Annotated in this window: 56 protein-coding genes (1 of these 56 cut by a window edge); 25 read left to right on the plus strand and 31 right to left on the minus strand. The window is 68.1% G+C overall.

Annotated elements, in window-relative coordinates; translation table 11 throughout:
• Nucleotides 1-207: 207 nt before the first annotated feature.
• The 9 genes from AAFN46_RS15250 (at nucleotide 208) to rsd (ending at nucleotide 7989) form a co-directional block, all read left to right on the plus strand.
• On the plus strand, nucleotides 208-567 hold the full coding sequence (locus AAFN46_RS15250) for a response regulator (RefSeq protein WP_347809545.1): 360 nt from the start codon (nucleotides 208-210) through the stop codon (nucleotides 565-567).
• Nucleotides 567-1172, plus strand: a complete 606-nt coding sequence (locus AAFN46_RS15255) for a chemotaxis protein CheC (RefSeq protein WP_347809546.1) — start codon at nucleotides 567-569, stop codon at nucleotides 1170-1172. The genes AAFN46_RS15250 and AAFN46_RS15255 overlap by 1 nt, the downstream gene beginning before the upstream one ends.
• Before the next feature lie 41 nt (nucleotides 1173-1213).
• Nucleotides 1214-2494, plus strand: a complete 1281-nt coding sequence (locus AAFN46_RS15260; RefSeq protein WP_347809547.1) for an ATP-binding protein — start codon at nucleotides 1214-1216, stop codon at nucleotides 2492-2494.
• 193 nt (nucleotides 2495-2687) lie between these two features.
• Nucleotides 2688-3620 (plus strand): hydroxymethylbilane synthase, encoded by a 933-nt coding sequence (hemC, locus tag AAFN46_RS15265; protein ID WP_347809548.1) that lies wholly within the window; start codon nucleotides 2688-2690, stop codon nucleotides 3618-3620.
• Nucleotides 3617-4408 (plus strand): uroporphyrinogen-III synthase, encoded by a 792-nt coding sequence (locus AAFN46_RS15270; protein WP_347809549.1) that lies wholly within the window; start codon nucleotides 3617-3619, stop codon nucleotides 4406-4408. The genes hemC and AAFN46_RS15270 overlap by 4 nt, the downstream gene beginning before the upstream one ends.
• Nucleotides 4409-4418: 10 nt before the next feature.
• Complete coding sequence (locus AAFN46_RS15275) at nucleotides 4419-5528, plus strand: uroporphyrinogen-III C-methyltransferase (protein WP_347809550.1); 1110 nt, start codon at nucleotides 4419-4421, stop codon at nucleotides 5526-5528.
• On the plus strand, nucleotides 5525-6757 hold the full coding sequence (locus AAFN46_RS15280) for a heme biosynthesis HemY N-terminal domain-containing protein (RefSeq protein ID WP_347809551.1): 1233 nt from the start codon (nucleotides 5525-5527) through the stop codon (nucleotides 6755-6757). The genes AAFN46_RS15275 and AAFN46_RS15280 overlap by 4 nt, the downstream gene beginning before the upstream one ends.
• Nucleotides 6758-6859: 102 nt before the next feature.
• Nucleotides 6860-7351 carry a disulfide bond formation protein B gene (locus tag AAFN46_RS15285; protein ID WP_347809552.1) on the plus strand — a complete coding sequence of 164 codons (492 nt, stop codon included), beginning with the start codon at nucleotides 6860-6862 and terminating at the stop codon, nucleotides 7349-7351.
• A 164-nt stretch (nucleotides 7352-7515) separates the two neighbouring features.
• Nucleotides 7516-7989 (plus strand): sigma D regulator, encoded by a 474-nt coding sequence (gene rsd, locus AAFN46_RS15290; RefSeq protein ID WP_347809553.1) that lies wholly within the window; start codon nucleotides 7516-7518, stop codon nucleotides 7987-7989.
• A gap of 64 nt (nucleotides 7990-8053) precedes the next feature.
• Here the strand turns inward: rsd and AAFN46_RS15295 are convergent, their stop codons facing one another.
• Nucleotides 8054-8686: an FKBP-type peptidyl-prolyl cis-trans isomerase gene (locus tag AAFN46_RS15295; RefSeq protein WP_347809554.1), complete on the minus strand. Its 633-nt coding sequence runs from the start codon at nucleotides 8684-8686 to the stop codon at nucleotides 8054-8056.
• A gap of 114 nt (nucleotides 8687-8800) precedes the next feature.
• Here AAFN46_RS15295 and AAFN46_RS15300 point away from each other — a divergent pair, with 114 nt between their 5' ends.
• A complete protein-coding gene (locus AAFN46_RS15300; RefSeq protein ID WP_347809675.1) occupies nucleotides 8801-9775 on the plus strand; it encodes an AlgP family protein in 975 nt (324 codons plus the stop codon).
• On the opposite strand, the gene AAFN46_RS15305 is transcribed toward AAFN46_RS15300, so the two are convergent.
• Entirely contained in the window at nucleotides 9772-10215 is a 444-nt protein-coding gene (locus AAFN46_RS15305; protein WP_347809555.1) for a TIGR02444 family protein, read from the minus strand. The genes AAFN46_RS15300 and AAFN46_RS15305 overlap by 4 nt on opposite strands.
• 40 nt (nucleotides 10216-10255) lie before the next feature.
• Here AAFN46_RS15305 and AAFN46_RS15310 point away from each other — a divergent pair, with 40 nt between their 5' ends.
• The 3 genes from AAFN46_RS15310 to AAFN46_RS15320 all read left to right on the plus strand — a co-directional run bounded on the left by AAFN46_RS15310 (nucleotide 10256) and on the right by AAFN46_RS15320 (nucleotide 13446).
• Entirely contained in the window at nucleotides 10256-12166 is a 1911-nt protein-coding gene (locus AAFN46_RS15310; protein WP_347809556.1) for an ATP-binding cassette domain-containing protein, read from the plus strand.
• A gap of 189 nt (nucleotides 12167-12355) precedes the next feature.
• Nucleotides 12356-12985: a LysE family transporter gene (locus AAFN46_RS15315; protein ID WP_347809557.1), complete on the plus strand. Its 630-nt coding sequence runs from the start codon at nucleotides 12356-12358 to the stop codon at nucleotides 12983-12985.
• An 11-nt stretch (nucleotides 12986-12996) separates the two neighbouring features.
• Entirely contained in the window at nucleotides 12997-13446 is a 450-nt protein-coding gene (locus tag AAFN46_RS15320) for a YaiI/YqxD family protein (protein ID WP_347809558.1), read from the plus strand.
• Between the two features lie 152 nt (nucleotides 13447-13598).
• Here the strand turns inward: AAFN46_RS15320 and AAFN46_RS15325 are convergent, their stop codons facing one another.
• Together AAFN46_RS15325 and elbB are read right to left on the minus strand one after the other, a co-directional pair.
• A complete protein-coding gene (locus AAFN46_RS15325; RefSeq protein ID WP_347809559.1) occupies nucleotides 13599-14069 on the minus strand; it encodes a thioesterase family protein in 471 nt (156 codons plus the stop codon).
• 103 nt (nucleotides 14070-14172) lie between these two features.
• Nucleotides 14173-14838, minus strand: a complete 666-nt coding sequence (elbB, locus tag AAFN46_RS15330) for an isoprenoid biosynthesis glyoxalase ElbB (RefSeq protein WP_347809560.1) — start codon at nucleotides 14836-14838, stop codon at nucleotides 14173-14175.
• A 147-nt stretch (nucleotides 14839-14985) separates the two neighbouring features.
• On the opposite strand from elbB, the gene AAFN46_RS15335 reads away from it, so the two are divergent.
• The 3 genes from AAFN46_RS15335 (at nucleotide 14986) to ppk1 (ending at nucleotide 19559) form a co-directional block, all read left to right on the plus strand.
• Nucleotides 14986-16215, plus strand: coding sequence for a sterol desaturase family protein (locus AAFN46_RS15335; protein WP_347809561.1), 1230 nt, complete (start codon nucleotides 14986-14988; stop codon nucleotides 16213-16215).
• A 109-nt stretch (nucleotides 16216-16324) separates the two neighbouring features.
• Nucleotides 16325-17338, plus strand: a complete 1014-nt coding sequence (gene hemB / locus AAFN46_RS15340) for a porphobilinogen synthase (protein WP_347809562.1) — start codon at nucleotides 16325-16327, stop codon at nucleotides 17336-17338.
• A gap of 22 nt (nucleotides 17339-17360) precedes the next feature.
• Nucleotides 17361-19559, plus strand: coding sequence for a polyphosphate kinase 1 (gene ppk1, locus AAFN46_RS15345; RefSeq protein WP_347809563.1), 2199 nt, complete (start codon nucleotides 17361-17363; stop codon nucleotides 19557-19559).
• A 51-nt stretch (nucleotides 19560-19610) separates the two neighbouring features.
• Here the strand turns inward: ppk1 and sutA are convergent, their stop codons facing one another.
• The 5 genes from sutA to glnK form a co-directional block, all read right to left on the minus strand.
• Nucleotides 19611-19940: a transcriptional regulator SutA gene (sutA, locus tag AAFN46_RS15350; protein ID WP_347809564.1), complete on the minus strand. Its 330-nt coding sequence runs from the start codon at nucleotides 19938-19940 to the stop codon at nucleotides 19611-19613.
• An 87-nt stretch (nucleotides 19941-20027) separates the two neighbouring features.
• Entirely contained in the window at nucleotides 20028-20453 is a 426-nt protein-coding gene (locus AAFN46_RS15355; RefSeq protein ID WP_347809565.1) for a secondary thiamine-phosphate synthase enzyme YjbQ, read from the minus strand.
• Between the two features lie 95 nt (nucleotides 20454-20548).
• Nucleotides 20549-21802, minus strand: a complete 1254-nt coding sequence (locus tag AAFN46_RS15360; protein ID WP_347809566.1) for an ammonium transporter — start codon at nucleotides 21800-21802, stop codon at nucleotides 20549-20551.
• Nucleotides 21803-21860: 58 nt separating this feature from the next.
• Nucleotides 21861-23177, minus strand: a complete 1317-nt coding sequence (locus AAFN46_RS15365; RefSeq protein WP_347809567.1) for an ammonium transporter — start codon at nucleotides 23175-23177, stop codon at nucleotides 21861-21863.
• A 33-nt stretch (nucleotides 23178-23210) separates the two neighbouring features.
• Nucleotides 23211-23549 (minus strand): P-II family nitrogen regulator, encoded by a 339-nt coding sequence (gene glnK / locus AAFN46_RS15370; RefSeq protein ID WP_021700071.1) that lies wholly within the window; start codon nucleotides 23547-23549, stop codon nucleotides 23211-23213.
• A gap of 398 nt (nucleotides 23550-23947) precedes the next feature.
• Here glnK and AAFN46_RS15375 point away from each other — a divergent pair, with 398 nt between their 5' ends.
• From AAFN46_RS15375 to betT, 3 genes are all read left to right on the plus strand, one after another.
• Nucleotides 23948-24208 (plus strand): accessory factor UbiK family protein, encoded by a 261-nt coding sequence (locus AAFN46_RS15375; protein ID WP_347809568.1) that lies wholly within the window; start codon nucleotides 23948-23950, stop codon nucleotides 24206-24208.
• Nucleotides 24209-24241: 33 nt separating this feature from the next.
• The gene (locus AAFN46_RS15380) at nucleotides 24242-25738 is read left to right on the plus strand and encodes a YifB family Mg chelatase-like AAA ATPase (RefSeq protein ID WP_347809569.1); all 1497 of its coding nucleotides are present in this window, start codon (nucleotides 24242-24244) and stop codon (nucleotides 25736-25738) included.
• A 122-nt stretch (nucleotides 25739-25860) separates the two neighbouring features.
• Nucleotides 25861-27825 carry a choline BCCT transporter BetT gene (betT, locus tag AAFN46_RS15385; RefSeq protein WP_347809570.1) on the plus strand — a complete coding sequence of 655 codons (1965 nt, stop codon included), beginning with the start codon at nucleotides 25861-25863 and terminating at the stop codon, nucleotides 27823-27825.
• A 30-nt stretch (nucleotides 27826-27855) separates the two neighbouring features.
• Here the strand turns inward: betT and ggt are convergent, their stop codons facing one another.
• The 7 genes from ggt to AAFN46_RS15420 form a co-directional block, all read right to left on the minus strand.
• A complete protein-coding gene (gene ggt / locus AAFN46_RS15390) occupies nucleotides 27856-29529 on the minus strand; it encodes a gamma-glutamyltransferase (protein ID WP_347809571.1) in 1674 nt (557 codons plus the stop codon).
• Nucleotides 29530-29594: 65 nt separating this feature from the next.
• Nucleotides 29595-29846 (minus strand): YfhL family 4Fe-4S dicluster ferredoxin, encoded by a 252-nt coding sequence (locus tag AAFN46_RS15395; protein WP_090446608.1) that lies wholly within the window; start codon nucleotides 29844-29846, stop codon nucleotides 29595-29597.
• Nucleotides 29847-29943: 97 nt separating this feature from the next.
• Complete coding sequence (coaD, locus tag AAFN46_RS15400) at nucleotides 29944-30423, minus strand: pantetheine-phosphate adenylyltransferase (protein ID WP_347809572.1); 480 nt, start codon at nucleotides 30421-30423, stop codon at nucleotides 29944-29946.
• 69 nt (nucleotides 30424-30492) lie between these two features.
• Nucleotides 30493-30798, minus strand: coding sequence for a phosphopantetheine adenylyltransferase (locus AAFN46_RS15405; protein ID WP_347809573.1), 306 nt, complete (start codon nucleotides 30796-30798; stop codon nucleotides 30493-30495).
• 62 nt (nucleotides 30799-30860) lie between these two features.
• Nucleotides 30861-32453, minus strand: coding sequence for a GMC family oxidoreductase (locus tag AAFN46_RS15410; protein WP_347809574.1), 1593 nt, complete (start codon nucleotides 32451-32453; stop codon nucleotides 30861-30863).
• A gap of 44 nt (nucleotides 32454-32497) precedes the next feature.
• Entirely contained in the window at nucleotides 32498-33043 is a 546-nt protein-coding gene (locus AAFN46_RS15415) for a twin-arginine translocation pathway signal protein (RefSeq protein WP_347809575.1), read from the minus strand.
• Nucleotides 33044-33052: 9 nt separating this feature from the next.
• Nucleotides 33053-34483, minus strand: coding sequence for a coniferyl aldehyde dehydrogenase (locus AAFN46_RS15420; RefSeq protein ID WP_347809576.1), 1431 nt, complete (start codon nucleotides 34481-34483; stop codon nucleotides 33053-33055).
• Between the two features lie 132 nt (nucleotides 34484-34615).
• On the opposite strand from AAFN46_RS15420, the gene AAFN46_RS15425 reads away from it, so the two are divergent.
• The 3 genes from AAFN46_RS15425 to AAFN46_RS15435 are packed head-to-tail and all read left to right on the plus strand — an operon-like array spanning nucleotide 34616 to nucleotide 35705.
• Nucleotides 34616-35278, plus strand: a complete 663-nt coding sequence (locus AAFN46_RS15425) for a TetR/AcrR family transcriptional regulator (RefSeq protein WP_347809577.1) — start codon at nucleotides 34616-34618, stop codon at nucleotides 35276-35278.
• A gap of 31 nt (nucleotides 35279-35309) precedes the next feature.
• The gene (locus AAFN46_RS15430) at nucleotides 35310-35507 is read left to right on the plus strand and encodes a hypothetical protein (RefSeq protein WP_347809578.1); all 198 of its coding nucleotides are present in this window, start codon (nucleotides 35310-35312) and stop codon (nucleotides 35505-35507) included.
• A gap of 6 nt (nucleotides 35508-35513) precedes the next feature.
• Nucleotides 35514-35705 (plus strand): hypothetical protein, encoded by a 192-nt coding sequence (locus AAFN46_RS15435; protein ID WP_347809579.1) that lies wholly within the window; start codon nucleotides 35514-35516, stop codon nucleotides 35703-35705.
• Nucleotides 35706-36177: 472 nt separating this feature from the next.
• On the opposite strand, the gene AAFN46_RS15440 is transcribed toward AAFN46_RS15435, so the two are convergent.
• The 4 genes from AAFN46_RS15440 to trxA all read right to left on the minus strand — a co-directional run bounded on the left by AAFN46_RS15440 (nucleotide 36178) and on the right by trxA (nucleotide 38675).
• Nucleotides 36178-36966: a DNA-binding domain-containing protein gene (locus tag AAFN46_RS15440; protein WP_347809580.1), complete on the minus strand. Its 789-nt coding sequence runs from the start codon at nucleotides 36964-36966 to the stop codon at nucleotides 36178-36180.
• Entirely contained in the window at nucleotides 36957-37790 is an 834-nt protein-coding gene (locus AAFN46_RS15445; RefSeq protein ID WP_347809581.1) for a DUF692 domain-containing protein, read from the minus strand. Before AAFN46_RS15445 ends, AAFN46_RS15440 begins: the two co-directional genes overlap by 10 nt.
• A gap of 49 nt (nucleotides 37791-37839) precedes the next feature.
• On the minus strand, nucleotides 37840-38097 hold the full coding sequence (locus AAFN46_RS15450) for a hypothetical protein (protein ID WP_347809582.1): 258 nt from the start codon (nucleotides 38095-38097) through the stop codon (nucleotides 37840-37842).
• A gap of 251 nt (nucleotides 38098-38348) precedes the next feature.
• Nucleotides 38349-38675, minus strand: a complete 327-nt coding sequence (gene trxA / locus AAFN46_RS15455) for a thioredoxin TrxA (RefSeq protein ID WP_347809583.1) — start codon at nucleotides 38673-38675, stop codon at nucleotides 38349-38351.
• Nucleotides 38676-38882: 207 nt separating this feature from the next.
• Here trxA and ppx point away from each other — a divergent pair, with 207 nt between their 5' ends.
• Entirely contained in the window at nucleotides 38883-40382 is a 1500-nt protein-coding gene (ppx, locus tag AAFN46_RS15460) for an exopolyphosphatase (RefSeq protein WP_347809584.1), read from the plus strand.
• A 53-nt stretch (nucleotides 40383-40435) separates the two neighbouring features.
• Here ppx and dctM read toward each other — a convergent pair whose 3' ends face one another.
• The 5 genes from dctM to AAFN46_RS15485 form a co-directional block, all read right to left on the minus strand.
• The gene (gene dctM, locus AAFN46_RS15465; protein ID WP_347809585.1) at nucleotides 40436-41719 is read right to left on the minus strand and encodes a C4-dicarboxylate TRAP transporter large permease protein DctM; all 1284 of its coding nucleotides are present in this window, start codon (nucleotides 41717-41719) and stop codon (nucleotides 40436-40438) included.
• Entirely contained in the window at nucleotides 41716-42348 is a 633-nt protein-coding gene (locus AAFN46_RS15470; protein WP_347809586.1) for a TRAP transporter small permease, read from the minus strand. The genes dctM and AAFN46_RS15470 overlap by 4 nt, the downstream gene beginning before the upstream one ends.
• Before the next feature lie 100 nt (nucleotides 42349-42448).
• The gene (gene dctP / locus AAFN46_RS15475; protein ID WP_347809587.1) at nucleotides 42449-43438 is read right to left on the minus strand and encodes a C4-dicarboxylate TRAP substrate-binding protein DctP; all 990 of its coding nucleotides are present in this window, start codon (nucleotides 43436-43438) and stop codon (nucleotides 42449-42451) included.
• Between the two features lie 222 nt (nucleotides 43439-43660).
• Entirely contained in the window at nucleotides 43661-44059 is a 399-nt protein-coding gene (locus AAFN46_RS15480) for a YkgJ family cysteine cluster protein (protein ID WP_347809588.1), read from the minus strand.
• A gap of 400 nt (nucleotides 44060-44459) precedes the next feature.
• On the minus strand, nucleotides 44460-45227 hold the full coding sequence (locus AAFN46_RS15485; protein WP_347809589.1) for a YdhR family protein: 768 nt from the start codon (nucleotides 45225-45227) through the stop codon (nucleotides 44460-44462).
• Between the two features lie 23 nt (nucleotides 45228-45250).
• Between AAFN46_RS15485 and AAFN46_RS15490 the strand changes: the two genes are divergently transcribed.
• Nucleotides 45251-45946 carry a TetR/AcrR family transcriptional regulator gene (locus tag AAFN46_RS15490; RefSeq protein ID WP_347809590.1) on the plus strand — a complete coding sequence of 232 codons (696 nt, stop codon included), beginning with the start codon at nucleotides 45251-45253 and terminating at the stop codon, nucleotides 45944-45946.
• 141 nt (nucleotides 45947-46087) lie between these two features.
• Here the strand turns inward: AAFN46_RS15490 and AAFN46_RS15495 are convergent, their stop codons facing one another.
• The 3 genes from AAFN46_RS15495 to AAFN46_RS15505 all read right to left on the minus strand — a co-directional run bounded on the left by AAFN46_RS15495 (nucleotide 46088) and on the right by AAFN46_RS15505 (nucleotide 49639).
• Nucleotides 46088-46780 carry a 3'-5' exonuclease gene (locus AAFN46_RS15495; RefSeq protein ID WP_347809591.1) on the minus strand — a complete coding sequence of 231 codons (693 nt, stop codon included), beginning with the start codon at nucleotides 46778-46780 and terminating at the stop codon, nucleotides 46088-46090.
• The gene (locus AAFN46_RS15500) at nucleotides 46777-48696 is read right to left on the minus strand and encodes a putative nucleotidyltransferase substrate binding domain-containing protein (RefSeq protein ID WP_347809592.1); all 1920 of its coding nucleotides are present in this window, start codon (nucleotides 48694-48696) and stop codon (nucleotides 46777-46779) included. The genes AAFN46_RS15495 and AAFN46_RS15500 overlap by 4 nt, the downstream gene beginning before the upstream one ends.
• 64 nt (nucleotides 48697-48760) lie before the next feature.
• On the minus strand, nucleotides 48761-49639 hold the full coding sequence (locus AAFN46_RS15505; RefSeq protein WP_347809593.1) for a LysR substrate-binding domain-containing protein: 879 nt from the start codon (nucleotides 49637-49639) through the stop codon (nucleotides 48761-48763).
• Nucleotides 49640-49724: 85 nt separating this feature from the next.
• Between AAFN46_RS15505 and AAFN46_RS15510 the strand changes: the two genes are divergently transcribed.
• The gene (locus tag AAFN46_RS15510) at nucleotides 49725-50768 is read left to right on the plus strand and encodes a nitronate monooxygenase (RefSeq protein ID WP_347809594.1); all 1044 of its coding nucleotides are present in this window, start codon (nucleotides 49725-49727) and stop codon (nucleotides 50766-50768) included.
• A gap of 42 nt (nucleotides 50769-50810) precedes the next feature.
• Here the strand turns inward: AAFN46_RS15510 and AAFN46_RS15515 are convergent, their stop codons facing one another.
• From AAFN46_RS15515 to gpmI, 3 genes are all read right to left on the minus strand, one after another.
• Entirely contained in the window at nucleotides 50811-52121 is a 1311-nt protein-coding gene (locus AAFN46_RS15515) for a S41 family peptidase (RefSeq protein ID WP_347809595.1), read from the minus strand.
• A gap of 41 nt (nucleotides 52122-52162) precedes the next feature.
• On the minus strand, nucleotides 52163-53410 hold the full coding sequence (locus tag AAFN46_RS15520; protein WP_347809596.1) for a murein hydrolase activator EnvC: 1248 nt from the start codon (nucleotides 53408-53410) through the stop codon (nucleotides 52163-52165).
• A gap of 188 nt (nucleotides 53411-53598) precedes the next feature.
• A protein-coding gene (gene gpmI, locus AAFN46_RS15525) for a 2,3-bisphosphoglycerate-independent phosphoglycerate mutase (protein ID WP_347809597.1) crosses the window boundary here: on the minus strand, nucleotides 53599-53722 show its end. Its footprint extends 1412 nt past the window's final position; only the last 124 of its 1536 coding nucleotides appear in the window; its start codon lies beyond the right edge, outside the window — the gene reads right to left on this strand; it ends in the stop codon at nucleotides 53599-53601.

Here is a 53722-nt window from a genome sequence, read left to right on the forward strand (position 1 = left end):
TGCGGGTCTGCTTGCGCTTACCGGCGTACTCGGCATCGGCGAAGGTCATCTGCTTCATCGGGAAACTCGGGCAACGGGATCGGCGTATTTCACCAGATTCGGGAAGTCTTCTTCAGAATTTCCTTAGCGGGGCGGGCAGGCCGGGCGCCGCCCGGTGAGCTATCTATACTCAGACCCGTCGCATGTCCGATCGAGAGGAAATCCCGCTTGAAAGTACTGATCGTCGATGATTCCGCCATGTCCAGAAAGATGGTGATGAAGGCACTGCCGCCCGGGCTCGAGGCGGAGGTCAGCCAGGCCGCCAATGGCGAGGAGGCGCTGTCCGCCTATCATGCGGGCAATGCCGAGGTGATCTTCCTGGATTTGACCATGCCGGTGATGGATGGCTTCCGTACCCTGGAGCTTCTCAAGCGCGAGGACGCCAACGCGGTGGTCATCGTCATCAGCGCGGACATCCAGCCGCAGGCACAGCAGCGGGTGCGCGAGCTGGGGGCCGCGGGGTTCGTCAAGAAGCCGGTCACGCCGGAGGCCCTCCAGGTGGCGCTCTACGACGTCGGGTTGATCTGATGAGTCGCCTGGCGAACCTCAGCGAGGACAGGCGCGATGCCCTGCAGGAAGTGATGAACGTCGCCATGGGACAGAGCGCCGATCGCCTGGCGCGCCTGACCGAGACCTTCGTCACCCTCTCGGTACCGCGTATCCACCCGGTGGAGGATGCCCACAACCTGCTCGATCAGCTGGGCATCGCGGGCCGGCCGGCCATCGTCACCCGCCAGTCGTTCCTCGGCAAGCTGCGCGGCGAGGTGGTGGTCTGTTTCGGCGAGAACGGCGCCGGCCAACTGGCCGGGCTGATGGGCTATGAAGGCGAGGCCAACAGCCAGGACGAATTGCTGCTGGACGTCACCAACATCCTCACCGGTGCCTGCATCAATGGCCTGGCCCAGCAGATCGATCTCAAGGTCAGCTATGGCGCCCCGTCGATCCTGTTCCGAGGCCGTACCCTGCAGGAGGTACTGGATAGCCAGGTATTGCAGGGGCACCAGGCACTGGTATTGGAAATCCATTTCGAAGTGGCTACCCACAGCTTCATCTGCGATCTGCTGGTGTGCATTGCCGAGGACACGGTGGCCACGGTGATCGAGGCGATCGACCAACTGCTGAACGATATCTGAGGCGGCCTATGGATCCCCGGACACTCCCCTTGGACGCGGAGTTGGAATCCGTCCTGCAGCAGATCAATCTCGGCGTGGTGCTGCTCGACCACGAATGCCGGGTGGTGTACTGGAACGATTTCATGGCCATCAACAGTGGTCGCAGCGTGACCGAGGTGGTTGGCCAATCGCTGTTCGATCTGTTTCCGGAGCTGCCGCGTCTCTGGGTGAAGAAGAAGATCGACAGCGTCCTCACCTTGCAGAACCTGGCATTCACCTCCTGGCAGCAGCGGCCGCAGCTGTTCAATTTCTCCGATAGCCGCCCCATTACCGGACAGGGGGAGGCGATGTATCAGAACTGTACGTTCTTCCCCGTGATGGAAGCGTCTGCGACGATCAAGTACGTCTGCCTGACCGTGGCCGATGCCACGGAAACGGCCGCCCAGCACCTGGAACTGACGCGCTTGAACGAGTTGCTGCAGGCCGAAAAGGAGCAGCAGGCCCGCCTGATCCGCAAGCTGGAGGAAGCCCAGGCGCAGCTCCTGCAGTCGGAGAAGATGGCTGCCATCGGTCAGCTCGCGGCGGGGGTGGCCCACGAGATCAACAACCCCGTCGGTTACGTGAACTCCAACATCGGCAGCCTGGAGTCCTACGTGAAGGAGCTGTTCGACCTGATCGAGGCCTACAACCGCGACCTCCCCCTGCTACAGGACGCCGCGTTCCGCGCGCGGATCGAGCAGGCCAACCGCGAACAGGACTACGAATTCCTGCGCGGCGACGTGTTCAATCTGATCCGCGAGTCCCGCGAGGGGCTGGCGCGGGTCAAGCGCATCGTCCAGGACCTGCGCGACTTCTCCCACGTGGATTCGACGGACTGGCAGATGGTCGATCTGCACAGAGGGCTGGACAGCACGCTGAACGTGGTCTGGAACGAGGTGAAGTTCAAGGCCGAGGTGATCAAGCAGTACGGCCAACTGCCCGACGTGGAATGCATCGGCTCGCAACTCAATCAGGTGTTCATGAACCTGATCGTCAATGCCGCGCATGCCATCGAGAGCAGCGGGACTATCTGGCTGGAAACCGGTACTCGCGACGAATGGGTGTTCGTCCGGGTGCGCGACAATGGCTGCGGCATCGCGTCGGAAAACCTCAAGCGCCTGTTCGAGCCCTTCTTCACCACCAAGCCGGTGGGCTCGGGCACCGGCTTGGGGCTGTCGGTGTCCTACAACATCGTCAGCAAGCACCACGGGCGGATCGAGGTGGAGAGCGAACCGGGCCAGGGCACGGCCTTCACCGTCTGGCTGCCGGTTCGCCAACCGAGCGAGGGCCAGGAGGCGCCGTAGAGGGCTTGCACGGCGGCCCCCGCATCTGTCCCGTGCGCCGGCCGATGCCGCCCATCGCCTGGGGAATGGGCTTCCCGCGAACGCGAGCCGATGTGCGGCCCTCGACGCGGCTCAGCCTGCGGCACTCATGTCTGCGGGCTTGCACCGGCCATCCTGTTATCATCCCTGGCAGTTCGTTTTCTGGAATTGCCCCATGCCCCGCGAAATCCGCATCGCCACCCGCAAGAGTGCCCTGGCCCTGTGGCAGGCCGAGTACGTCAAGGCCCGCCTGGAACAGGCCCATCCGGGGCTGAACGTCAGCCTGGTGCCCATGGTCAGCAAGGGCGACAAGCTGCTCGACGCGCCGCTGGCGAAGATCGGCGGCAAGGGCCTGTTCGTCAAGGAGCTGGAGACCGCCCTGCTGGAGGGCGAGGCCGACATCGCCGTGCACTCGATGAAGGACGTGCCGATGGACTTCCCCGAGGGGCTCGGCCTGTTCTGCATCTGCGAGCGCGAGGACCCGCGCGACGCCTTCGTCTCCAACGCCTACGCCAGCCTCGACGCGCTGCCGGCCGGCAGCGTGGTCGGCACCTCCAGCCTGCGCCGCCAGGCCCAGCTGCTGGCGCGCCGGCCGGACCTGAAGATCCAGTTCCTGCGCGGCAACGTGAACACCCGCCTGGCCAAGCTGGATGCCGGCGAGTACGACGCCATCATCCTCGCCGCCGCCGGGCTGATCCGCCTCGGCTTCGCGCCGCGCATCCGCAGCTCGATCAGCGTCGACGACAGCCTGCCGGCCGGCGGCCAGGGCGCCGTGGGTATCGAGTGCCGCACGGCCGACAGCGAGATCCATGCCCTGCTGGCGCCGCTGCATCATGCCGAAACGGCCGTGCGCGTCAGCGCCGAGCGCGCGCTGAACAAGCGCCTCAACGGCGGCTGTCAGGTGCCGATCGCCTGCTACGCCCTGCTCGAAGGCGAGCAGATCTGGCTGCGCGGCCTGGTCGGCCAGCCCGACGGCGGCCTGCTGCTGCGCGCCGAAGGCCGCGGCCGCGACGCCGAGGCGCTCGGCGTGCAGGTGGCCGAGCAGCTGCTGGCTCAGGGCGCCGATGCCATCCTCAAGGCGGTGTACGGCGAGGCCGATCCGGCGTGAGCGGCTGGCGCCTGCTGCTGACCCGCCCGGCCGCCGAGTGCGAGGCCCTGGCCGCGACCCTGGCCGAGGCCGGGGTGTTCAGCCGCAGCCTGCCGCTGCTGGAGATCGAGGCGCTGGCCGAGACGCCCGAGCAGCGCAGCACCGTCCTCGATCTGGAGCGCTACTGCGCGCTGATCGTGGTCAGCAAGCCGGCCGCGCGCCTGGGCTGTGCGCTGCTCGGGCGCTACTGGCCGCAGCCGCCGGCGGGCCAGCGCTGGTTCGGCGTCGGCGCCGCCACCGCAGAGATTCTCGACCGTTATCTGGAGCCCCATGGGCTGAGCGCCGTCTGCCCGGCACAGGGCGAGGACAGCGAGGCGCTGCTGGCGCTGCCGCAGCTGGCGCAGGCGCTGCAGGTGCCGAACCCGCGGGTGCTGCTGCTGCGGGGCGAGGGCGGCCGCGAGCTGATCGCCGAGAGCCTGCGTGAGCGCGGCGTGGCGGTCGACTATCTGCAGCTCTATCGTCGCGTGCTGCCGCACTACCCGGCCGGCACGCTGGCGCGCCTGATCGAGGGCGAGCGGCTCAATGCCCTGCTGGTCAGCAGCGCCCAGGGCCTGGACAACCTGCGCCAACTGGCCGGCGCCGCCTGGGGCGAGCTGGCTCGACTACCCTTGCTGGTGCCCAGCCCACGCGTGGCGGAACTGGCCCGCGCGGCCGGTGCCCGGCATATCATCGATTGTCGCGGCGCCAGCGCCGCGGCCGTAGTGGCGGCCCTGCGCGCTCACCCGGCGCCGGCGGCCTCTGACGCATAAGGAAGGACTCGTGAGCGAAACCACCGAGCAGAACAGCACCCCGCAACTCGCCGCCGACTCGCCGGCAAAGGTCGCCGTAGCCAAGTCCAAGGGCCGCGGCCCGGCCTGGCTGGCCCTGCTGGTCGGCCTGGCCGGCCTCGGCGCCGGCGGCTGGAGCGCCTGGCAGCTGCATCAGCAGCAGGGGCAGGCGGCGAACCAGCTGGCGCAGCTGCAACAGGCCGGCGAGGCGGCCCAGGCTCGCCTCGAGGCCGGCGAGGCGCATGTCGCCAAGCGCCTGGCCGGCCTGCCCACGGCGGCTGAGCTGGCCACCCAGCGCGACCTGCTGGTGAGCCTGCAGGGCGAGCAGCAGCGCCTGGCCCAGAGCCTCTCCGGCGTGCTCGGCAAGAGCCGCGAGGACTGGCGCCTGGCCGAGGCCGAGCACCTGCTGCGCCTGGCCATGCTGCGCCTCTCCGCGCTGCAGGACGTGGACAGCGCCATCGCCCTGGTGCAGGGCGCCGACGACATACTGCGGGCGCAGAACGATCCGCAGGCCTTCGCCGCCCGCGGCGAGCTGATCAGGGTGCTGGAGGCCCTGCGCAGCCTGCCGCAGGTCGACCGCAGCGGCCTGTTCCTGCAGCTGGCGGCGCTGCGCGAACAGGTCGCCGGCCTGCAGATGCTGGCCCCCGAATACCTGCTGCCGGACGAAGTGCCCGCGGCGGTCAGCGTCAGCGACAGCAGCCGCTGGGCGGAGCTCTGGCAGCAGCTGTCGCGCTACGTGCGCATCGACCTGCACGCCGATCAGGACGTGCGCCCGCAGCTGGCCGGACAGAGCCTGGCGCAGGTGCGCCTGACCCTGGCCCTGGCCCTGGAGCAGGCCCAATGGGGCGCGCTCAACGGCGAGCAGGAGGTCTATCGCCGGGCCCTGGCCGCGGCCGGCGAAGTGCTGGGCGACTACTTCGACCGTGACAACCGCGCCGTGCAGGCCATGCGCAAGCGCATCGGCGAGCTGGCCGAGCAGCGGGTGGTGGCCGGCATGCCCAAGCTGGACGATGCGCTGGGCACGCTGCAGGCCTATCTCAAGCGCCGTGAGGTGGCCGAGCTGCTGCCCGAGGGCGAGGCAGTCGAGGAGGGCGGGCAATGATGCGCGCCGCCTTGCTGCTGGTATTGGTGGTGGCCCTGGCCAGCGGGCTGGGGCTGGCCATCGCCGAGCACAGTGGCTATGTGCTGATCGCCTGGAAGGGGCTGCGCTACGAGTCCAGTCTGTGGGTTTTCCTGCTGCTGTTGGCGCTGCTCTGGGCATCCATCATCGGCCTGCGCTGGTTGCTGCGCGTGCTGCTGGCGTCCGCCGGTGTGGTCAATCCCTGGTCGCGGCGCAACCTCGGCAGGCGTCGCCAGCTGGCCGCCGACAAGGGCCTGCTGGACCTGATCGAGGGGCGCTGGGAGCGCGCCGTGCGACATCTTGCCCTGGCCGCCGAAGGCGAGAGCCAGCCGCTGCTCTACTATCTCGGCGCGGCCCGCGCGGCGCAGCGCCTGGGGCGCCTGGAGGACGGCGAGGCGTTGCTGGAGAAGGCCCTGCAGCGCCAGCCGCAGGCCGAACTGGCGATCGCCCTGACCCATGCCGAGCTGCAGCAGGCCAGCGGCGATCTGGATGGCGCGCTGAGCACCCTGCAGGCCATGCGCGAGCGCCACCCGCGCCACCATCAGGTGCTGCACGATCTGCAGCGGCTGCTGCAGTCGCGCGGCGACTGGGCGGCCCTGCTCGACCTGCTGCCCGAACTGCGCAAGGCCAAGGTGCTGCAGGGCGAAGCCCTGGCCGAGCTGGAGCGCAAGGTCTGGCTGGAGCGCCTGCGCGCCGCCGGCGAGCAGGGCCTGGGGCAGGGCGAGGCGGCCCTGCAACCGCTGAGCAATGCCTGGCAGCAGCTCGCCGCGGCCCAGCGGCAGGACCCCGAGCTGCTCGCCGTGTATGCCGCCCAGTTGCGCGCGCTGGGCGCCCAGGAGGAGGCCGAGGCGGTGCTGCGCAAGGCCCTCAAGCAGGGTTACGACAGCCGTCTGGTACGGCTCTACGGCCTGGTCCGTGGTAGCGATCCGGCGCGTCAGCTGCAGGCCGCCGAGGCGCTGCTGCAGCAGCACCCGCAGGATCCGCTGCTGCTGCTCACCCTGGGGCGCCTGTGCCTGCAGGGCGGGCTGTGGGGCAAGGCGCGGGAGTACTTCGAGATCAGCCTGGAGTTTTCCCGCAGCGCCGAGACCTGCGCCGAGCTGGCGCGTTTGCTGGCCAGCCAGGGCGAGGCCGAGCGCAGCAATCGCCTGCTTCAGGAACTGCTGGTGCTGCAGGGCCAGCACCTGCCCGAGCTGCCGCAACCGTCGGCCTGACGCGCGGCGCTCCGTCGACGACGGGGCGCCCGCCTGCGCCTTGAAAGGCGCGCCGGCTTTCCTCTACCGTAGGCGCCTTTCCCGCCCCGCATCGGAGTCCCCATGGCGCTGGCCAACCCGCGTACCCTGTTCCTCCTGGCCTTCCTCGGCTGCCTGGCCCTGATGGGCGGCGCCCTCTACCTGGAACATGTGGTCGGCCTCGATCCCTGCCCGCTGTGCATCGTCCAGCGCGTGTTCGTCATCCTCTTCGGCCTGGTCTGCCTGGTCGCCGCCCTGCACGGCCCGCAGCGCGGCGGGCGGCGTGGCTATGCCGCGCTGGCGCTACTGATGGCCGCCGGCGGCGCCGGCACCGCGGCGCGCCAGGTCTGGTTGCAGGGCGTGCCGGCGGACCAGCTGGAAGCCTGCCTGCCGAGCCTGGAGTTCATGATGCAGGCGCTGCCGCTGCAGGAAATCGTCAGCCTGGTGTTCCACGGCACCGCCGACTGTGCCGAAGTGACCTGGACCCTGTTCGGCCTCAGCCTGCCCGAGTGGAGCCTGCTGGCTTTCGCCGGCATGATTGTGTTCTCCCTCTACCAGTTGTTGCGTCGCGGCTGAGTCTTCCCGACCGGCATGACTTGATGCCGGCGACGAGTGGGCATACTCTGGCCACGTGGTCTCGCCACAAAACCGACGGGACTGACCCCGGGAATGTTCGAGCCGACAATAAAATGTCTCGGGGCTGGCGTATTCAGCATTCACCAGTAGGAAGCGAGGACATCATGCTCGAGAGCTGCCAGAACGCCCAGGAGCGTTGGGGAGGGGTGCACCAGATGATCGATCGCTGGCTGCAGGAGCGTCACGAACTGATCGGCGCCTATGCCGCGCTGAGTGACAGGCCCCAGGCGCCCGCGGCCAATGCCGCCGACGTGCAGCGTTTCTGCGAGATCCTGGTGGACTATGTCTCGGCCGGTCACTTCGAGATCTACGAACAGCTCACTGTCGAGGCCAAGGCCTTCGGCGACCAGCGTGGGCTGGAACTGGCCAAGCAGATCTACCCGCGCATCGAGGCCATCACCGAAGTGGCGCTGGCCTTCAACGATCACTGTGACAACGGCGATTGCCGCGACGCCGCCTCGCTCAGCGCCGAGCTGAAACGCCTCGGGCAGCTGCTGCACGAGCGCTTCGAGCTGGAAGACTGCCTGATCGAAGTGCTGCACAACGCCCACCAGCAGCAGGCCGCAGCACCGCTCTGAGAGGCCGCCGCGGCGGGCTCCCCGCCCGGCGTCGTGCGGGCTTCGAGACGCGCCGCCGGGCGCGTCAGTCGGCCACTTCCAGCAACTCCACTTCGAATACCAGAGGCGCGTTCGGCGGTATCAGGTCGCCGGCGCCTTCCTCGCCGTAGGCCTGTGCGGCCGGAATCACCACCCGCCAGTGCGCCCCCGCCGGCATCTGCAGCAGTGCGGTCTGCCAGCCGGGAATCAGCGCGCCGAGGCGAAACCACTGTGGCCCCTCGCTCCGATCGAACAGGCTGCCGTCGGCCAGTTCACCACGGTAGCTGACCCTGATCCGGCTGCCCGCCGACGGTTTGCGCCCACCGCCCTGGCGCAGTTCGCGCACCAGCACCCCGTCGGCCAGTTCGCGCACGCCGTGAGCGGCCTTTTCCCGCGCCAGGAAACGCCCCTCGGCGAGCGCGTCCCTGCGCCGCGCAGCCTGGCGCTCGTGTTGCTCCAGCAGTGCATCGATGCGCGCCGGCGGCAGGCGCAGCGGCTCGTTCAGATAGGCCTGGCGCAGCCCGTCGAGCAGGGCCGCCAGCGGCAGCTCGGGCATCTCCTGGCGCAGCCTTTCGCCGAGGCGGGTGCCCAGGCTGTAGGCCAGGTCTTCATCGTGCGGGGCGGCGAGTGTCAGGCTCGGCAGCAGACACAGCAACAGCGGCAGGTGACGCGACAGCATGCGGGGTTCTCCACGAAGTGTTGCGCGATTATGCCCGTTGCCGGCGCAGCGGCTAGCGACCGTCGAGTCGGGCGTCTAGTATGGGGATCACCAACGTCCGTTAGGAGGCACGCCATGCCGACCAACAATAAGAAGTCCGTTAACACGCCTCTTCATCTGCTTCAGCATCTTTCCCACAGCCTGCTCGAACACTTGGAGAAGGCTTGCTCGCAAGCGCTGGCCGATGCCGAACAACTGCTGACCAAGCTGGAGAAGCAGCGCACCAAAGCCCAGGAAAAACTCCACGACACCCGCGCCAAACTGCAGGAGGCGGCCAAGGCCGGCAAGGCCAAGGCGCAGGAGAAGGCCAAGGCCGCGGCGGCCGAACTGGAGGATCTGCTCGATGGGCTCAAGTCGCGCCAGACCGAGACCCGCTCCTATATCGCCCAGCTCAAGCGCGATGCCCAGGAGAGCCTGAAGCTGGCCCAGGGCGTCGGCAAGGTGCGTGAGGCCGCGGCCAAGGCCCTCGACAGTCGTGCCGCCAAGCTCGCCGCGAAGCCGGCGGCCAAGCCGGCCGCGAAGAAAGCCGCCACCAAGCCCGCTGCCAAGGCTGCCGCGAAACCTGCTGGCAAGTCTGCGGCCAAGCCTGCCGCAGCCAAGGCGCCGGCCAAGGCCGCTGCCGCCAAGCCCGCGGCCAAACCGGCGAGCAAGGCCGCCGCGAAACCTGCTGCCAAGTCGAGCAAGGCTGCTGCCAAACCGGCGGCGAAGAAAGCCGCCAGCACCGCCAAGCCGGCTGCGAAGCCTGCCGCGAAACCCGCCGCCAAGGCCGCGAGCAAAACGGCGAGCAAGCCTGCTGCCAAGTCTGCGGCCAAACCTGCCGCAGCCAAGGCGCCGGCCAAGCCGGCGAGCAAGGCCGCCGCGAAGCCTGCCGCCAAACCGGCGGCCAAGCCTGCTGGCAAAGCCAAGCCGGCAGCCAAGCCCGCGGCGAAGAAACCGGCCGCCGCGAAGACGGCCGCCGCCAAACCTGCAGCGCCAGCCAGCGTGAGCGCACCGGCGCCGACAGCGGCCACGCCGGCCGCCGGCAACGGCAGCACTCCGCCGGGCGCCTAAGCGCCTGCGGCCGCGGCGCGCAGCAGTTCGCGCGCGTCGCGGTCGACCAGCAGCGGCTCCAGCCAGGCCGCGGCCACGTCCGAGGCCTGCCATTGCTGGGCGTCGCTTTCCAGCCGCTTGAGCAGTTCGCGCTCGGCTTCCAACTCCATCGCCTTGACCTGTTCGCGTAGTCGCGCCTGTTGCGGGTCGAGCCGTGCCGCCTCCTTCAGGCCCCGGCGCAATTCGCGCAGCGGCTGCACCACCTGGCGTTGCCAGGGCTCGGCGACGGCCTTGAGTCGAGCGAGACGCGCCTCGCTGCAGGGCACGCCACGGCGCTCCAGCCACAGGGCACAGAGCAGCAGGCAGACATCGGCGCCGCCGTCCTGCAGGTGCAGGCAGCACTGTTCCACGCCGGGGCGGGCGTAGCAGGCGCAGGCGAAACTCCACAGATCGGTCGGCATGCGGCTCTCCGGGCGGAAGCTGGTAGACTCCGCCGCCATTATGATCCGACTCCAGAACCTCACTCTACAGCGCGGTCCGCAGCGCCTCCTCGAAGGCGCCGAACTGACCCTGCACGCCGGCCAGAAGGTCGGCCTGATCGGTGCCAACGGCGCCGGCAAATCCAGCCTGTTCGCCCTGCTGCGCGGCGAGCTCGGCCCCGATGCCGGCGACTGCCAGCTGCCGGCCGACTGGCGCATCGCCCACATGCGCCAGGAGGTCGACAACCTCGAACGCCTGGCCGTCGACTACGTGCTCGATGGCGACGTGCAGCTGCGCGCCATTCAGGCCGAACTGGCCAGGGCCGAGGCGGCCCACGACGGCGCCGCCATCGCCCGCCTGCATACCGAGCTGGACAACGCCCAGGGCTACACGGCCGACGCCCGCGCGCGCAAGCTGCTGGCCGGTCTCGGCTTCACCGCCGAACAGATGGACAGGCGCGTCGGCGACTTCTCCGGTGGCTGGCGCATGCGCCTCAACCTGGCCCAGGCGCTGATGTGCCCGTCCGAACTGCTGCTGCTCGACGAGCCGACCAACCACCTCGACCTCGACGCCATCCTCTGGCTGGAAGAGTGGCTCAAGGGCTACCCCGGCACCCTGCTGCTGATCTCCCACGACCGCGACTTCCTCGATGCCGTGGTCGATCACGTCGCGCATCTGGAGCAGCGCAAGCTGACCCTCTATCGCGGCGGCTACTCGGCCTTCGAGCGCACCCGTGCCGAGCGCCTGGCGCAGCAGCAGCAGGCCTATGAGAAGCAGCAGGCGCAGCGCGCGCACATGGAAGACTTCATCCGTCGCTTCAAGGCCAAGGCCACCAAGGCACGCCAGGCGCAGAGCCGGATCAAGGCCCTGGAACGCCTGGAGGAGCTGGCCCCGGCGCATGTCGACTCGCCCTTCGACTTCGTCTTCCGCGAGGCCGACAAGGTTTCCAGTCCGCTGCTCAACCTGTCCGAGGCGCGCCTCGGTTACGGCGACAGGGTGGTGCTCGAAAAGCTCAAGCTGAGCCTGGCGCCCGGCGCGCGCATCGGTCTGCTCGGCCCCAACGGCGCCGGTAAGTCGACCCTGATCAAGACCCTGGCCGGCGACCTCGAAGTACTCGGCGGTACTCTGGCGCGCGGCGAGAATCTGGCCATCGGCTACTTCGCCCAGCACCAGCTCGATTCGCTCGACGCCAAGGCCAGCCCGCTGCTGCACCTGCAGCGCATCGCCCCGGGCGAGCGCGAGCAGAGCCTGCGCGACTTCCTCGGCGGCTTCGATTTTCGCGGCGCGCGCTGCGACGAGGCGGTGCTCAACTTCTCCGGTGGCGAGAAGGCGCGTCTGGCCCTGGCCCTGATCGCCTGGCAGAAGCCCAACCTGCTGCTGCTCGACGAACCGACCAACCACCTCGACCTGGAGATGCGCCTGGCCCTGACCCTGGCCCTGCAGGATTTCGCCGGCGCCGTGCTGGTGGTCTCCCACGACCGCCACCTGCTGAAGAGCACCACCGACGAGTTCCTGCTGGTCGCCGACGGCCGCGTGCAGCCTTTCGAGGGCGATCTCGACGACTACGCGCGCTGGCTCATCGACTACCGTGCCCGCCAGCAACCGCAGGCCACGCTCGCGCCGGCGGCGGACAGGAGCGACAAGCGCGCCCAGCGCCAGGCCGCCGCGGCCCTGCGTCAGCAGCTGGCGCCGCACAAGAAACTGGCGGACAAGCTGGAGAAGGAATTGGGCCAGGTGCAGGACAGGCTCGCCGGCGTCGAGCAGCAGCTCGGCGACAGCGGCCTGTACGAGGCCGCGCGCAAGGACGAGCTGCGCGAGCTGCTGGCCGAGCAGGCCCGCCTGAAGAGCCGCGAGGCCGAGCTGGAGGAGAACTGGCTGGCCGCCCTGGAGCAGCTGGAGGCCCTGGAGGCGCAGCTGGCCCAGGCCGACTGAGCCGGTAATGCTGGGTTTCGCTGCGCTCTACCCAGCCTACTCAGAGCCGGCTGTAGGCTGGGTAGAGCGCAGCGAAACCCAGCGCCGGCGCGATCCTACACAGACTCCAGAATCTTGCCGGCCCTGGCGCCGGTTCGATCCGGCGGGTAGCCTGAACCTTTTCGTACAACGCATTCCCGAGGTAAACCCATGGCCCTGGAAACCTGGCTCGCCTTCTTCGTCGCCTGTTGGGTGATCAGTCTGTCGCCCGGTGCCGGCGCCGTGGCTTCGATGAGCGCCGGCCTGCAATACGGCTTCTGGCGCGGCTACTGGAATGCCCTCGGCCTGCAACTGGCGCTGCTGCTGCAGATCGCCGTGGTCGCCGCCGGCCTCGGCGCGGTGCTGGCCACCTCCGAGCTGGCGTTCAACCTGATCAAGTGGTTCGGCGTGGCCTATCTGGTCTACCTGGGCTGGAAGCAGTGGGTCGCCACGCCCGGCGAGATCGCCGCCGGCGACGGCGAGCGCCCCCTGGGGCGGCCGCTGACCCTGGTGCTGCGCGGCTTCCTGGTCAACGCCAGCAACCCCAAGGCGATCATCTTCATCCTCGCCGTGCTGCCGCAGTTCCTCGATCCCAGGGGACCGCTGCTGGTGCAGTACCTGCTGATGGCGGCGACCATGGTGGCGGTCGACCTGATCGTCATGGCCGGCTACACCGGCCTGGCCGCGCGGGTGCTGCGCGCCCTGCGCCAGCCGCATCAGCAGCGTCTGCTCAACCGCACTTTCGGCGGCCTGTTCATCGCCGCCGCGGCCCTGCTGGCCACGGTGCGCCGCACCGCCTGAAGGAGTTTGCGATGCGCGTATGGATAGATGCCGACGCTTGCCCCAGGCTGGCCCGCGACCAGGTGGTGAAGTTCGCCCTCAAGCGCGGCTTCGAGGTGGTGCTGGTGGCCGGGCAGGCCGTGGCCCGGCCCAACTTCGCCTGCGTCAAGCTGGTGGTGGTGCCGAGCGGCCCGGATGCGGCCGACGATCATCTGGTCGAGCAGGCCGTGCCCGGCGAACTGGTGATCTGCAGCGACGTGCCGCTGGCCGACCGGCTGATCAAGAAGGGCGTGGCGGCGCTCGACCCGCGCGGCCGCGAGTTCGACGAGCGCAATATGGGCGAGCGCCTGGCGGTGCGTAACCTGTTCACCGATCTGCGCGAGCAGGGGCAGATGGGTGGCGGCCAGGCGGCCTATTCGGACAAGGACCGCCAGGCCTTCGCCAACTCGCTGGATCGTATCCTGACCCGCCTGATGAGATAGCTAGGCCCCCTCTCCCATTGGGAGAGGGGCCGAGGCGGGCCGCGTTCGGATGAGGGATTATCGGGTCGTATCGAGTCGCCTATGACACCCTCACCCCAGCCCTCTCCCGGCGGGAGAGGGAGTCAGAGAGACCTGGACGGGGTTTGCGCTTATCAGCCGCACAGATAGGTGCCGGTGCCCACCGCCACCAGTACGCCTTCCTCGTTGTGCAGCTCGCTACGCACCACCGCCACCTTGTTGCCGGCGCGCAGTGGCACCGCGGTGGCGCTGAACCGCTGGCCGCGACCGGGGCGCAGGTAGTCGATGCGCAGGTCGATGGTGCCCAGCTTGGACAGCCTCTGCATGCGCTCGCTCGGGCTCAGGTGCTGGTGTTTGTCGAAGGCGCCGATCAGCGCCATGGCGCCGCCGGCCACGTCCAGCAGCGCGGAGATCACCCCGCCGTGAAGGATGCCCTGGACGAAGTTGCCGATCAGCTCGGGCTTCATCGGCAGGCTCATCACCACCCGCTCGCCGCTCAGCTCGTCGATGCGGATGCCCAGTACCTGATTGAAAGGGATGCGCTGGAAGAAGGCCTGTACCCCCTGGCGCTGCTCCTCGGAAAGCTCAAACACGGCTGGGTTCATGCTGCGCTCCTGCGCGTGGAAATAGGCGCCCACGCTGCCGCAGCCGCGCGCGGCTGAACAGAGGCGCGGCGGGGAAGCCGCGCGGATTGGCCGGAACGCCCGCTCAGTGCGGCTGGGCCAGCTCCAGCACGCGGTCGACCAGCTTGTTGATGCCGGCGGCGGCCTGGGCGATGGACTCGGCCAGCATGTAGGCCGGGGTGCTCACCAGTTTGCGCGCGCTGTCCTCGACTATGTCCTCCACCGCGCACTCGACATGCTGGCCGCCCATGGCGCTGAGACCCTCGACGGCCGGATCGTCCGCCGCGCCCAGGGTGCAGGACACGCCTTCGCCGTAGATCTTCGCCGCCAGGGCCGGGGCGATGCAGATCAGCCCGACCGGCTTGCCGGCGCGGGCGAAGGCCTGGGCGGCGGCCAGCACGTCGGGCTGCACGCTGCAGTTGGCGCCGTCCACGGCGAAGCTGGAGAGGTTCTTGGCCACGCCGAAGCCGCCCGGCAGGATCAGCGCGTCGTACTGCTCGACTTTCAGCTCGCGCACGTCCTGCACGTCGCCGCGGGCGATGCGCGCCGCCTCGGTCAGCACGTTGCGGCTCTCCGCCATCTCCGCGCCGGTGAGGTGGTCGATCACATGCATCTGCGCGATGTTGGGGGCGAAGCACTGCACCTGGGCGCCGCGCTGGTCGAGGCGCAGCAGGGTGATCACGCTCTCGTGGATTTCCGCGCCGTCGTAGACGCCACAGCCGGACAGGATGACCGCGACTCGTTTGTGCATGCTGTTCTCCAGGGATGATTGGAACTCGGTGCAGTGTACCTTCCACCCGGGTGTCGCCAAATGCCCCCCGAGGTGGCATTCGCCGTCGCGAGGGCGGGGCGGGGCAGGCTTAGGATCAGCTTAGGTCAACCCGTCCCTAGTCGAGCCATGAACCTGATCCTGCTTGCCGTGCCCTTGTTCTTCCTGCTGATCGCCATCGAGCTTGTCGCCGACCGCGTGCGCGGGCTGTCCAACTACCGCCTGGCCGACGCGCTGAACAGCCTCAGCGCCGGCGTGCTGTCGCAGGTCAGCGGCCTGCTGAGCAAGGCCATCGGCGTGCTCGGCTATGCCTTCGCCTATGAGCACCTGCACCTCTGGGCGCTGCCGGACGAGCCCTGGGTCTGGCTGCTGGCCTTCGTGCTCTACGACTTCTGCTACTACTGGAACCACCGCATCGGCCACGAGCGCAACATCTTCTGGGCCGCCCACGTGGTGCACCACCAGAGCGAGGACTACAACCTGTCCACCGCCCTGCGCCAGACCAGCACGGGTTTTCTGCTGAGCTGGATCTTCTACCTGCCGCTGGCCGTGGCCGGCGTGCCGCCGCTGCTGTTCGTCGCGGTTGGCGCGCTCAACCTGCTCTACCAGTTCTGGGTGCACACCCGCCACGTGCCCAAGCTGGGCTGGTTCGAGTGGTTCTTCGTCAGTCCCTCCAACCACCGCGTGCACCATGCGCAGAATCCGCTGTACATGGATCGCAACTATGGCGGCGTGTTCATCCTCTGGGATCGTCTGTTCGGCACCTTCCAGGAGGAGCTGGACGAGGAGCCGGCGGTGTTCGGCGTGAGCGTGCCGCTGCGCAGCTGGAACCCGCTGTGGGCCAACCTGCAGTTCTATGTGCAGCTGTGGCGCGATGCGCGCCGCGCCGGCTGCTGGTGGGATAGGCTGCGCATCTGGTTCATGCCCACCGGCTGGCGCCCGGCCGATGTGGCGGCGCGCTGGCCCATCGCCAAGCCGGAGCTGGCCGACTTCCGCAAGTTCGAGGTGCCGCTGGCGCGCGGGCAGCAGGTCTATGCCGCGCTGCAGTTCGGCACCTATGTGCTGGCCGGGAGCTGGCTGCTGGCGGTCGCCGCGCGGCACGGCCTGGACGTGCTGGCCGGGGCCTGGCTGTGGGTGGCCTTCGGCCTGTACTGCATCGGCGCCTGGCTGGAGAACCGGCCCTTCGCCAGGGCGCTGGAGGCGCTGCGCCTGGCGCTGAATCTGCCGGCGCTGCTGTGGGCCCAGCAGGCCGGCCTGGTCATCGCGGGCGGCCTGCCCTGGCTGCTGCTGGCGAGCTGGAGCCTGGTCAGCCTGGCTTGGCTGTGCTGGCCGCGGCAGGAGCAGGCCCAGGCGGCCTGAGCGGCAACTGCGGCTGGCCGTCGCAGTCTGGGTGTGACAGTCATTATTTGGTCATAATGGTCGGATATACCTGTCACACTCGCCCGCCGTGCGGGTTCTGGAGTCGCTCGTGAGCTTTACCCCCGCCCATCGCCTGTTCCCCGCCACCCGCCTGCGTCGCAATCGTCGCGATGACTTCTCCCGCCGCCTGGTGCGCGAGCACCGCCTGAGCGTCGACGACCTGATCCTGCCGGTGTTCGTGCTGGACGGCGACAATCGCCGCGAGGCCGTGCCCTCGATGCCGGGCGTCGAGCGCCTGTCCATCGACCTGCTGCTGCAGGAGGCCGAGCGCTGGGTGGCGCTGGGCATCCCGGCGCTGGCGCTGTTCCCGGTGACCCCGCTGGAGAAGAAGTCGCTCGATGGGGCGGAAGCCTGGAACCCGCAGGGCATCGCCCAGCGCGCGATCCGCGCCCTGCGCGCCAAGTTCCCCGAGCTGGGGGTGATCAGCGACGTGGCCCTGGACCCCTTCACCACCCACGGCCAGGACGGCATCCTCGACGAGCAGGGCTACGTGCTCAACGACGTCACCATCGACGCCCTGGTCAAGCAGGCGCTGTCGCACGCCGAGGCGGGCGCCCAGGTGGTGGCGCCCTCGGACATGATGGACGGGCGCATCCAGGCCATCCGCGAGGCGCTGGAGCTGGCCGAGCAGCCCAACGTGCGCATCATGGCCTATTCGGCCAAGTACGCCAGCGCCTACTACGGCCCGTTCCGCGACGCGGTCGGCTCGGCCGCCAACCTCGGCAAGGGCAGCAAGAACACCTACCAGATGGACCCGGCCAACGGCGACGAGGCGTTGCACGAGGTGGCGGCGGATCTCGCGGAAGGCGCCGATATGGTCATGGTCAAGCCGGGCATGCCCTACCTGGACATAGTCCAGCGGGTGAAGAGCGAGTTCCGTGTGCCGACCTTCGCCTACCAGGTCAGCGGCGAATACGCCATGCACATGGCCGCCATCCAGAACGGCTGGCTGAGCGAGGCGGTGATACTGGAATCGCTGACCGCCTTCAAACGTGCCGGCGCCGATGGCATCCTCACCTATTTCGCCGCGCGCGCGGCAGAACTCCTGAACGCGGGGCGCTGAAGCCGCCCCAGGGAAGCAAGGCATGAACACCGAGGGACTCAGCAACAAACAGATCGCCGACGCCAAGCTCGAGGCCGAGCCGCCGCTGCCGGCCGAGCCCGTGGCCGAGGCCGCGCCGGCCGCCGAGCCGCCGGCGCCCGCGCCCATACCCGGGCTGGACGACAGCAGCCTGTACATCCATCGCGAGCTGTCCCAGCTGCAGTTCAATATCCGCGTGCTGGAGCAGGCGCTGGACGAGTCCTATCCGCTGCTGGAGCGCCTCAAGTTCCTGCTGATCTTCTCCAGCAACCTCGACGAGTTCTTCGAGATCCGCGTCGCCGGCCTGAAGAAGCAGATCAACTTCGCCCGTGAACAGGCCGGCGCCGACGGCCTGCTGCCCAGCCAGGTGCTGGCGCGCATCTCCGAGATCGCCCACGAGCAGGTGCACCGCCAGTACGCGCTGCTCAACGACGTGCTGCTGCCGGCGCTGGCCAAGCACCAGATCAACTTCATCCGCCGCCGCCACTGGACCACCAAGCTGAAGACCTGGGTGCGCCGCTACTTCCGCGACGAGATCGCGCCGATCATCACCCCCATCGGCCTCGACCCGACGCATCCCTTCCCCTTGTTAGTGAACAAGAGCCTCAACTTCATCGTCGAGTTGGAGGGCGTCGATGCCTTCGGCCGCGATTCCGGTCTGGCCATCATCCCGGCGCCGCGCCTGTTGCCGCGCATCATCCGCGTGCCCGAGGACGTGGGCGGGGCGGGGGACAACTACGTGTTCCTCTCCTCGATGATCCACGCCCACGCCGACGACCTGTTCCACGGCATGAGCGTCAAGGGCTGCTACCAGTTCCGCCTGACCCGCAACGCCGACCTGTCGGTGGATGCCGAGGACGTCGAAGACCTGGCCCGCGCCCTGCGCGGCGAGCTGTTCAGTCGCCGTTACGGCGACGCCGTGCGCCTGGAGGTGGCCGACACCTGTCCCAAGCACCTGGCGGACTTCCTGCTCAAGCAGTTCAACCTCAGCGAGAGCGAGCTGTACCGGGTCAACGGCCCGGTCAACCTCACGCGGCTGTTCAGCATCACCGGGCTGGAGAGCCACCCGGAGCTGCAGCACGCCTCCTTCACTCCGGTGATCCCCAAGCTGCTGCAGAACGCCGAGAACATCTTCAGCGTGGTCGGCAAGCAGGACGTGCTGTTGATGCACCCCTTCGAGTCCTTCACCCCGGTGATCGATCTGCTGCGCCAGGCCGCCAAGGACCCCAGCGTGCTGGCGATCAAGCAGACCCTGTACCGCTCCGGCGCCAACTCGGAGATAGTCGATGCCCTGGTGGAGGCGGCGCGCAACGGCAAGGAGGTCACCGCGGTGATCGAGCTGCGCGCGCGTTTCGACGAGGAGTCCAACCTGCAGCTGGCCAGCCGCCTGCAGCAGGCCGGCGCGGTGGTGATCTACGGCGTGGTCGGCTTCAAGACCCACGCCAAGATGATGCTGATCCTGCGCCGTGAGAACGGCGAGCTGCGCCGCTACGCCCACCTCGGCACCGGCAACTACCATGCCGGCAATGCCCGCCTGTACACCGACTACAGCCTGCTGACCGCCGACGAGGCGCTCGGCGAGGACGTGTCCAAGCTGTTCAACCAGCTGATCGGCATGGGCAAGACCCTGCGCATGAAGAAGCTGCTGCATGCGCCCTTCACCCTGAAGAAGGCCCTGCTCGACATGATCGCCCGCGAGGCCCAGTTCGCCAGCGAGGGCAAGCCTGCGCACATCATGGCCAAGGTCAACTCGCTGACCGATCCCAAGGTCATCCGCGCGCTGTACAAGGCCAGCCAGATGGGCGTGCGCATCGATCTGGTGGTGCGCGGCATGTGCTGCCTGCGTCCGGGCGTGCCGGGGGTGTCGCACAATATCCAGGTGCGTTCCATCGTCGGCCGTTTCCTCGAGCACAGCCGTATCTACTACTTCGGCAACGGCGGCGAGGAGCAGCTGTTCCTCTCCAGCGCCGACTGGATGGAGCGCAACCTCGACAAGCGGGTGGAGACCTGCTTCCCGATGGAGGGCAAGAAGCTGATCGGGCGGGTCAAGAAGGAGCTGGAGAGCTACCTCGCCGACAACACCCAGGCCTGGGTGCTGCAGGCGGACGGGCGCTATCTGCGCACCAGCCCATCCGGCAATGCCAACCCGCGCAACGCGCAGCTGGCGCTGCTGGACAAGCTGACCACGCCGCAGGTGCGCTGAAACGAAAAGCCCCGCGACGCGGGGCTTGAGGAGCGGTTGGCGACGGCCGTCTCAGATGGGACGGCTGCCGTACTTGCTGTCCGGCTTCTTGGGCGGGTCGGCCACCACGTTGGGCTCGATCTCCTGGACCTTGCCGCCACGCGAGAGGAACTCCTCCATGGCCTTGGCCAGGGCATCGCGCTCCTTCTGCTTGGCCTCGACGCTGGGCAGCTCCTCGACCTCCTCGGCCTTGGGCTTCTTGCTCGGCTTGCCGCCGGATTCGCCGGCGTCGCTGCCGCCGTCATCGTCGCCGTCGTCGCCGCTATCGGCCGCTTCCAGCTCCTCGCCGTCGTCCTCGTCGGTGCCTTCCAGATCGTCCTGTTCCAGTTCTTCGTCGCTCATGTTCTACCTCATGACTTGCGCAAAGCAGGTTACTTATAGACCAGCGGCACGCATTGCAAAAATGCCGCCGGGAAAAATTCTTCGCTCTCAGTGCGGCTCGCCGTACAGCGTCGCCAGCACCCGGCGCGGACCACCTCGATCGCGGTGCTCGCCGAGGTAGATGCCCTGCCAGGTGCCCAGGGCCAGGCGCCCCTCGCCGATCGGCAGGCTCAGCTGGCAGCCCAGCAGGCTGGCCTTGAAATGCGCCGGCAGGTCGTCCGGCCCCTCGTAGTCGTGCTCATAGCCGCTCTCGCCCTGGGGCACCAGACGGTTGAAGAAGCGCTCGAAGTCACGCCGCACCGCGCCGTCGGCATTCTCGTTGACGGTCAGCGAGGCCGAGGTGTGCTGCAGCCAGAGGTGCAGCACGCCAACCCTGTAGCCGACCAGCTCCGGCAGCGCCGCCACCAGCTCGTCGGTCACCAGGTGGAAACCTCGCGCCCGCGCATTCAGGGTAATCAGCCGTTGTTGCCACATCGCAGCAGCCCACCGCATCCGTTGGGCGCGCATTCTAGCGCGGCCGCGGAAAAAACAAAGGGCGCCCGCAGGCGCCCTTCAAAGTAGCTGTAACTTTATTTCTTGTTGGTGAATTCCGGGTAGGCTTCCATGCCGCATTCGGCGATGTCCACGCCCTCGTATTCTTCTTCCTCGCTGACCCGCAGGCCGATCGCCAGCTTGATGATGCTCCACACCACCAGGCTGCTGATGAAGACGAAGGCGAAGATCGAGCCGATGCCGAGCAGCTGGGCGCCCAGCGAGGCGTCGCCGTTGGTCAGGCACACTGCCAGCAGGCCCCAGATGCCGACCACGCCGTGCACCGAGATGGCGCCGACCGGGTCGTCGAGCTTCAGCTTGTCCAGGCCGACGATGGCGAACACCACCAGCACGCCGCCGACGGCACCGATCAGGGTGGCCTGCAGCGCGGTCGGGGTCAGCGGCTCGGCGGTGATCGCCACCAGGCCGGCCAGGGCGCCGTTGAGGGCCATGGTCAGGTCGGCCTTGCCGAACAGGATGCGCGCCACCACCAGGGCGACGATCAGGCCGCCGGCGGCGGCCATGTTGGTGTTGACGAACACGTTGGCCACCGCGTTGGCGTCCTCGATGGTGCTCATCTTCAGCTGCGAGCCGCCGTTGAAACCGAACCAGCCCATCCACAGGATGAAGGTGCCGAGGGTGGCCAGCGGCAGGTTGGCGCCCGGAATGGCGTTGATCTGGCCGTTGGCGCCGTACTTGCCCTTGCGCGCGCCGAGCAGCAGGACACCGGCCAGGGCGGCGGCGGCACCGGCCATGTGCACCACGCCGGAGCCGGCGAAGTCGAGGAAGCCGGCCGTGTTGAGGAAGCCCGAGCCCCACTTCCAGAAGCCCTGGATCGGGTAGATGAAACCGGTCATCACCACCGCGAAGGTGAGGAAGGCCCACAGCTTCATGCGCTCGGCCACGGCGCCGGAGACGATCGACATGCAGGTGGCGGCGAACACCACCTGGAAGAAGAAGTCGGAACGGGCCGAGTAGTAGGGCGCATCGTCACCGCCGGCGGTGACCGCCTCGACGGCGTTCTCGTCGCCCAGCAGGAAGCCCAGGCTCGGCAGGATGCCGCCTTCCGGGCTGGAGTACATGATGTGGTAGCCGATCAGCATGTACATCACGCTGGCCACCGCATAGAGCGCGATGTTCTTGGTGAGGATCTCGGTGGTGTTCTTGGCGCGCACCAGGCCGGATTCGAGCATGGCGAAGCCTGCCGCCATCCACATCACCAGCGCACCGCACATCAGGAAATAGAAGGTGTCGAAGCCGTACTGCAGCGCAGTCAATGCTGTGTTGTCCATGGTTTACCTCTGCTGTGTACCCAGGAGTACGGGGCGCGCAGGGCGCCCCGCAGCGGCCTTACAGGTTGTAGCCGCGCTCGTTGTGCTCGGCGAGGTCGAGGCCGACGGTCTCGGTCTCCTCGCTGACGCGCAGGCCCATGACCAGGTCCAGGACCTTGAGGATCACGAAGGTGACGACGGCGGTGTACAGCACGGTGATGGCAACACCCTCGATCTGTACCAGCACCTGGGCGCTGATGTCCTCGACGCTGCCGAAGCCGCCCAGGGCGGGTGCGGCGAACACGCCGGTGAGGATGGCGCCGACGATGCCGCCGATGCCGTGCACGCCGAAGGCGTCCAGCGAGTCGTCGTAGCCCAGCTTGCGCTTGAGGCTGGTGGCGCAGAAGAAGCAGATCACGCCGGCGGCCAGGCCGATCACCAGGGCGCCCATCGGGCCGGCGGTGCCGGCGGCCGGGGTGATGGCGACCAGACCGGCGACCACGCCGGAGGCGATGCCCAGGGCGCTCGGCTTACCATGGGTGATCCACTCGGCGAACATCCAGCCCAGGGCGGCGGCGGCGGTGGCGATCTGGGTCACCAGCATGGCCATGCCGGCGGTGCCGTTGGCGGCGATGGCGGAACCTGCGTTGAAGCCGAACCAGCCGACCCACAGCATGGCCGCGCCGACCAGGGTGTAGCCGAGGTTGTGCGGCGCCATGGCGGTGGTCGGGAAGCCCTTGCGCTTGCCCAGCACCAGACAGGCCACCAGGCCGGCGATACCGGCGTTGATGTGCACCACGGTGCCACCGGCGAAGTCGAGCACGCCGGCATCCCAGAGGAAGGCGCCGTCGCCGGACCAGACCATGTGGCAGATCGGCGCGTAGACCAGGGTGAACCACACGCCCATGAAGATCAGCATGGCGGAGAACTTCATGCGCTCGGCGAAGGCGCCGACGATCAGCGCCGGAGTGATGATGGCGAAGGTCATCTGGAAGACGATGAACACGCTCTCCGGGAAGGCGCCGACCAGGCTATCGACGGTCAGGCCGCTGAGGAAGGCCTTGTTCAGGCCGCCGACGAAGGAGTTGAAGTTGGTGACCCCCTGCTCCATGCCGGTGGTGTCGAAGGCCAGGCTGTAGCCGTAGATCACCCAGAGGATGCTGATCAGGCCGGTGATGGCGAAGCACTGCATCATCACCGACAGCACGTTCTTGGAACGCACCATGCCGCTGTAGAACAGGGCCAGGCCGGGGATGGTCATGAACAGCACCAGCGCGGTGGCAGTGAGCATCCAGGCGGTGTCGCCGCTGTTCAGCGTCGCTTCCTCGGCGAATGCCAGGCCCGGCATAAGCAGAGACAAAAGGGCTCCTAGCCCTGCGAATTTTCGCAGAGTCATGTTTATTCTCCTGGGGCGTGTGGGTTCTGAGGCTTAAACTGCGTCGGTGCCGGTTTCGCCGGTACGGATGCGGATGGCCTGTTCCAGGTTGACCACGAAGATCTTGCCGTCACCGATCTTGCCGGTGTTGGCAGCCTTGGTGATGGCTTCGATCACGCGATCCAGTTGATCGTCGGCGATGGCCACGTCGATCTTCACCTTGGGCAGGAAGTCGACGACGTACTCGGCGCCGCGGTACAGCTCGGTGTGACCCTTCTGCCGGCCGAAGCCTTTGACTTCGGTGACGGTGATGCCCTGCACGCCGATCTCGGACAGCGATTCGCGCACATCGTCCAGCTTGAACGGCTTGATGATGGCAGTGACTAGCTTCATGAAACTCTCTCCCGTATTGGTGGACTCGCCCCAGGAAAACGAACCCGGCTCAAGTCTAAGCGCAGTGCCTGGCTTTTGAAACGCGCCGGCCACCGGGCCTGGCGTCTACCAACCGCATTCACCGAGACACTCCCCCGCCTCGGCTGCGCACCGGTACTGCATCGGTGCACGCGTCATAGGCTGTTAAGCAGAATCCTTGCCAGCTATGCCAAAAAGCCACTTTTTCAGAGGCTTAGCCGGCCGGGTCGGAGTGCGAGAGCGGTCGACCAGGCGGTCACTGCACAACAATGGTGCGCGACGGCCTGCGGCAGTGAGCGAAATTTGTGCATCGCCGTGGGCGCCACGGGCGGCGCGGCCTGCGTGCTACACTGAGCGCCGTTTGCCACTGGAAAGCCCCCATGCTGCCGCCCAAAGCTCTGCTCGACACCCTCGCCGGCCACGCCGCCCGCCTGTTCAGCGGCGATACCCCGTTGCCGCGCAGTGAGTTCGAGGCCCAGTTCAAGGCCCTGCTGCAGAGCGCCTTCACCAAGCTGGACCTGGTCAGCCGCGAGGAGTTCGACAGCCAGATGGCCGTGCTGGCCCGTACCCGCGCCCGCCTGGAGGCCCTCGAAGCCAAGTTGGCGGCGCTGGAGGCGCAACAGAAACCACCCGCCGAATAAGCCCTCGGCGGGCATGCGATCAAGGAGCGATCCATGTCCCTGGCCATAGTCCACAGCCGTGCCCAGGTCGGCGTCGAGGCACCGGCGGTCACAGTCGAGGCGCACCTGGCCAACGGCCTGCCGGCGCTGACCCTGGTCGGCCTGCCGGAGGCCGCGGTCAAGGAGAGCAAGGACCGCGTGCGCAGCGCCATCCAGAACGCCGGCTTCGATTTCCCGCCCAGGCGCATCACCCTCAACCTGGCACCCGCCGATCTGCCCAAGGACGGCGGGCGCTTCGACCTGGCCATCGCCCTCGGTGTGCTGGCCGCCAGCGGCCAGGTCCCGGCCGAGGGCCTGAAGCGGCTGGAGTGCCTGGGCGAGCTGGCCCTATCCGGCGAGTTGCGCCCGGTGCAAGGCGTGCTGCCGGCGGCCCTGGCCGCGCGCGCCGCCGGGCGCACCCTTCTGGTGCCGCGCGCCAATGCCGAGGAGGCCAGCCTGGCCTCGGGCCTGACGGTGCTGGCCGCCGAACACCTGCTGCAGGTCGCCGCCCACCTCAACGGCCAGGCCGTGCTGGCGCCCTACCAGGCCAGCGGCCTGCTGCTGCAGGCCGCGAGCTACCCCGATCTGGCCGAGGTGCAGGGCCAGCTAGCGGCCAAGCGCGCCCTGCTGATCGCCGCCAGCGGCGGCCACAACCTGCTGTTCTCGGGCCCGCCCGGCACCGGCAAGACCCTGCTGGCCAGCCGCCTGCCCGGCCTGCTGCCGCCACTGTCCGAGGACGAGGCGCTGGAAGTGGCGGCCATCCACTCGGTGGCCAGCCAGGCGCCACTGGCCGCCTGGCCGCAGCGCCCCTTCCGCCAGCCCCATCACAGTGCATCCGGCCCGGCGCTGGTCGGCGGCGGCAGTCGCCCGCAGCCGGGCGAGATCAGCCTGGCGCATATGGGCGTGCTGTTTCTCGACGAGCTGCCGGAGTTCGACCGCAAGGTCTTGGAGGTGCTGCGCGAGCCGCTGGAGTCGGGCCAGATAGTGATTGCCCGCGCGCGCGACAAGGTGCGCTTCCCGGCGCGCTTCCAGCTGGTGGCGGCGATGAATCCCTGCCCCTGCGGTTACCTGGGCGACCCCGGTGGGCGCTGCCGCTGCACCCCGGAACAGGTGCAGCGCTACCGCGCCAAGCTGTCCGGGCCGCTGCTCGACCGCATCGACCTGCACCTGACGGTGGCGCGGGAAAGCACCAGCCTGCTGGCCGCCCCCCAGGGCGGCGAGAGCAGCGCCCAGGCGGCCACCCAGGTGGCCCGCGCCCGTCAGCGTCAGCTCCAGCGCCAGGGCTGCGCCAACGCCCTGCTCGACCTGCCGGGCCTGCGCCGTCACTGCCGGCTGGGCGAGGCCGACCGGCTCTGGCTGGAACAGGCCTGCGAACGCCTCAAGCTGTCGCTGCGCGCCGCCCACCGCTTGCTCAAGGTGGCACGCACCCTGGCCGACCTGGAAGAACGCGACGACATCCAGCGCGCGCATCTGGCCGAGGCCCTGCAGTATCGGCCGAGCGGCGAAAGCTGAAGCGGTCAATCCGGCAAAATTATCGAATGCAGTGATTCAAGAGAGTGAAACTATCACCCTGTGCTAGAATGGCTAGCCTTCCGCCCTTGGCGGCCCATCCGATCATAAGGAGAGCTAGCTCAATGGAGGCACAGACGTCTTCAATCAATCGGCCGGTATTCTTCGGCTCCGCCTTTCTCATCCTCGCCCTGGTGCTCTACAGCGTGCTGCTGCCCGAGCATGCGCAGAGCCAGTTCGCCCAGCTGCAGAGCTGGATAGTCGACAAGGCCAGCTGGTTCTACGTCCTCACCGTCGCGCTGATCCTGATCTGCTGCGTGTTCCTCGCCGTCAGCCGCTACGGCGACCTCAAGCTAGGCCCCGACCACAGCCAGCCCGAATACCGCAACGCCACCTGGTTCGCCATGCTGTTCTCCGCCGGCATGGGCATCGGCCTGATGTTCTTCGGCGTGGCCGAGCCGCTGATGCACTTCACCGCGCCGCCGGTGGGCGAGGCCGGCACCGTGCAGGCCGCACGCGAGGCGATGAAGCTGACCTTCTTCCACTGGGGCCTGCACGCCTGGGCGATCTACGCCATAGTCGCGCTGATCCTGGCGTTCTTCTGCTTCCGCCATAACCTGCCGCTGACCCTGCGCTCGGCGCTCTACCCGCTGATCGGCGAGCGCATCCACGGCCCCATCGGCCACGCGGTGGATACCTTCGCCATCATCGGCACGGTGTTCGGCGTGGCCACCTCGCTGGGCTACGGCGTGCTGCAGATCAACAGCGGCCTGCACCATCTGTTCGGCCTGCCGGTCGGCACCGGCGTGCAGATCGGCCTGATCGCCGCCATCTGCTTTCTCGCCACCCTGTCGGTGGCCAGCGGCCTGAACAAGGGCATCCGCATCCTCTCGGAGATCAACCTGTGCCTGGCCGTGCTGCTCCTGCTGTTCGTCCTGGCGCTGGGCCCGACCGTGTTCCTGCTCAAGACCTTCGTGCAGAACAGCGGCGCCTACCTGTCCGAGATCGTCAGCAAGACCTTCAATCTCTACGCCTATCAGCCGACCGACTGGATCGGCGGCTGGACCCTGTTGTACTGGGGCTGGTGGCTGTCCTGGTCGCCCTTCGTCGGCCTGTTCATCGCGCGCATCTCGCGCGGTCGCACCATCCGCGAGTTCATCTCGGGCGTGCTGTTCGTGCCGGCCGGCTTCACCCTGCTGTGGATGACGGTGTTCGGCGACAGCGCCATTCATCTGGTGCTGACCGAGGGCCTGCAGAGCCTGGCCGACACGGTCAACGCCGACAGCTCGCTGGCGCTGTTCGCCTTCCTCGAGCAGTTCCCGCTGAGCAGCCTGCTGTCACTGATCGCGGTGGCCATGGTGGTGGTGTTCTTCGTCACCTCGGCCGACTCCGGCGCCCTGGTGGTGGACATGCTGGCCTCCGGCGGCAAGGCCAACACGCCGCTGTGGCAGCGCCTGTTCTGGTCGGTGCTGATCGGCGTGGTGGCCATCGCCCTGCTCCTGGCCGACGGCCTCAAGGCGCTGCAGACCGCCACCATCGCCAGCGCCTTGCCCTTCTCCATCGTCCTGCTGGTAGCCATCTGGGGCCTGCTGCGCGCCCTGAAGCTGGACGCCACCAAACGCAGCGTGCGCTACCAGGCCCTGCCGCAGACCTCCAGCCACCTGCGTCCGCACGGCGGCTGGCAGCGGCGCCTGCACACCCTGGTGAGCTTCCCCGACCTGAGCGAGGCCCGCCGCTTCATCGAGGAGACGGCGCGCGGCGCCATCGAGTCGGTGGCCGAGGAGCTGCGCAAGCGTGGCCTGGATGCACGCAGCGAGCGCAGCGGCGAAGACCGGGTGCGCCTGGTGGTGGCCCACGGCGCCGAGACCGACTTCCTCTACGAAGTGCGCCCGCGCGCCTTCAACCGGCCCAACTTCGTGCTCCTGGAAGAGGCCGACGCCGATGAGGAGCAGCACTATTACCGCGCCGAAGTGCACCTGCTGGAGGGCGGCCAGGACTACGACCTGATGGGCTGGAGCCTGGACGACGTGATCGGCGACATCCTCGACCAGTACGAGAAGCACATGCACTACCTGCATCTGGTGCGCTGAAACGGCCAGGACGTACCCGGTGCGCTCGCCTCACGGCCAGTAGCCCGCGCGGCCCACGCCGCGCGGGTCGCTGGCGGCTTCCACCTGGCCGTTGTCCTTGCGCCATAGCAGCACCTGCTGGTTGCCGTAGCGGCGCTCCACCTCCTTGAGCTTGTAACCGCGCATCTCCAGGCTTTGCCGTTGGCTGGCGCTGAAGGCATCCGGTTCGTGCTCGACCAGATCGGGCAGGTATTGCTGGTGATAGCGCGCGGTGGCCGGCCACTGGGCCACCGGCTTGCCGTCCAGGTAGTCGAGCACGGCCAGCAGCACCATGCTGGGGATGCGGCTGCCGCCCGGCGTGCCGAAGCTGGCCAGTTCCCGTTCGCTCTCGATAAAGGTCGGGCTCATCGACGACAGCGGCCGCTTGCCCGGGGCTATGGCGTTGGCGCGGCTGCCGGCCAGGCCGTAGACGTTGCTGCCCTGCGGGTCGGCGGCGAAGTCGTCCATCTCGTTGTTGAGCAGCACGCCGCTGCCGGCCGGAGTGAAGGCGGCGCCGAACGGCAGGTTGATCGACAAAGTGGCGGCCACCGCGTTGCCTTCGTCATCCAGCACGGTGAAGTGGGTGGTGTGGTCGCCCTCGCGCCAGCGCGGCGCCGGCGCCAGGCTGCTGCTGGGCGTGGCGGCGCTGAGCTGAATGGTCTTGGCCTGTTGCCGCAGATAGTCGGCGGCGAGCAACTGGGGCAGCGGGATATCCACCTGGTCCGGGTCGCCCAGCAGGCCGCGATCGCGATAGGCGCGGCGCAGTGCTTCGATCACGTAGTGGCTGCGCTGCACGGCGCCGGCCTCCTGCCAGGGCAGCTGCTGCAGCATGCCCAGGCTCTGCGCCAGGATCACCCCGCCGGCCGAGGGCGGCGGCGCGCTAATGAGTTCGCGGCCGTCCTGCAGCGGGTAGCGCAGCGGCAGGCGCTCGACCACCCGGTAGTCGCGCAGGTCGCGGGCGCTCCAGATGCCACCGGCCGCCTTCACCCCCTCCAGCAGCAGGCGTGCCGTCTCGCCCTCGTAGAAGCCGGCATGGCCGTCGCGGGCCAGGCGCTCCAGGGTGCGCGCCAGCAGGGGTTGGCGCAGCAGGCCATGCAGCGGCGGGATGCGCCCCTGATCGAGGAAGATGCGCGCGGTCTCCGGGTCCGCCTGCATGGCGTTGAGGCGCCAATCGGCGCGCTCGCGGTAGACCCGGTCGATGCCGACGCCGTCGCGGGCCAGGCGGATGGCCGGGGTCAGCGAAGCGCTCAGCGGCAGCTTGCCGTAGCGCTGCGCCAGGTGCGCCAGGGCGGCCGGCAGGCCGGGAATGGCGGCGGCCAGAGCGCCGTTCAGCGACAGCTCGCGCTGCACCGTGCCGTTGCGTCGGTAGAGGTCGGGGCCGGCGGCCAGCGGCGCGCGCTCGCGGGCGTCGATAAAGCGGTAGCCGGGTTTGTCGCCGGCCTGGCGCAGGAGGAAGAAGCCGCCGCCGCCCAGGCCCGAGCCATAGGGCTCGGCCACGGCCAGGGCGGCGGCCATGGCCACCGCGGCGTCGAAGGCGTTGCCGCCCTGGGCCAGGGTCTCCAGACCGGCGACCGTGGCCGCCGGATGGGCGCTGGCGACGGCGGCCTGTTGCGGTCTGGGAGCGGCGGCCTGGGCGGCGAGCGCGCAGCTCAGCAGCAGGCAGTAGAGGAATGGCTTGGCGGACATGGGCGGCGATCCGTGCTGAACAGGCCTGACAGCCTAGCGAAGATCGCCGTTGCGTGGGGAGCGAATCAGGCCTTGCCGGTGATGATCAGGTACTTCTGCATCAGCTCGTCCTTGCTCTCGACATGGTTCTCGTCGAGCGGGATACAGTCCACCGGGCAGACCTGCTGGCACTGCGGCTCGTCGTAGTGGCCGACGCACTCGGTGCACAGGTTGGGGTCGATCACATAGATCTCCTCACCCTGGGAAATGGCGCCGTTCGGGCACTCGGGCTCGCAGACGTCGCAGTTGATGCAGTCGTCGGTGATTATCAGGGACATCGGGGCAACTCCTGCCACACCCTTTGGGCGTGGCACTTTCAGGCATTCGATAGGCGGATTGTGCCGGATTGCCGGGGTTCGCGCGAGCGCGGACGATTCAGCGCTTGAAGCGCTCGGCCAGGGCAGCGGCCACCGCCGGGTGGACGAACTTGCTGATATCGCCGCCGAGAGCGGCGATCTCGCGCACCAGGGTCGAGGAGATGAAGGAATACTTCTCCGACGGGGTGAGGAACATGCTCTCCACGTCCGGCGCCAGCTGGCGGTTCATGTTGGCCAGCTGGAACTCGTACTCGAAGTCGGACACCGCGCGCAGGCCGCGCAGCAGCACGTTGGCGTTCTGTTCCTTGACGAAGTGCGCCAGCAGGCTGGAGAAGCCGACCACCTCGACATTGGGCAGGTGCTTGGTGACTTCACGGGCCAGCTCGACCCGCTGCTCCAGGGGGAACAGCGGATTTTTCTTGGGGCTCGCGGCCACGGCGATGATCACGGTGTCGAACAGGCGCGAGGCGCGTTCGATCAGGTCGCCATGGCCCTTGGTGATGGGGTCGAAGGTGCCTGGGTACAACACTCGATTCATCGCGGAGTCCTGCTCGGGAGCGGTTGGAGTGCGCGGATGGTAGCGCAGCGCTTCCTTCGGGGAAAAGTCTTAGGCGCTGCGCAGGTGCAGCGGCAGGGCCAACAGCAGGCAGGCCAGAGCTACCCAGTCGGCCACCACCACACGGTGCAAGGCCTCGTTGTAGAGGGGCGCGCTCCAGGCCAGCAGGAGGAAGGCGATGACGCTGACCAGGCCGCCGAGCAGCGCCGGACCGCGCAGGCCTGGGACGAAGGCGGCGGCCACCAGCAGGGCGCCGAGCAGGCCGAACAGCACGGCGCGGTGGCGCATGAGGATCTGCAGGTTGGGTTCGTCCAGGGGCAGGCCATATAGAGCATTGAGCCGCTCGCCGCCGAGCACGCCGACCAGCGGCAGCAGATGGATGACGCCGACGACCAGAAGCAGGGCGGCGAGCAGCTTGCTCAGGCCCTGAGCCGCTCGGCCAACAGGGTCGCGAGCTTGGCGGTAAGGGCGTAGATCGACAGCTGCGGGTTGGCGCCGATGCTGGTGGGGAACAGCGAGCCGTCGTGGATCGACAGGTTCTCCAGCTGGTGGTGGCGGCCCAGGCTGTCGGCCACCGCCTGCCTGGCGTCCTCGCCCATGGCGCAGCCGCCCATCACGTGGGCGCTGCCCAGGCGGGTCTGGTACGGGCGCAGGTCGAGGCGGTCGATCAGCGCGCGGGCCTCGCTCAGGCTGCTCACGTAGTCGGCCTGGGCATGCAGCGGCAGCACGCTCCTGGCACCGGCGGCGAACTGGATCTCTGCCATGCTGTGGAAGGCGCGGCGGATGCCGTCCCAGCTGTAATCGGTCATGCGGTAGTCGAGCACCGGCGTGCCGTCGCCGCGCAGCTCCACGCTGCCCTCGGCGCTGTCCGGGTGGAAGCCGTCGCGCATCAGCGCCAGCATCATGTTGGTGTGCGGCAGCTGCTCCATGCGCAGGGCGTTGTCGACGCCGAAGCGGCCGAGCAGGGTGGCGGCCAGCGCCGGATGCAGCGGCGGCACCTCCAGCTTGTAGGACATGCGCCCGGTGGCGCCGTCGTCCCACTGGAAGTGGTCGGAATACACCGACTGCGGCGCGCCATAGAAGGGGTTGATGACCTTGTCGAACTGCGCCGCTGAGAAGTTCACCACATGCAGGAAGGTGCGCTTGCCGACGCGCTGGTGCGGGTCGGGCGCCTTCGAGCGCAGCAGCAGCGCCGGGCTGTTGATGCCGCCGCCGGCCAGCACGTAGTGGCGCGCCTTGACCATGATGCGGCGGCCGTTGGGCGCCACCGCGCGCTCGTCCATGCCCAGGCACTCCAGGCCGCTGACATGCGTGCCGTCGTGCAGCAGGCGTTCGGCGCGGGCCAGGTAGAGCAGGGCGCCGCCCTGGTCGAGGGTGGCGGGAATGGTGGTGACCAGCATCGACTGCTTGGCGTTGGTCGGGCAGCCCATGCCGCAGTAGCCGAGGTTCCAGCAGCCGCGCACGTTGCGCGGGATGATGTGCCAGGCGTAGCCGAGCCGTTCGCAGCCGTCCTTGATCACCTGATTGTTGGGGTTCGGCGGGATGGCCCAGGGCGCCACGCCCAGACGCTGCTCCATGCGCTCGAACCAGGGCGCCATGGCCTCGACGCCATGGCCTTGCACGCCATGCGCGTCGGCCCAGTGCCGCAGGGTCGGCTCCGGCGTGCGGAAGCTGGAGGTCCAGTTGACCAGGGTGGTGCCGCCCACGGCGCGGCCCTGCATGATGGTGATGGCGCCGTCCTTGCTCATGCGGCCGATGCCTTCCTGATACAGCTGCGGGTAGGCGTCGGCCTCCTGCATCTTGAAATCGCTGCTGGTCTTCAGCGGGCCTTCCTCGATCAGCAGCACCCGCAAGCCGGCGGCGCTGAGGATTTCCGCGCTGGTGCCGCCACCGGCGCCGCTGCCGATGATGGCCACGTCGGCCTCCAGCAGCAGGTCCTGCTCCAGGCGCGAGCCGTCATAGGTGGTCCAGCCACGGGCCAGGCCTTCGCGGAAGCTATCGGGTACGGGCATTTCTCGGTTTCTCTTCTTGTAATTCTGTGCGGGGTCGATGCGTTTCAGATCGTCGGCGGGCCGGGGTAGCCGCAATGGGCCCAGGCCTGCGGGCGGGCATACCAGGACATCAGCACCAGTTGCAGTAGCGAGGCGTGGCCCATGCGCAGCAGGTCCAGCGAGCTGTGTTCCCAGCGCGCGAGGAAGCTGCGAATGTCCTCCGCCGAGGCGTTGTCCCAGGCGCCCCAGATGCCGGTCAGCGGGCCGCGGGTGACGGCCATGCTCAGCACGTCGAGCAACTGCTGGGTGAGCTTGAGCCACTCCGGCGCGAGATGGTGCAGGTTGTGGTCGATGCCCTGCAGGGTGGCGTCCACCGTCGCCGGCATGGCCTCTGCGGGCACCGCGCCGTGCAGCACCACCGGGATGATGGCGCGCAGGCTGGGCAGGTCGCTGGCGCGCAGCACCTGGAAGCCGCCGGCCGGGGTGGCGGCGGAGCAGCCGCTGAGGCTGGCGGTGAGCCCGGCGGTGGCGAGGAAGGCGCCGCCCAGCAGGCCGACCTTGAGCAGGCCGCGGCGCGAGAGCTGCGGCGCGGCGTTGGCGATATCGCTCATCTGCACTCCTCAGCGGATAAACAGCTTGTGGATCAGCTTCTGCATCGCAGTGCCGTAGGGCGGGTAGATGAAGCGCGCGGAGTTGAAGCGCTGCTTGATCAGCACGCCCTTGGCCTTGCTGAAGGTGAGAAAGCCTTCATGACCATGATAGTGGCCCATGCCGGAAGGGCCGACGCCGCCGAACGGCATGTCGTCCTGGGCGACGTGCAGCAGGGTATCGTTGATGCAGGCGCCGCCGGAGTGGGTCTCGACCAGCACGCGCTGCTGCTCGCGCTTGTCGTAGCCGAAGTAGTACAGCGCTAGCGGGCGCGGGCGCTCGTTGATATAGGCGAAGGCCTGGTCGAGGCTGCGGTAGGGCAGCACCGGCAGCAGCGGACCGAAGATCTCCTCCTGCATCAGCTTCATCTCGTCGTTCACGTTCAGCACCAGGCTGTGAGCCATGCGCCGGCCCTGGTCGGCGGGAAGCAGCGGGACGATTCGCGCGCCCTTGGCCTCGGCGTCGGCGATATAGCCCTTGAGACGGCTCAGCTGGCGCTCGTTGATGATCGCGGTGTAGTCCGGGTTGCCCTCCAGCTTGGGATAGAAGCGCTGCACCACGCTGCGGTAGCTGTCGACGAATTCCTCGACCCGGTCCTCGGGCACCAGCACGTAGTCCGGCGCCACGCAGGTCTGCCCGGCGTTCATGGTCTTGCCGAAGGCGATGCGCTCGGCGGCGTCTTGCAGCGGCACGTCGGCGGCGATGATAGCCGGCGACTTGCCGCCCAGCTCCAGGGTGACCGGCACCAGATTCTCCGCGGCGGCGCGCATCACGTGGCGGCCGATGCTGGTGGCGCCGGTGAACAGCAAATGGTCGAAGGGCAGCTTGGAGAAGGCCATGCCGACCTCGGCCTCGCCCAGCACCACGGCGACCAGGTCCTCGGGGAAGACGCGCGCCAGCAGTTCCTTGACCAGCTGCGAGGTGGCCGGGGTGGACTCGCTCATCTTGATCATCACCCGGTTGCCGGCGGCCAGCGCGCCGATCAGCGGGCCGAAGGCCAGGTACAGCGGGTAGTTCCACGGCACTATCACGCCGACCACGCCGAGCGGCTGGTAGATCACCCGCGCCCGGCCGGGCTGGAAGGCCAGGCCGACACTGCGCCGCGAGGGTTTCATCCACTTGCCCAGGCGCCGGCTGGCGTAGTCGATGCCGTGCAGGCTGGGCATGATCTCGGCCAGCAGGGTCTCGTCCGCCGAGCGGTTGCTGAAGTCGCGCGACAGGGCTTCGACCAGCGCCTGTTTTTCACCGAGGATCAGCTCGCGCAGGCTCTTCAGCCAGGCGCGGCGCTGCTCGGCGGCGGGCATCGGGTTGGCGCGGAAGGCGGCGCGCTGGGCGGCCAGCAGCGGCTCGAGGGCGTCGATCTGCTGTTGGTTCTGCTGGAGGTAGGCAACGTCGGCGACCATGGCGGGCGTCCTCGTGGGCGGAAGTGTGCCTGTGTTTTTAGAGTAATTGCTCTAAAGTGTCAATCGACCGGCCTGTCGCCAGATCGGCCGCGACCCTGTAACTTGCGTGCAAGTGCCCCAGCGAGGCGAACCATGGCCCCGAAGAACAAGACCCGCGAGCGCATCGTCGAAGCCAGCCTGGAGCTGTTCAACGCCCAGGGCGAGCGCAACGTGACCACCAACCATATCGCCGCCCACCTGGGCATGTCGCCGGGCAACCTGTACTACCACTTCCGCAACAAGCAGGCGATCATCGCCGAGCTGTTCGCCCAGTACGAGGACCGGGTCGACGCCTTCCTGCGCCTGCCCGAGGGGCGCGTGCTGACGGTGGCCGACAAGACCTTCTACCTGCAGGCGCTGCTCGCGGCCATGTGGCACTACCGCTTCCTGCACCGCGACCTGGAGCACCTGCTGGAGAGCGACGAGGCACTGGCCGAGCGCTACCGGGCCTTCGCCCGCCGCTGCCTGCAGGCTGCCGCCGGCATCTACCGCGGCTTCGTCGCCGCCGACATCCTGGTCATGGACGAGCAGCAGATTGAGGCGCTGACCCTCAACAGCTGGATCATCCTCACCTCCTGGGTGCGTTTCCTCTGCACCGTGCAGAGCAACCCCGGCGACCTCAGCGAGGAACAGTTGCGTCGTGGCATCTACCAAATCCTGGCACTGGAAAGCGGATACCTGACCCGCGACGCCGTGCCGGCCGTGCAGGCCCTGCAGCACAAGCTGCACGTACCGCTGGAGCGCATCCTTCAGTAGCCCCCTGCTTCAGGCGGTGCAGCAGCCGGTGATGCTGTTCCTCCAGGCGTTGCCTGACCCGCGGGTCCTGTACCTGCCGGATCAACTCCGCCAGGGCCTCCAGGCCGGCTACCCGGACCGCCCTGCCGTGCTCGAGCGCGTGTTCAACTCGCGCTACTGGGGCCGCTCGGTGGCCTTTCAGGCGGTATCGCGCTGGTTGCGCGGGCAGTCGATCCCCTCTCAGGAATAGTTTCAGGTGTTCGCCGAAAGGCTGGGCGTCGAACCGCAGGCGCTGCGCTTCGGCAACGACGCGGTCAATCAGAGGGGAAGCGGGCGCGCTTGGAAGACCCCCGCGCACTACCAGGATCGTGCGACCATCGAGGCCTTCCTGGCTCTGCCGGTGGCGCAGCGCAAGAAGCATTCTGGCGTTCGCCAGGGCCGGCGATGAAGCGCTGATTGAGGCGTGTGGGCCTCGGGAACGGGGCTGTCCCCTAAGAAATCCTTGTGGAAGTAGCTCTGTTCTCGCCCTTTCATCGCCTCACAATCAGTGGCCGATAAGCCCAGGCGCCGCCCATTGCCTAGTCGGTGTGCCCGCCTGAAATCTAGGGGATCAGCCAGGATCTCGCTGTTTGGGAATGTAGGGGTATGCTGCTACTGATTGCGCGATGATCAGTGGGAGTGGATCAAGGAATTACTCCTGGGTAAATCCAGCGACGAGGCTATCCAGTACCAGGGGATGAGGCGGTCATTCCCTCCCCAAAACATCGTCTGGAACCTCGTCAGCTGGATCGATATCTCTACAGGACAGCAATTTGATCGAGCGTTATTTCCAGAAGCAGAAGCAATTCCGTCGGATCGCGGCCCGATATGAGCGGCTGGCTAAGAGTAACCAGTTGATACCCAGTCTCGTATCAGCCGACCTATGGCTTGTCTGCTTTCTGCAGCAGGCCGTCCTGCAGCCACTGCTTGAGCCAGCCGGCGGCCAGCGCCGGGGCCCGCTCGCCGGCCTGCGCGGCCAGCCGCTCGCACAACTCGGCGAAGGTGGCGCCGGCCAGCATGGCCTGCAGCGCCGCCGCCTCGTCGGCGGCCAGGGCGCGGTAGCGGCAGACCAGTTCCTGACGCCATACCAGGCACAGTTCTTCCTGCGCCAGCGCCCGGCTGTCGGGCAGTTCCGTGCCGGCCTTGGCCGCGCGCCACAGGGCCAGGCTGTTGTGCCGGCAGGCCAGGCGCTGCAGGCTGGGGTGCGCCGCCACGCGCAGCCGCGGCCAGGCGTCGGCGGGTAGCGCGGCCATGTCCGCCAGGCTCAGCGGCGCGGCGTCGGCGGCGTCGAAGGCCAGGGTGAAGGCCCATTCCAGGCGGGCCAGCTCGGCCAGCGGTGCGGCCTGCTCGGCCACCAGGTAGGCCTCGAGGAAGCTCGCCAGGTCGCGTCCCAGCCAGCGCAGGCTGAAATGGCTGGGCGGGTGGGCGTTGAGATAGGCGCGCAGCAGGTCGTCGAACTGGTCATCGCCGAGCCAGGCGTGCAGGGTCGGGTAGTCGCCGCGCAGGGTCTCCAGCAGGCGGGCGCGGTAGGCGTTGTGGTAGATGCGCAGGCCGCCCGCGCCGCTCAGCGTGGGGCCGTCGCGCAGTTGTGGCAGCAGCGCCTGCATGGCCTCGGCGTCCTCGCCCAGCAGGTAGCTTTCCAGTTGCAGCTGCCAGTCGTTCAGGCGCATTGGCGGGCCTCCAGTGCGCGGGCGGCGAGCTGGCGGGCGTGCTTTAGCTCGTCTAGCAGCTCGTCCAGCGGCGGCATGTGGTCGTCGCGTTCGAGCAGGGTGGAGACCGGGCCCAGGCGCTCCAGGGTGCGCTGGTAGAGCTGCCACACCGGGTCGGCCACAGGGTGGTCGTGGGTGTCGATCACGTAGTCGCCGTAGTCGCTGTGCCCGGCCAGGTGCAGCTGGCGGATGCGCTCCGGCGGCAGCGCGCAGATGAATTCCCAGGGGTCGAAGCCGTGGTTGCGCGAGCTGACGTAGACGTTGTTGACGTCGAGCAGCAGCTGGCAGCCGCTCTCGCCGCTGAGCGCGGCGAGAAAATCCCACTCGCTCAGGGTCGAGCTGCTCGGCAGCACGTAGCTGGACAGGTTTTCCAGCACCAGCGGGCGTTCGAGGATGTCCTGCACCTGGCGCACGCGGTCGGTGAGGTAGGTCAGGCTCTCCTCGTTGTACGGCAGTGGCAGCAGGTCGTGCAGCTGGTGGGCGCTGCCGCGGGTCCAGCACAGGTGGTCGGAGACCCAGGCCGGTCGTACCCGGTCGATCAGTCGTTTTAGGCGTTGCAGGTAGTCGCGATCCAGCGCGTGCGGGCCGCCGATCGACAGCGACACGCCGTGCATCACCAGCGGGTAGTGCTCGGCGATGGCGTCCAGGTAATAGAGGGCCTTGCCGCCGTCGACCAGGTAGTTCTCGGAGATGATCTCGAACCAGTCCACCGCCGGGCGCCGGTCGAGAATCTCCTGGTAGTAGTCACTGCGCAGACCAAGGCCGTGACCGAGATAGCTTGGCATAGTCGCTCCCGATGAAAGGGCGGGCCGAACCGGCCCGCCGGGCGTTCACTCACTCCTTGGCGGTGCCGCCTGCCGTGTTGCACTCGGCGAGGGTCATCAGCTTGAAGCCGTGGCCCTTGCAGGAGCCCTGGCCCTTGCAGGCGTTCTCGGCGGTCTTGCAGTCGTTCTGGCCCTTGCACGAGGTGACCCCGTAGCAATGGATCATGGCTTCCTCGGCGACCACCTGGGTCGGCAGGCTGGCGAACAGGCCGGCGGCGGCGAGGGCCAGGGCGGCACCGGTCAGGGTGGGGGCAGTCTTCTGAGTCATGTCGGTTTCCTCTTGATCGATGGGCCGGCCAGATGCCGGACAACTTACTAGAGTAGCCTCGTGCCTTCAGGTTACAGCTGATGGGAAAAATCTTTGCTCCCCCGCCTTTGCCGGCGCTGGTCACCTGCGCAACGCTGGCCGGCGCCTGGCGGTTATCGAGCGTGCGAAGGTGTGGCCCCTGAAACGAAAACACCCTGCGAAGGGGGCTTCGCAGGGTGTTTGGGGGCGCCTGGAGGAATCCGGGCGGCGCCTCAGATGTTGGCGTCGAGGAAGGCGGCCAGTTGCGACTTGGACAGGGCGCCGACCTTGGTGGCCTCGACGTTGCCGTTCTTGAACAGCATCAGGGTCGGGATGCCGCGCACGCCGAACTTCGGCGGGGTTTCCGGGTTCTCGTCGATGTTCAGCTTGCAGACTTTCAGCTTGCCGGCATAGGTCTGGGCGATCTCGTCCAGCACCGGGGCGATCATCTTGCACGGGCCGCACCACTCGGCCCAGTAGTCGACCAGGACCGGGCCCTCGGCCTTGATCACGTCGTCTTCGAAGCTGGCGTCGCTGACGTTGCTGATGAAATCGCTCATGTACGGTCTCCGTGAATCGGAAGCTGAAAAGTGGCGCCATGATAGCCCGCCTAGGCCCATGCCGAAAGCCGCTCTCCATTGAGCTTGACTATCAATGGATTTGATACGGCCGATGAAAGACTACGGCATCCCGGCCCGGACGGTTAACATGCAGCAGAATTTGCAGCGTCCGTCAGGATGCCCGTGTTTCGCCAAGGGACTTCAGCCATGCCCAACACCGCCAAGCAGTTTCCCCTGATCGCCGCCATCGACCTCGGTTCGAACAGCTTCCACATGGTGCTGGCCAAGGCCGACCACGGCGAGATCCGCATCCTCGAGCGGCTCGGCGAGAAAGTTCAGCTGGCTGCCGGCCTGGACGACGAGCGCATGCTCAGCGAGGAAGCCATGCAGCGCGGCCTGGACTGCCTGCGTCGCTTCGGCCAGCTGATCCAGGGCCTGCCCAAGGGCGCGGTGCGCATAGTCGGTACCAACGCCCTGCGCGAGGCGCGCAACCGCGCCGAGTTCATTCGCCGCGCCAACGAGCTGCTCGGCCACCAGGTGGAGGTGATCTCCGGCCGCGAGGAGGCGCGCCTGATCTATCTGGGCGTGTCGCACAGCATCGCCGACACTCCCGGCAAGCGCCTGGTGGTGGACATCGGCGGCGGCAGCACCGAGTTCATCGTCGGCCAGCGCTTCGAGCCGCTGCTGCGCGAGAGCCTGCAGATGGGTTGCGTCAGCTACACCCAGCGCTATTTCAAGGACGGCAAGATCACCCCGGCGCGCTACGCCCAGGCCTATACGGCCGCGCGCCTGGAGCTGATGAACATCGAACAGGGCCTGCAGCGCCTGGGCTGGCAGGAGGCGGTGGGCGCCTCCGGAACCATCCGCGCGGTGGGCCTGGCGATCAAGGCCGGCGACCTGGGCAAGGGCGAGATCAATCCCGAGGGCCTGGCCTGGCTCAAGCGCAAGATGCTCAAGCTGGGCGAGGTGGACAAGCTGGACATCGACGGCATCAAACCGGACCGCCGACAAATCTTCCCCGCCGGCCTGGCCATCAGCGAGGCCATCTTCGACGCCCTCGACCTGCAGCGCATGGATCATTCCGAGGGCGCCCTGCGCGAGGGCGTGCTGTACGACCTGCTCGGCCGCCATCACCACGAGGACGTGCGCGAACGCACCCTGGGCGCGCTGATGGAGCGCTACCACGTCGACCTGCTGCAGGCCGCGCGGGTCGAGGCCAAGGCCCTGCAGGCCCTGGAGCTGGTGGCCGAACTCTGGCAGCTGAATCAGGACTGGCACCGCGACCTCCTGCAATGGGGCGCGCGGGTGCACGAGATCGGCCTGGACATCGCCCACTACCAGTACCACAAGCACGGTGCCTACCTGATCGAGCACTCCGACCTGGCCGGCTTCTCCCGCCGCGACCAGCTGATGCTGGCCCTGCTGGTGCGTGGCCACCGGCGCAACATCCCCAAGGATCGCTTCGCCGAGTTCGGCGAGGATGGCGTGCAGCTGCTGCGCCTGTGCGTGCTGCTGCGCTTCGCCATCCTCTTCCACCATATCCGCGGTACCCAGGAAATGCCCAAGGTACAGATGCAGGCCGGCCCGCAGAGCCTGGACCTGACCTTCCCCACGGGTTGGCTGGAGGCCAACCCGCTGACCCAGGCCGACTTCGAGCAGGAAGCCACCTGGCTGAACCGCATCGGCTTCAGCCTGAGCGTGCGCTGAGCGAAAAAAGCCCGGCACTGGGCCGGGCGCAAGCTTGCTGGAGCGGTGTCGTCTCAGCTGATGCCGATCCAGTTGGGCAGGGCCAGGGAGATCCAGGGCACGTAGGTGACCAGGATCAGGAAGCTCAGCAGCAGCATCAGCCAGGGCAGCGCCGCGCGGATGGTGGCGGTCAGCGGCATGCCGGTCACCGCCGAGGTGACGAACAGGTTGAGCCCCACCGGTGGGGTGACCAGGCCGATCTCCAGGTTGACCACCATGATGATGCCTAGGTGGATCGGGTCGATGCCCAGCTCCATGGCGATGGGGAAGAGGATCGGCGCCAGGATCAGGATGATCGCCGAGGGCTCCATGAAGGCGCCGGCGATCAGCAGCACGATGTTGACCATCAAGAGGAAGGTGACAGGCGTCAGGCCCGCCTCCAGCGCCCAGGCGGTGATCTGCTGCGGCAGCTGTTCGGTGGTCAGCACATGGGCGAACAGCATGGCGTTGGCGATGATGAACATCAGCATGATGGAGAGCTTGGCCGACTCCAGCAGCACCCTGGGCAGCTCGCCCACGCGCATATCCTTGTACACGAACAGGGCGATGAAGCCGGAGTAGACCGCCGCCACGGCCGCCGCCTCGGTCGGGGTGAACATGCCGCTGTAGATGCCACCGAGGATGATCACCATCAGCAGCAGGCCCCAGATCGCCTTGCGTGCTGCACCGATCCATTCACGGAAGCTCGCGCGTGGCAGGGCCGGCAGGTTCTTCTTCACCGCGACTATGTAGATCGCCACCATCAGCGCCACGCCGAGCAGTACGCCCGGCACTACGCCGGCCATAAACAGCTTGCCCACCGAGGTCTCGGTGGCCGCGGCGTACACCACCATGACGATGGACGGCGGAATCAGGATGCCCAGGGTACCGGCGTTGCACACGATGCCGGCGCCGAAGGCCTGCGGGTAGCCGGAGCGCACCATGCCGGCGATGGCGATGGAGCCGACCGCCGCCACCGTGGCCGGCGACGAGCCGGACAGCGCGGCGAACAGCATGCAGGCCAGCACCGCGGCGATCGCCAGGCCGCCACGGATATGGCCGACGCAGGCATTGGCGAAGTCGATCAGGCGCCGCGCCACGCCGCCGGTGGTCATGAAGGCGCCGGCCAGGAGGAAGAACGGAATCGCCAGCAATGTGTAGTGCTCGCTGGTCTCGAACAGCTTGATCGCCAGCGAGCGCACCGAGTCGGGGCTGAACAGCATGATGGTCAGCGAGCCGGCCAGGCCTAGGGAGATGGCGATGGGCACGCCGATGAACATCAGCAGGAACAGCAGCAGGAAGAGGAACAGGACGGTCATGGCTTGTGCTCCTCGTGCTCGGTCAGCTTGACGGCCTCGGCCGCCTCGTCGGCCAGGCCCAGGCCGGTCTGCTGGCCGCGCAGGATGCGCAGCAGGATCTCGGCGAAACGGATGAATACCAGGGCGAAACCGAGCGGCACGATCAGGCCGATGTGCCACTGCATGATGCCGAAGTGGCCCAGGTCCTCGGCGCCGATGGCGGCCCTGAACAGGGTCTGGATCCACTCGAAGCTGGCCACGCTGAGCAGCCCGGCGTAGCCCAGGCAGCACAGGCAGGCGATCACCCCGATGACGCGCTGGATGTGTTTGGGCGCCAGCTTGACCAGGGCGTCCACGCCGATATGTCCGGCGGTGCGCACGCCGTAGGACAGGCCGAAGAAGATCAGCCAGGCGAACAGCGCCTTGGTCAGGGCGTTGCTCCAGGTCATGGCCTGGGCGCCGGCGAGAATAGTGTCGCCGATGGCGAACAGGCTGTCGCTGGCGCCCTCGAAACGGTCGGCCAGCTCGTAGAACAGGGTGTAGAGGTTGTTGAGGATGACGTAGACGAAGGTCACCAGCGTCATGGCCCCCAGCAGGAAGGCGATGAAGCCCTCCTCGAAGTGGTCCCAGGCGCGCCGCAAGGCATTCATAGCGTGTTCTCCAGCGTGATGGAAAAGACCCCGCGACTGGCGATCTGCGGGGTCTCTGGTTGCGGGCGTGCGCCCGCAACGCGGGTGGCTCGGGCCACTCTTACTGGTTGGCGGCCTCGGCGGCCTTGATCAGGTCGGCGCCGATCTCGCCCTCGAACTTCTGCCACACCGGCTTCATCGCCTCGCGCCAGGCGTCGCGCTGCTCCGGGGTCAGGCTGAGGATCTCGGTGGTCTTGGCGTCGAGGATGCGCTGCTTGTCGCCCTGGTTCAGCGCGTCGGCCTGCTTGTTCACCTCGGCGGTGACCTCGACCACGATCTTGCCCAGCTCGCTGCGCACGTCTTCCGGCAGGCCGTTCCAGAACTCGGTGTTGGTGATCAGCATGTAGTCGAGCAGGCCGTGGTTGGACTCGGTGATGTACTTCTGCACCTCGTGCATCTTCTGGCTGTAGATGTTCGAGTAGGGGTTCTCGGCGCCGTTGACCACGCCAGTCTGCAGGCCCTGGTAGACCTCGGCGAAGCTCATCTTGCGCGGGTTGGCGCGCACCGCCTTGAACTGCTCCTCGAGTACAGCGGAAGCCTGCACACGGAACTTCAGGCCACGGGCGTCCTTGGGTTCGAGCAGCGCCTTGTTCGCCGACAGCTGCTTCAGGCCGTTGTGCCAGTAGGCCAGGCCGGTGATGCCCTTGGATTCCATGGAGGTCAGCAGCTGCTGGCCCTGCGGGCTCTGCTGGAAGCGGTCGACCGCGGCCATGTCATCGAACAGGAAGGGCAGGTCGAACACCTGCAGCTGCTTGGTGTACTGCTCGAACTTGGCCAGCGACGGGGCGATGATCTGCACGTCGCCGAGCAGCAGCGCCTCCATCTCCTTGCCGTCGCCGAACAGCGAGGAGTTCGGGTAGACCTCGACCTTGACCTTGCCGGCCAGGCGCTCCTCGGCGAGCCGCTTGAACATCAGGGCGCCCTGGCCTTTCGGCGTGCTGTCGGCGACCACGTGGGAGAACTTGATGATAATCGGATCGGCGGCCTGGGCCAGGCTGGAAATGCCGAAGGACAGGGCGCAGGCGAGCGCCATGGCAGTCTGCTTGAACATGCGGAGTGATCCTTTGTTGTGATTGTAAGGACGAAGCGCGCCGCGTTCGGCTCCCCTGTCACTCTAGTCGGAGCTGAACGTTACGCAGTCGGGAAAGGGTGTTTGCAACCCGGATGCCAGCCTTCGCCCAGGCTGGAAGGCCCGTGTGGCGGGCCTGCGAGGAAATGCGCTGGCGGTTTTTCGCCAAATCGCTGAGTTTGCCTGGCGGAATACCGCCAGCGCTTACTGCTGCTTCGGCCGCCAGGCGCAGTAGCCCGGACGCGGGCCGATGCGCGGATGGTTGCGGCAGGTGTCCGGGCGCTTGTCGTAGACGGTGCACAGGCGGGTCTTGCGATCCAGGTACATGCAGTCGTCGTTGCTCATGCGCGTCAGGGTGAAGATGCCGGACTTCTGGTTGAAGCGCTCGATCAGGCCTTCCTTCTGCAGACGCTTGGCGATGTTCTTCGGCGGTTCGCCACGCTCGAACTCGTCGACCACGCCGAGGCGGATCAGGTCGGCGATGCGCACCTCCACCGGCATGGTGCAACAGGTCGACATGCAACTGGTGCACATGTCCTTGTTGTACTTGGTCCAGGTCTCGACGCGGTCGATTTCGGCGGCGGCGATCAGTTGCGGTCTCATGGCGTGCTCGGTGGCGCGGGGCGGGCGCGCGATGATAACGGCCACGCCGGCTTTGTGAAGCCTTTCCCGCTCGGCGGCCGTGTAGGTTTCGGCTTACATGGCGCACCTGTGATCTCCGCTACCGCCCGGCAGGGGGCAAGATTAAATTGCCACTCAAGGACTTAGCGCAGGAAGCGCATCAGAACAGCACGGATATCAAGGATGCTTCGCCAGGACGGCGCAGCGATCACGGACGTCGGAACCAGTCTGCAGAACCCCGCAATCGCGGGGTTTTTCTTTTTCTGCGTTCGGCGCGATAGCAACCGCGCGCCGCCCCTCCATCGCCTAGCCTCCGCTCATAAAGTTGGAGAGCGCGGTGAGCGGGACAACCCGGCCTGGGCCGGGTTGCCCTGGCGTCAGCTCATGGGTAATACGGGGAATTCATTTCTCGGCTGGCCGCCTCGGTGGGGCCCGCATCGAACACCCGGGTGTAGAACGCGGCATGCAGTTTCGCCGCCTCGCTCGGGAAGTAGTCCAGCGCGAATTTGCGCGCGTTCTCGACGCTGTCGAAGGCATACAGGCCGCCTGGCGTGCCGGTGTGCAAGCCGGACAGCCAGGTCTTCGACAGCAGGCCCGGCTGCTGCTTGAGGATGGGGTCGAGCTCGCGCCAGGGCGCCATCCGGTCGAATGGCACGGCATGCAGTTGCACCTCCGTGTAGACGAAGGCGCCGGGTTTCATGCTGGGCTTGCCGGCATGGTGCACGGAGTTCATGTCGCGGCTGGCGTTCTCGCTGGCCGCCGCGGCGAAGATGCGGGTGGTCTGGGCCGCGCCAAAGGCTCGGGCCTCGGCGGGAAAGTAGTCGATGACGAATTTCTCGGCGTTGGCGAGCGAGTCGAAGGTGTAGAAACCGCCGGCCGAATGGTTGCCCACCCCCGCCAGCCAGGTCTTGTTGATGAAGCCGGGCTGTTTCCTGATGGCCTCGTTGATACGCGCCCATGGCACCTCGGCGAAGGGCACGGAGAGCTGCAGTTCGGTATACACATAGGCTTGCTGATTCATGCTTGCTTCCTTGGCGTCTGGTCGTTCTTCGGCGGCGAGATTGAGGATGCCTGCGGTCGCCAGGATGGCGGCCTTGGCCGTGAGTTTCAGTGCGGTGACCGCATGGCGGGCTGCAGCCGTTCTGCGCATTTTTCGTATCCCTTCGTGGTAGAGTGGCGATCGCTGAAATAACGATCGTTATCTACAATCAAATAACGATCTATATTTGTCAATCGGTAAATAACGACTCCTATTTAGAGGGTGCGATGCGACACAAGGGCGTGAACAAGGACGAGACCCGGCGCAAGGTGATCGAGGCGGTGAGCCGCGGCTTTCGCAGGCACGGCTATGCGGGTGTCGGCGTGGACAGGCTGGCCAAGGACGCGGGGGTCACCTCGGGGGCGTTCTACGCCAATTTCGGTTCGAAGAGCGGGGCCTTCGAGGTGGCGCTGGCGCTGGGGCTCGATGAAGTCATCGAGGGCGTGCCGCGCTTTCAACGCGAGCATGGCGCGGGCTGGGTGCAGGCGTTCACTGGCTACTACCTGGGCAAGGCGCATCGCGAGGACCGCGAGTGTGGTTGCGCCATGGCGGCTCTGACGCCGGAGGTAGCACGCGCCGATGCCGAGCTCCGGCAGGCTTTCGAGGACAAGATGACGCTGATCGCCGAGCTGATCGCCCGTGGCCTGGACTGCGCGAGCGCCGAGCAGGGGCATGCGCGGGCCTGGGCCCTGCTCGGTGTGCTCATCGGCGGGTTGAACATGGCGCGCGCGCTGCGCAGCGATGCGGCCGTCGACGGCGTGGTGCGCGCGATCGAAGCGGCGGCGCTGCAGGCCGCGGGCCCTGGGCGGGCAGTGGCCGACTCGGATTAGCTGGTGTGGAGCTGCCGAGCGCCGGCGGTTCGGGTAAGCGCTCCGCTGGCGCATGTTGGCAAGCGCAAGCCGGAGACTGCGGCAGTCCCGCTAAGGGGAGCTTTGCATCGAGAATGTTTCGAGCTCGGCTGAGCCCCGCCGTCACAGCGAATGCGCCAGCTGCCGGCGGCGTCGTGCCTGGCAGCGCTGCTGCAGCTCGGCCAGGCTGTCCAGGCCCTGGCGCCGGGCCCTGCTGAACAGGATCAGGCTCAGCTCGGCGGTGGCCAGGGCATCGGCGCTGGCGTGGTGACGTTCGCTGGCCTGCAGGTGGAAGTGCCGCAGCCAGTCGTCCAGGCCGCGCAGCGGCGGCGCCTCGGGGCAGAGCAGGGGCGCCAGCTCGGCGACGTCGAGGAAGGGTGGCAGCAGGCGGTAGCCCAGCCGTTCGCGCAGCGCGCGCTGCAGCATGTGGCGGTCGAAGGCGGCGTGGAAGGCCAGCAGCGGGCTGTCGCCGACGAACTCCATGAACGCCAGCAGCGCCTCGGCCGGCTCGCGCCCGGCGGCGACGGCGCTGGGCGCGATGCCGTGGATCAGGGTGCTGGCGCCGGCGCGGTGACCGGCCTGGTGCAGGGTGCACTCGAACTGCTGGGCCAGGTCGATGGCGCCGTCCTCGATGGCCACCGCGCCGATGGCCAGCAGCTGGTCGCGCTGCAGGTTCAGGCCGCTGGTCTCCAGGTCGAGCACCACCAGGCGCTGGCAGGCGATCGGCCGCTCGCTCAGCGGCCTGGGTGCACGCAGTCCGGCGCAGCGCCGATCGCAGGGCGGTGCCTGGCGCAGCCAGGCGAGCATGCGCTTCATAGCTGATACCTCAGGCTCAGGCTGGCCTGCAGGCGCTGGGCCTGGCGGAAGGACTCGCGCAGGATGCGCCGGTCCAGCTGGTTGAGGCTGTCCGGATCGAGGCGGTTGGAGAAGGCCAGACCCTGGCCCGCCTGCTGCTGGTGCAGCTGCAGGCGGGTCTGCTGGATGAAGTGGTAGGCCTCCTCGAAGGCCGCGCCGTCCTGGGCATCGATCACGCCCAGGCGTACCAGCTCGGCGAAGCGGCGCAGGGTGTTGGTCTCGTCGATGCCGTGGGCCAGGGCCAGCAGGCGCGCGCCGTCGACGAAGGGGGTGAGGCCCTCGACCTTGAGGTCGAGGGTGTGCTTCTCGGTGCCTTTGCGTGCCACCACGAAGTCGCGCAGGCGCCCCAGCGGCGGGCGGTGCTGCAGGGCGTTGGCCGCCAACATGCGCTGGAAGATGCTGTTGCCGACGATGTCGGCGAACAGCTGGCGGCGCAGCTGCGCGCAGCCATCCTCGCTACCCCAGACTACGCGCAGGTCGAAGTAGATGCTCGAACCCAGCAGGTGCTCTGGGGTGGCTTCGCGCACGAAGCCGGCGAAGCGGCGTGCCCATTCGCGCCGCGACAGGCACAGCTCGGGGTTGCCGGCCATGATCTCGCCGCGGCACAGGGTGAAGCCGCACTCGGCCAGGCGCTGGTTGATCCGTCGTGCGCGCGGTAGCAGCAACTGGCGGATGCGCTCGGCCTCCTCGGCGCTGTCGGCCTCGAACAGGATGCCGTTGTCCTGGTCGGTGTGCAGGGTCTGCTCGCGGCGCCCCTCGCTACCGAAGCACAGCCAGGCGAAGGGCACGCCCGGGTCGCCCAGTTCCTCCAGGGTCAACTCGATCACCCGGCACACGCAGTGGTCGTTGAGCAGGGTGATCAGCTGGGTGATCTGCGTGGAGCTGGCGCCGTGGGCCAGCATGCGCTCGACCAGCAGGCGGATGTCGCTGCGCAGCGCCACCAAGGTCTCGATGCGCCCGGCATGGCGGATGGTGCGCGCCAGATGCACCAGGTCGACGCGCTGCAGGGAGAACAGGTCGCGCTCGGAGACCACTCCGACCAGGCGGTCCTGCTCCACCAGGCAGACATGGGCGATGTGCCGCTCGGTCATCGCCAGGGCGGCGTCGAAGGCCGTGGCCTGCGGCGGCAGATGGAAAGGGTGCTGGGTCATCAGCGCGCCGATCGGCTGCTCCAGCGATTCGCCGGCGGCCACCACCCGGCGCAGGTCGCGCAGGGTGAAGATGCCTTCGGCGCGCCACTGCTCGTCGACGACGACGATGCTGCCGACGTGCTGCTCGTGCATGCGCCTCACGGCCTCGCGCAGCGGCGTCGCCGCGGCGCAGGCGACCGGCTGCTGCAGGGCCAGCTCGCGCAGCGGCGTGTCCAGCGAATACTGCGCGCCGAGGTTCTCGGCGGCGCGCAGCTGCACCTGCTGGTTGACCTGGTCGAGCAGGCTGGACACGCCGCGCAGGGCGAAGTCGCGGAACGGTGTGCACTGACCGAACAGGCGCACGAAGGCGTCCTTGCCCAGCAGCAGGCAGAAGGTGTCCTCGCCGGCCAGGTGCTCGGTGCGGGTGGCGCGCTCGCCGAGCAGGGCGGCCAGCGGGAAGCACTCGCCGCCGGCGATCTCGAAGGTGGTCTCGCTGCCGCGCCGCGCCGAGTGTGGACGTTCGCCCACCACCAGGCCCTGCTTGACGATGTAGAAGTGCTGCACCGGACCATCGGCGGGGCTGAGGATGCTCTCGCCGGTGGCGTAGAAGCGCAGCTGGCAGTGCTCGACCAGATAGGCCAGCTGGGCGTTGTCCATCTGGTTGAACGGCGGGTACTTGCGCAGGAACTCCATGGTGCCGTGGATATTCTGCAGTACGGCCGTCTTGCCGGTGTCGGTGTGGGGCATGGGCGTTCCGCGGTGCGCGATCCTTGCCCCATGGTAGCCGGCCGACGCCATCGCGCCATTGGACCTAGGTCGCAGCGCGCAGGCGCTCCTGCCAGGCGAGGAAGGCCGGCGCGCGGTAGCCGCGGCGCCATACCAGCAGGGTGTCCACCTCGGCGAGCGGCAGCTGGCGCAGCGCCGGGGGCTGGCGCTGCAGTTCCAGCAGGACGCGCGGCACCACGCCGACGCAGGCGCCGGCGGCGACGCAGGCGAGGATGGCGTGATAGGAGCCGACCTCCTGCACGCGCAACGGCGCACCGCTCTGGCGCAGCCAGGCCTCGCCGAGCTGCCGGTAGCTGCAGCCGAGGGCGAAGCCGGCGAGGGTACGGGGTTGCACGTCCGCCGGGCTCGTCACCGGCGGGTGGTCGGTTGGCAACAGCAGCAACAGTTCCTCGCGGAACAGCGCCTCGCCCTGCAGCCCCTCATCCAGCGCCTCGCTGGTCCAGCGCCCGTCCTCCAGGCGCCCCGGGCTGGCGATCAGCGCGCAGTCCAGGCGGCGTTCGAGCACGCCGGCGAGCAGCGCCTGGCTGGTGCCGGTGTGCACCTGCAGGTCCACCTGCGGGTGGCTGCGGTGGAAGCCGGCCAGCGGTGCCGGCAGGCGCGTGGCCGCGCTGCTCTCCATGCTGCCCAGGCGCAGGGCGCCGGCCGGTTGCTGCGGATGCAGCGCCTGGCGCGCCTCGTCGGCCAGGGCCAGCAGCTGCTCGGCGTAGGCGAGGAAGGCGCGGCCCTGTTCGGTGAGCAGCATGCGCTTGCCTGCGCGCAGGAACAGACAGGCGTCGAGCTCCTGCTCCAGTTGCTGGATGCGCGTGGTGACGTTGGACTGCGCCCGCTGCAGGTTCTGCGCGGCGCGGGTCACGCTCTGTTCCAGGGCGACGGCGCGGAAGATGGCGAGGCTGGTGAGATCCATGGGCTTCTATAAATCTCTATTTGAGAATAAAGTGATTTTAATAATCATGAATTAAGATTTATCGGTCAATTCCGCGGAGGTTTCCATGACGTCGCTGTGCGCCCTGCTCGGCATTCGCCATCCGATCATCCAGGCGCCCATGGTCGGCGTTTCCACGCCGGCGCTGGCCGCCGCGGTGTCCGCCGCCGGCGGCCTGGGTTCGCTGGGGCTGGGCGCTAGCACCCCGGCCCAGGCCCACGAGCTGGTCGAGCAGACGCGCGCGCTGGGGAGCGGGCCGCTCAACCTCAACCTGTTCTGTCACCGTCCGGCCGCTGCCGATGCGGCCCGCGAGGAACGCTGGTTGGCGCGGCTACGACCCTGGTTCGCGGAGTTCGGCGGCGAGCCGCCGGCGCAGCTGCGCGAGATCTATCGCAGCTTCCTGGACGACGCGCCCATGTTCGAGCTGCTGCTGGAGCTGCGCCCGGCGGTGGTCAGCTTCCATTTCGGCCTGCCGCCGCAGGCCTGGATCGAGGCGCTGAAGGCCGCCGGCATCCGCCAGTTGGCCTGCGTCACCACGCCGGGCGAGGCGCGCCTGGCCGAGGCGGCCGGGGTCGACGCGCTGGTTGCCCAGGGCATCGAGGCCGGCGGCCATCGCGGCGTGTTCGAGCCGGAGAGCGGCGATGTCGGCCTCGGCACCCTGGCCTTGGTGCGCCTGCTGGCGCAGCAGTCGCGCCTGCCGATCATCGCCGCCGGCGGCATCATGGACGGTGCCGGTATTCGTGCCGCCCTGGCCCTGGGCGCGGCCGGGGTGCAGCTGGGCACCGCCTTCGTGCTGTGCCCGGAGTCGGCCGCCAACGCCGCCTACCGCGCCGCGCTGCGCAGTGATCGGGCCGCGCGCACCGAGATCACCGCGAATATCTCCGGGCGCCCGGCACGCGGCCTGCCCAACCGCCTGTACGGCGATCTCGGCGTGGCCGCACCGGACTACCCGATCTGCTACGACGCGGCCAAGGCCCTGCATGCGCTGGCCAGCGCCCGCGGTTGCCACGACTTCGCCGCGCACTGGGCCGGGCAGGGCGCGCCGCTGGCCCGCGAGCTGCCGGCGGCCGAGTTGCTGGCGACGCTGGTGGCGGAAATGGGCTGGGCATGAAAAACCCGGGCTCGCCCGGGTTTTTCGTTTCTGCTGCCGGCCTCAGTCGCCGCGGGTGACGTTGAGCCCCTTGAGCAGGTTGAGTGCCTGGCTCAGCTGGTAGTCCTCGTCCTGTGGGCGCGGCGCATTTTTCTGCTTGCCGTTGCTCGGCTTGTCCGCGCCGCCGTTGCCGTTGCCCAGGTGGCCGGCCAGGTCGGCCTCCTTGACCAGCTCGCCGTCCGCCTCGCGGGTGACCTTGGCGCGGGCCACCTCGATGTCCGGCTCGATGCCCTGGGCCTGGATCGAGCGGCCGTTGGGGGTGAAGTAGAGCGCGGTGGTCAGCTTCAGGGCGCGGTCGTTGTTCAGCGGCAGCACGGTCTGCACCGAGCCCTTGCCGAAGCTGTCGGTGCCCATCAGCACGGCGCGCTTGTGGTCCTGCAGGGCGCCGGCGACGATCTCCGAGGCCGAGGCGCTGCCGCCGTTGATCAGCACCACCAGCGGCACGCCCTCGCTGGCGTCGGCCGGGTCGGCGTTGAAACGCAGCTCGGAGTTGGCGATGCGGCCCTCGGTGTAGACGATCAGACCCTTCTTGAGGAAGTGGTCGGAGACCTCCACTGCCGCCTGCAGCACGCCGCCGGGGTTGTTGCGCAGGTCCAGCACCAGCCCCTTGAGCTTCTTGCCGTTGTCCTTGCGCAGCTTGTTCAGCGCCTTGCCGACGTCCTCGCCGGTGTTGATCTGGAACTGGGTGATGCGGATCAGGCCGTAGCCGTCGTCGAGCAGCTGGCTCTTCACGCTCCTGACCTTGATCACCGCGCGGGTCAGCTCGACGTCGAAGGGGCGGCCGCCCTCGCGCACCAGGGTCAGGGTGATCTTGCTGCCGGCCTTGCCGCGCATCTTGTCCACTGCCTCCATCAGCGACAGGCCCTTGGTCGGCTGGCCGTCGATCTTGACGATCAGATCGCCCGGCTGAATGCCGGCCTTGGAGGCGGGGGTATCGTCGATCGGCGACACCACCTTGACGAAGCCGTCCTCGGTGCCGACCTCGATGCCGAGGCCGCCGAACTCGCCGCTGGTGCTCTCCTGCAGCTCGGCGAAGGCCTCCGGCTCCAGATAGGCGGAGTGCGGGTCGAGGTTGCTGAGCATGCCCTTGATGGCGTTCTCCAGCAGGGTCTTGTCGTCCACCGGCTCCACATAGGCGGCCTTGATGCGGTCCATCACCTCGGCGAAGGTGCGCAGCTCGTCCAGCGGCAGCGGCGCCTTGCCGCTGGCCGTGGCGGCAGGCGCCTCGGCGGCTTCGGCGGCCAGCAGGGCGGGACTGCCGAGGAGCAGGCCGAGGGCCAGGGCGATGGGGGTGAGGCGACGGAAATGCTGCATGTGAACTCCCAGAGGTGAGGTGGCGCCGACAGCCGTGGCTGTCATCCCTGCGCGCGGCACCATTGTGCGGGGTCGCTCGGGCGGCCCTGCTGGCGAATGGCGAAGTACAGCGCCGGCATGTCCTGGCCGCCGCTGGTGCCGACGGTGGCGATGGCCTCGCCGGCCTCGACCAGATCGCCGGCATCCTTGAGCAGGCTCTGATTGTGGCCGTACAGGCTGAGATAGCCGTTGCCATGGTCGAGGATGACCAGAAGGCCGGCGCCGCGCAACCAGTCGGCGAACACCACGCGGCCGCCGTGCACCGCATGTACCTGGCTGCCGGCGGCGGCGCCGATCAGCACGCCGTCCCACTTGGTGCGGGCGTCGCCGCCACGCGGCGAACCGTAGCGGGCCACCAGGCGGCCGTCGACCGGCCAGGGCAGCTTGCCCTTGGCCTTGGCGAAGGGGCCGCCGAAGCCGGCGCCGGCGCTGGACACGCTCGGCCCCAGCGGCAGCGGGCGGCTGGCCGGGTTGCGCGCCAGTTCGGCCTGCTGCGCGGCCAGACGGCGCGCCTCTTCGGCCTCGCGCGCCTGGCGGGCGAGGGTCTCCTCGATGGTCTTGAGCAGGCGCGTGAGCTGTTCCTGCTCCTGCTGGCGTGCCTTGAGCTTGCGGTCGCCAGCGCCGTACTGCCGGTTGAGCTTGGCCAGGGCCTGCTGGCGTTCCTTGCGCGCGGCGGCGAGCTGCTCCCTGCGCTTGTCCAGGGCGGTCTTCTGTGCCTTCAGCTGGGCCTGCCGCTCGTTGATCTCGCTTTCCACATTGGCCAGCTGGCGCAGGGTCTCGTTGAAGGCCTCGAGCTGTTCGACCCGGGCCCTGCCCAGATAGTCGTAGTAGCTCAGGGTGCGCGAGAAGCGCTCGGGCTGCTGCTGGTTGAGCAGCAGGCGCAGGGGCTCCTGCTGGCCGCTCTGGTAGGCGGCGCGGGCCTGGATGGCGATCAGGCGCTGCTGTTCAAGGCGCGATTGCTGGAGTTTTTTTTTCTCGCTGTCGAGGCGCTCGAGCTCTTCTTCGCTCTTCTTCAGCTCGCCTTCCAGGCCGTTGACCTGCTTCTGCAACTGGCCCATCTCGGTCTCGCTGCGCTGCAGCTCCTTCTGCACCCCGGATTTCTCCTGCTGCAGCTTTTCCAGCAGTTTCTTCAGCTCGGCCACGTCGGCACGGGCGGCTTCCAGCTGCTTCTGGGTTTCGGCCTTGTCGTCGGCCAAGGCCGGGGCGATCAGGCAGGGCAGGAGGGCGGCGAGGACGAGGGCGCGGAACATGGGCGATGCGGCACCGGGTGCGGGGGACAGCCTAGTATGCCTAAAAAGCGGCGACAAGCTACAAGCGGCAAGCCACAAGGAGAAAAGCTCGATGTGGTTTGTAGCGCGGGGCCACACTGATCGAGCTTGCGGCTTGCGGCTTGCGGCTTGCGGCTTGCGGCTTGCGGCTTGCGGCTTGCGGCTTGCAGCTATTGCAGTTCGACTATGGTCTTGCCGGTCATCTCTGCCGGCACCGGCAGGCCCATCAGGGTCAGCAGGGTCGGCGCCACGTCGGCCAGCACGCCGCCGGCGCGGATGCGCGCCGGGCGTTTA

This window comes from Pseudomonas sp. CAU 1711, assembly GCF_039888625.1.
Classification (GTDB): domain Bacteria; phylum Pseudomonadota; class Gammaproteobacteria; order Pseudomonadales; family Pseudomonadaceae; genus Aquipseudomonas.

What these genes read in the sequence shown, in the direction of transcription:
- AAFN46_RS15255 (WP_347809546.1), top strand. Translation starts at nt 567, where the DNA reads ATGAGTCGCCTGGCGAACCTCAGCGAGGACAGGCGCGATGCCCTGCAG.
- AAFN46_RS15440 (WP_347809580.1), bottom strand. Translation starts at nt 36,966, where the DNA reads ATGCGCCTGAACGACTGGCAGCTGCAACTGGAAAGCTACCTGCTGGGC.
- AAFN46_RS15365 (WP_347809567.1), bottom strand. Translation starts at nt 23,177, where the DNA reads ATGACTCTGCGAAAATTCGCAGGGCTAGGAGCCCTTTTGTCTCTGCTT.
- AAFN46_RS15395 (WP_090446608.1), bottom strand. Translation starts at nt 29,846, where the DNA reads ATGTCCCTGATAATCACCGACGACTGCATCAACTGCGACGTCTGCGAG.
- AAFN46_RS15500 (WP_347809592.1), bottom strand. Translation starts at nt 48,696, where the DNA reads ATGCCCCACACCGACACCGGCAAGACGGCCGTACTGCAGAATATCCAC.
- AAFN46_RS15480 (WP_347809588.1), bottom strand. Translation starts at nt 44,059, where the DNA reads ATGAGACCGCAACTGATCGCCGCCGCCGAAATCGACCGCGTCGAGACC.
- betT (WP_347809570.1), top strand. Translation starts at nt 25,861, where the DNA reads ATGGAGGCACAGACGTCTTCAATCAATCGGCCGGTATTCTTCGGCTCC.
- AAFN46_RS15355 (WP_347809565.1), bottom strand. Translation starts at nt 20,453, where the DNA reads ATGTGGCAACAACGGCTGATTACCCTGAATGCGCGGGCGCGAGGTTTC.
- AAFN46_RS15515 (WP_347809595.1), bottom strand. Translation starts at nt 52,121, where the DNA reads ATGCAGCATTTCCGTCGCCTCACCCCCATCGCCCTGGCCCTCGGCCTG.
- AAFN46_RS15335 (WP_347809561.1), top strand. Translation starts at nt 14,986, where the DNA reads ATGAACCTGATCCTGCTTGCCGTGCCCTTGTTCTTCCTGCTGATCGCC.
- AAFN46_RS15505 (WP_347809593.1), bottom strand. Translation starts at nt 49,639, where the DNA reads ATGGATCTCACCAGCCTCGCCATCTTCCGCGCCGTCGCCCTGGAACAG.
- AAFN46_RS15420 (WP_347809576.1), bottom strand. Translation starts at nt 34,483, where the DNA reads ATGGTCGCCGACGTTGCCTACCTCCAGCAGAACCAACAGCAGATCGAC.
- ppk1 (WP_347809563.1), top strand. Translation starts at nt 17,361, where the DNA reads ATGAACACCGAGGGACTCAGCAACAAACAGATCGCCGACGCCAAGCTC.
- AAFN46_RS15415 (WP_347809575.1), bottom strand. Translation starts at nt 33,043, where the DNA reads ATGAGCGATATCGCCAACGCCGCGCCGCAGCTCTCGCGCCGCGGCCTG.
- AAFN46_RS15375 (WP_347809568.1), top strand. Translation starts at nt 23,948, where the DNA reads ATGCTGCCGCCCAAAGCTCTGCTCGACACCCTCGCCGGCCACGCCGCC.
- AAFN46_RS15510 (WP_347809594.1), top strand. Translation starts at nt 49,725, where the DNA reads ATGACGTCGCTGTGCGCCCTGCTCGGCATTCGCCATCCGATCATCCAG.
- dctP (WP_347809587.1), bottom strand. Translation starts at nt 43,438, where the DNA reads ATGTTCAAGCAGACTGCCATGGCGCTCGCCTGCGCCCTGTCCTTCGGC.
- AAFN46_RS15305 (WP_347809555.1), bottom strand. Translation starts at nt 10,215, where the DNA reads ATGCCGACCGATCTGTGGAGTTTCGCCTGCGCCTGCTACGCCCGCCCC.
- sutA (WP_347809564.1), bottom strand. Translation starts at nt 19,940, where the DNA reads ATGAGCGACGAAGAACTGGAACAGGACGATCTGGAAGGCACCGACGAG.
- AAFN46_RS15495 (WP_347809591.1), bottom strand. Translation starts at nt 46,780, where the DNA reads ATGAAGCGCATGCTCGCCTGGCTGCGCCAGGCACCGCCCTGCGATCGG.
- AAFN46_RS15360 (WP_347809566.1), bottom strand. Translation starts at nt 21,802, where the DNA reads ATGGACAACACAGCATTGACTGCGCTGCAGTACGGCTTCGACACCTTC.
- AAFN46_RS15310 (WP_347809556.1), top strand. Translation starts at nt 10,256, where the DNA reads ATGATCCGACTCCAGAACCTCACTCTACAGCGCGGTCCGCAGCGCCTC.
- AAFN46_RS15320 (WP_347809558.1), top strand. Translation starts at nt 12,997, where the DNA reads ATGCGCGTATGGATAGATGCCGACGCTTGCCCCAGGCTGGCCCGCGAC.
- trxA (WP_347809583.1), bottom strand. Translation starts at nt 38,675, where the DNA reads ATGAGCGATTTCATCAGCAACGTCAGCGACGCCAGCTTCGAAGACGAC.
- AAFN46_RS15445 (WP_347809581.1), bottom strand. Translation starts at nt 37,790, where the DNA reads ATGCCAAGCTATCTCGGTCACGGCCTTGGTCTGCGCAGTGACTACTAC.
- AAFN46_RS15300 (WP_347809675.1), top strand. Translation starts at nt 8,801, where the DNA reads ATGCCGACCAACAATAAGAAGTCCGTTAACACGCCTCTTCATCTGCTT.
- coaD (WP_347809572.1), bottom strand. Translation starts at nt 30,423, where the DNA reads ATGAATCGAGTGTTGTACCCAGGCACCTTCGACCCCATCACCAAGGGC.
- ggt (WP_347809571.1), bottom strand. Translation starts at nt 29,529, where the DNA reads ATGTCCGCCAAGCCATTCCTCTACTGCCTGCTGCTGAGCTGCGCGCTC.
- AAFN46_RS15285 (WP_347809552.1), top strand. Translation starts at nt 6,860, where the DNA reads ATGGCGCTGGCCAACCCGCGTACCCTGTTCCTCCTGGCCTTCCTCGGC.
- AAFN46_RS15430 (WP_347809578.1), top strand. Translation starts at nt 35,310, where the DNA reads ATGCTGTTCCTCCAGGCGTTGCCTGACCCGCGGGTCCTGTACCTGCCG.
- hemC (WP_347809548.1), top strand. Translation starts at nt 2,688, where the DNA reads ATGCCCCGCGAAATCCGCATCGCCACCCGCAAGAGTGCCCTGGCCCTG.
- dctM (WP_347809585.1), bottom strand. Translation starts at nt 41,719, where the DNA reads ATGACCGTCCTGTTCCTCTTCCTGCTGCTGTTCCTGCTGATGTTCATC.
- AAFN46_RS15520 (WP_347809596.1), bottom strand. Translation starts at nt 53,410, where the DNA reads ATGTTCCGCGCCCTCGTCCTCGCCGCCCTCCTGCCCTGCCTGATCGCC.
- AAFN46_RS15280 (WP_347809551.1), top strand. Translation starts at nt 5,525, where the DNA reads ATGATGCGCGCCGCCTTGCTGCTGGTATTGGTGGTGGCCCTGGCCAGC.
- AAFN46_RS15315 (WP_347809557.1), top strand. Translation starts at nt 12,356, where the DNA reads ATGGCCCTGGAAACCTGGCTCGCCTTCTTCGTCGCCTGTTGGGTGATC.
- elbB (WP_347809560.1), bottom strand. Translation starts at nt 14,838, where the DNA reads ATGCACAAACGAGTCGCGGTCATCCTGTCCGGCTGTGGCGTCTACGAC.
- AAFN46_RS15325 (WP_347809559.1), bottom strand. Translation starts at nt 14,069, where the DNA reads ATGAACCCAGCCGTGTTTGAGCTTTCCGAGGAGCAGCGCCAGGGGGTA.
- rsd (WP_347809553.1), top strand. Translation starts at nt 7,516, where the DNA reads ATGCTCGAGAGCTGCCAGAACGCCCAGGAGCGTTGGGGAGGGGTGCAC.
- AAFN46_RS15380 (WP_347809569.1), top strand. Translation starts at nt 24,242, where the DNA reads ATGTCCCTGGCCATAGTCCACAGCCGTGCCCAGGTCGGCGTCGAGGCA.
- AAFN46_RS15470 (WP_347809586.1), bottom strand. Translation starts at nt 42,348, where the DNA reads ATGAATGCCTTGCGGCGCGCCTGGGACCACTTCGAGGAGGGCTTCATC.
- AAFN46_RS15425 (WP_347809577.1), top strand. Translation starts at nt 34,616, where the DNA reads ATGGCCCCGAAGAACAAGACCCGCGAGCGCATCGTCGAAGCCAGCCTG.
- ppx (WP_347809584.1), top strand. Translation starts at nt 38,883, where the DNA reads ATGCCCAACACCGCCAAGCAGTTTCCCCTGATCGCCGCCATCGACCTC.
- AAFN46_RS15295 (WP_347809554.1), bottom strand. Translation starts at nt 8,686, where the DNA reads ATGCTGTCGCGTCACCTGCCGCTGTTGCTGTGTCTGCTGCCGAGCCTG.
- AAFN46_RS15410 (WP_347809574.1), bottom strand. Translation starts at nt 32,453, where the DNA reads ATGCCCGTACCCGATAGCTTCCGCGAAGGCCTGGCCCGTGGCTGGACC.
- AAFN46_RS15450 (WP_347809582.1), bottom strand. Translation starts at nt 38,097, where the DNA reads ATGACTCAGAAGACTGCCCCCACCCTGACCGGTGCCGCCCTGGCCCTC.
- AAFN46_RS15485 (WP_347809589.1), bottom strand. Translation starts at nt 45,227, where the DNA reads ATGCGCAGAACGGCTGCAGCCCGCCATGCGGTCACCGCACTGAAACTC.
- glnK (WP_021700071.1), bottom strand. Translation starts at nt 23,549, where the DNA reads ATGAAGCTAGTCACTGCCATCATCAAGCCGTTCAAGCTGGACGATGTG.